This window comes from Chromohalobacter beijerinckii (assembly GCF_023061185.1).
Lineage (GTDB): Bacteria > Pseudomonadota > Gammaproteobacteria > Pseudomonadales > Halomonadaceae > Chromohalobacter > Chromohalobacter beijerinckii.
Window position 1 is genome coordinate 346,029 of the sequence record NZ_JAKGAK010000001.1, and the last position, 57,671, is coordinate 403,699.

Sequence of the window (57,671 nt, forward strand, 5' to 3'; positions counted from 1 at the left end):
CTGGCCGCTATCGCGCAGCGACTCGAGCGTGGCCCGCACGCCAGCAAAAACGCGCGCCACATCCTCATTGCAAATGGGCACGACCAGCGCCGTACGCGCCGTTTCGTCGATCGGCGCATCTTCCTGTACGTCACGCGCATCGATCGCGTAGCGGTCGCGTCCGCGCAAAAGCTGGAAGAACCCCATGAGGGCCGTCCAGAATCCCGCCGAGACCCAGCAAAACAACAGCACGAACAACGTCAGGATGGCGACTTCGAGCGCTTGCTTGCCTTGATAGGGCAATACCGAACGCATGTATTCCGCCGCCACCAGGCTTTGCCCTACCACCAGGAGCAACAGAATCTTGCGACGCAGCCTGCCGACTTTCTGCCAACGTGGAGTCGGCATGGCGTCCGCCCCACCCTTTTGACGTCGGCGAAAGCCACGCTCTATCCAGTTGCGCGTACGCTGGGCATAACGCACGAAAGGATTGGTCGCCCATGGCGCCGGCGCCAAGGGTGTACGCACGATCGGCGGCGTAGTGCAAAGCCGCGTAATGCCTTGCGCGTCAGTCGTGAGCACGGTGGGCGGCGCCAACGGACGGGCGCTATACGCCAGCGACAGGCGCGCGCCCACCGACGCCGCGGCCGGGTCGTCCTCCGAGACCTCGCACGCGCCGAGACTCGAGTGCAAGGCTTCCATGCCTTGATCATCGAGGCGACTCGCGAGCAATTCGCGGCGCGCCCCTCGGGAGTCCGTTTCCTGTGCCAGGCGTTCGAGGTAATCGCCGGTCACTGTATCAACTCGTTGATCAACCATTGGCGGGGAGCCGGTAATACCAGGTTTCCGAAAGCCGCGCATCCCCATCTTTCAGGTAAGCGCGAATATCCAGAGGTTTACTGTCATCGCTACGCTTGACGCGTACGAACATCCTCCAACCACCTTCGGCGTCATTGGGAACGACACGACTTTCGACCAGTTCGCCGTTATCTCCGACGGAGGCATCGACTTCCATGCTGGCACCGTCCTTGATCGATTCCAGTCCCGGCCCCTTGAAATCGACGATGAACGCCAGCGAACCATCGGTCTCGCGTACCAAGTTGTCTTTGCGTACCTCGCCCTGTGAGCGACGCGTCTGGCCAGCCCAGGATAAATCGGGGCTATGGAACTTGGCTTCGTGCGTCGTCCAGTACATGCGATAATTGAAGTCGAGTTCATCGCCCGCTTGCGGCGCTTCGTCAGGCTTCCACAAGGTGACGATATTGTCGTTGGTCTCGTCTGGCGTGGGGATCTGGATCAATTCGACCTGGCCCTTGCCCCAATCATCTTGAGGCTCGATCCACACGCTTGGACGACGATCGTAACGATCTTTGAGATCTTCATAATCGTGAAAGTCGTGACTGCGCTGCAGCAGTCCGAAGCCCTTCAGAGAGTCGACATCCTGCTCGTCGATCATCAACTTGTCAGGATTGGCAAGCGGGCGCCAGGTCCACTTCTCGTCATCGCCGCCATCGTGCACCAACAAGCCATTGGAATCATGAATCGCTGGCCGGTAATTGAGTGAATCCGTGGGCTGGCCAGGACCATACAAGTACATGCTCGTCAGAGGCGCGACCCCCAGTTTTTCCACGGCGTTACGCATGAAGAGGTGCGATGTCACATCGACGACGGTGTCTTCGCCGGGACGGAGAACGAAGCGATAAGCGCCGGCAAGGCTCGGCGAATCGAGCAGTGCGAACACCGTCAGATACTGACTATCGCTGCTTGGCTTGACGACCCAGAACTCACGAAATGCGGGGAATTCCTCACCACTGGGTAACGCCGTGTCAATCGCCAGACCACGACCGGAAGCACCATAAGTCTGATCACGCCCCAAGGTGCGGAAATAACTCGCCCCCTGAAAAGCCATGACTTCATTCATCCGATCGGCGTCATTGAGCGCATTGGTCACCTTGAATCCCGCAAACCCGAGGCCCTCGAGATCTTCCTCGGGAATATCCAGGTCACCGTAAGCGAAATCGTCAGGATCGAAGGAAATGTCTTCCACTTCACCTTCCACCACGGTGTGTATCTTCACCGAAGTGTCGTAGTGCATCCCTTTATGAAAGAAAGCGAGATTGAAGGGTAAGTCGTCGTCTTCCCACAGCGCGTGCCCATCTTTGGTATGGATCTTGGCGTAATCCGCGTACTCCAGATTGCTCAGCGATTCCGGCAAGTTCGTGCCGGGTGCTTGATACCCTTGCTCGGAACGTTGTTCGGCTTTCTTGACCACATCCTCGAAGCCAAAGGCCATACATGCCTGCGCCGCGAAGGCTAACCATACGCCCAGCATGCCCGCGAGCGGGCGACTACAACGACGCGGAAAAATTGCCGTCAAAAAATGTCGATTCGGTACACTCACATTACTACTCCCTTGCGGCTTTTCAGGGGCCAGTCGCCCCTTTACGTCACATTCTTCGGCTGGACACACTAACGTATGCAATACACCCAACGAAGATGAAAGTTCCAGAGGCGACGCAGATCGATGAGACGAGAAGCCCTCCATGCTCCCGATACAAGAGCTTAGCATCACGCAGGGCATGAAGGGAGCCCACCGGCAGCGTTGTCGTCACATTGCGCCCATCCACGTCTTCTCCAAACCACGAAGGGTACCTGATGTCGATACCGTCAATTCCGTCTCCCTCTCGCACGCCGAGCCTCGATGTCTGGCGATGGATGGGAACTTTCATTGGTCTTGTGCTGGCCACTTACCCGATCGTGGCGGCCGATCGTCTCTATCTCGACGATATCTGGCGCAGCATGTATGGCGAGCCCGGTTGGACCTCGAATGCGCGCCCTCTTGCCGACGTCGTCATGCTCGCACTCAATCAAGGCTCTCGCGTCGTCGAGCTGGCCCCACTTCCTTTATGGCTGGGATTGGCTGGCGTCGCGACCATGCTCGTTGCGCTACGTCAGGCCTTTGTAGAATTTAGCGACGGTCACGCCTGGCTCGCGATGTCGATGTTGGTATTGCAGCCCTTCTTCCTGCAGAACCTTTCCTATCAGTTCGATGCCTTGCCGATGGCACTTGCCGTCAGCTGCGCCGGACTGGCTCTCGCCGTCGGCATGCGAGCATCAGCGGGAAAGGGGGTCATGCTGTCAGCCATCGGCTTATTCGCCAGCCTATGCTTCTATCAGGCGGCAGTGAGCGTTTACTTCGTGCTACTCGCGTTTCATGCCCTGCTCAGCCTGGCTACGCATGGCACGCTGCAATGGCGACGCCATGTCGGTTTGCTTGCCACTGGCGCCGTCACGCTCCTGGGATACAAGCTGATCTCGGGATGGTGGCTGGCTGGCGGCTATAGCCTATCGCATAGCCAAATGGCCGCCCCCGCGGCATTGCCCATGCATATCGTCGACAACACCCTGACATTCTGGCGCTATGCAGCCAGGACACTCGCTGGCGCACCTTGGTGGGGCCTATCGGCCACGACCCTGATCGCACTGACCGGCCTGACCCTAGGTGCCCTCCGTCCGTCACAGGCCAAGCACCCCCTTGCATGGCCCTGGCGGCTCTTGCTCATGTTGATCATATTGCTGCTACTACCGCTTGGCGCACTCGGCATCATGGCGGCGCTTGAAGACCCTCTCTGGCGTCCGCGCACCTTCATCGGGTTCGGTGCCTTGTGCGCCGGCTCACTGTTCTGTGCAGTGGCTACTTGCGAATATTACGGATGGCGCCGCTTAGGCGTTTCAATGCTTGTTCTCGTGCTGGGAGGTGCCACGGTGATCGCTTATGCCTACGGCAATGCCCAGGGCAGTCAGAAATCGTTCGAGGAAAGCGTGTCGCGCCAGCTGGTCGACGACCTGCGACGACTCGAGGCGGAAGGTGCCCTCGTCGTCTTCGGCACTCTCCCACTCAGTAAAAGCGCCGACAATACCGTGCATGCGTTCCCCATACTCAAGGAACTAGTGGGAAGTTATCTCGACAACGGCTACTGGTGGGGCTATCAAAACCTCTACCGCCTGGGCTTGCCCCAACGTTACGCGTTCAATGGCGACCAGGCGCTGCGCGACGCCTTCGCTGACCACTGCACTACTCTCGAGCCTCTCTTGGAACGTGGCTGGTACACGCTATATCAGTGGCAAGACGCAATCTTCGTGTCCTTGGACGGGGCTTGTCGACGGGATACTGGCGACTCATGAGCCGTGTTATACAGACATTACTTGGGCAATGTCAGACAAATGGCGAATGGTAGTTTACTGTTTGCCGGCTAAAATTCGTCACCACGATGTAGTGTCATCGACGCGCCCGTACGCTTGAAGCCTGACGATATGCCAAGGGCAGTCGCCAGTCTTCAATCGCCACGGCCATGATCCATGAAAGTCCAAGGATGCCCATTCCATGCATGCCCTGACGCTGATCTCGTTTCTTTTCTTCACGGGGCTCGTCGCACTGATCACTTGGTTGATCACGCGCCGCGACGACCTGCGTAGCACCAGCGGCTACTTCTTGGCCGGTCGTAGCCTGACTTTTCCGCTGATCGCCGGCTCACTTTTGATGACCAATCTCTCCACCGAGCAGATGGTGGGTCTCAATGGATCCGCCTTCACCGATGGCCTGAGTGTCATGGCGTGGGAGGTCGTTGCGGTCGTGGCTCTGGTGCTGCTGGCGCTTTTCTTTCTGCCACGCTTCCTGCGTAGCGGGATCGCGACCATCCCGCAATTACTGGAGATCCGCTTCGACCACGGCACGCAGTTGATCTGTAACATCATCTTCCTGATCGCCTATGCGGTCATTCTGCTCCCTATCGTGCTGTACTCCGGCGCGATCGGCTTGCAAGGCATGCTCGATCTCCAAGGGCTGACGGGTATCGAATCGGGCAGTTTTCTGCTGTGGGCGACCGTATGGATCGTAGGCCTGATCGGCGCCGTGTATGCGCTCTTCGGGGGGCTGCGGACGGTGGCCGTGTCCGATACGCTCAATGGCGTCGGGCTGCTCATCGGCGGCCTCTTGATCGTGTTTTTCGCTCTCAATGCGGTCAGCGATGGCGGAGGCATCCTGGCCGGCTGGGATATCCTCAACGAACAGCATCCCGAGATGTTCAATTCGATGGGGCGCGAGGATCAGGCCGTACCCTTCGCCACGCTGTTCACCGGTGTCTTCCTGATCAACCTGTTCTACTGGACCACCAACCAGCAGATCATTCAGCGCACCTTCGCCGCCAAGAGCCTTGCCGAAGGCCAGAAAGGTGTCCTGCTAACCGGTTTCTTCAAGCTTCTCGGCCCCCTGTACCTCGTACTCCCGGGTATCATCGCGTATCACATGTATGCCGACCAGGGCGTCAAGGCCGATGAAGCCTACGGCCACCTGGTGTTCGACGTCCTGCCCCCTTACCTGACCGGCTTCTTCGCTGCCGTGATGGTCGGCGCCATCCTGTCGTCGTTCAACTCGGCGCTGAATAGCACCACAACACTATTCAGCCTGGGCATCTATAAAGGCGTCATCAACAAGAACGCCGATGAAGCCCAGGTCGTTAAAGTGGGGAAGATCTTCGGCTGGATCATGGCCATTGCCGCCATGGTCATCGCACCGCTTCTCGCGGGTCAGGAAAGTTTGTTCAGCTACTTGCAGACGATGAACGCGATTTACTTCATTCCCATCCTGGCCGTGGTCCTGGTCGGGCTTCTCACTAAGCGCGTCCCCGCCATTGCCGCCAAGGTAGGCTTGGTCGCGGGTTGCTTGTTGATAGCAGCGGGATATTTCATACCGCCCTTCAACAAAATTCTCGACGTCACTAGTCAGTACCATTTCGTAGCAGGCGTCTTCGTGCTGCTGATCGCCATCATGCTGATCATCGGCAAGGTCTACCCGCGCGAAACCAAGTGGGTTCATCAGGATGCGGGCGAAGTCGACCTGACTCCCTGGAAAGGTGCTTGGCCCGTGGGCTTGGTGCTAGTCCTGTGCGTCATCGCCATCTACGCTGCGTTTGCCGGCTAGACGACCCTACGACAACACGCATGACACAAAAGGCCCGCGCCGTGATGGCGCGGGCCTTTTCATTGTCGAGGAGCAAAAGCATCGCCCTTGCAAGCCGGGCATCGTCATGAAAACGCCCGATCGGCATTGCAGCCGACCGGGCGTCGCTCAAGTGAAGCGGGCAAACGCTCAGGGTCTAGTCAGAGAACGGGTTGCGCAGCACGATGGTCTCGTTGCGATCAGGCCCCGTGGAGATGATGTCGATCGGCACCCCCGTCTGCTCCTCGAGAAAACTGATATAGGCCCGTGCGTTCTTGGGCAGATCCTCGATGCTCTTGATCCCCAGCGTCGACGCGCTCCACCCTGGCAGGTCCTGATAAAGCGGTTCGATGACTTCATAGCCTTCGGAGTCGACGGGGTTATCGATAGTGGCGCCATCCTTGCTGCGATATCCCACGCAAACCCGAATGTTTTCCAGGCCATCGAGCACGTCTAGTTTGGTCAGGCACAATCCCGATACCGAGTTGATCTGCACCGCGTGGCGTAGCGCCACAGCATCGAACCAGCCACAGCGCCGTGCACGGCCCGTCGTGGCACCGAACTCATGACCTTTCTCTGCCAAATGGCGACCAAATTCATCGAAGATCTCGGTAGGGAATGGCCCTGACCCGACACGCGTGGTGTAGGCCTTGGTGATCCCTAGCACGTAATCGAGATATAGGGGACCCACGCCCGAACCCGTCGCCGTACCCCCTGCCGTGGTATTGGAGCTGGTCACGTACGGGTAAGTGCCATGGTCGATATCCAGCAACGAGCCCTGCGCCCCTTCGAACAGGATATTATCGCCGGCCTTGCGCATCTGATGTACCAGCGACACGGTATCGCAGACCATCGGGCGAAGTTCCTCGGCCATCTCCATTGCCTGGTCAAGTACCTGCTGAAAGTCCACCGGTGACTCGTTGTGATACTGCGTCAACACAAAGTTGTGATAGTCGAGCACTTCGCCCAGCTTCGATGCGAAACGCTCGCGATGCAGAATATCGCCGAGACGCAGCCCACGCCGCGCGACCTTGTCCTCGTATGCCGGCCCGATCCCTCGACCGGTCGTGCCTATCTTGGCAATGCCACGCGCCTTTTCGCGCGCCTGATCGAGGCGCACGTGATACGGCAGAATCAGAGGACAGGCCGGGGATAAGCGAAGCCGTTCACGCACGGGCACGTCTTTCGCTTCCAGCTCGCGAATTTCTTCCATCAGTGCTTCCGGCGAGAGCACCACGCCATTGCCGATCACGCAGGTTTTATCGGCACGCAGCACCCCAGAGGGAATCAGGTGCAGGACGGTTTTCTCGCCATCGATCACAAGCGTATGACCGGCGTTGTGCCCTCCCTGAAAGCGGACCACCGTGGCGGCGGATTCCGTCAGCAGGTCGACGACCTTGCCCTTGCCTTCGTCACCCCACTGGGTGCCCAGTACGACTACGTTCTTGCCCATTGCTTTCGTCTCTCGATCAAAGGATCCGCCGATTTACGCGAGCGGTTCGACCCGCCATTCGCCGTTGGTTTCCACTAGCTGTCGATCACAACGCTGTTCACGAGGCCCCACACGCTGCCCTGGCAATGCTTGAATGACGCGTTCACCGGAAGCGCGCAGATGCGCAATGGCCTGGGTGAGCGCGGCACGATCATCGGCAGGCGCCCAGATGGCGTCACCGCGCGGACCGCTTTCGATCAGCGAGGCCAACAGCTTGAGATCCATGGAAAATCCCGTCGCCGGGCGCGCCCGACCGAAGGCGCGTCCAGTATCATCATAGCGCCCTCCCTTGGCCAAAGCCTGACCGTACCCCGGCACATACGCCGCAAATACCATACCCGTGTGATATTGATACCCGCGTAACTCAGCCAGGTCGATATACACCTCGGCCTGTAGATGATTGGCCGTGACGGCCCGGCACAACGCCTGAAGTTCATCCAGCGCCGCCGTGACTGCGGGAGGCGCGCCCGCAAAGACCTCACGGGCTTGGTCAAGCATCTCCTGGCCCCCGTATAGACGCGGCAACGTTTGCAGCATCTCGGCTAACGCGGGGTCACGCACATCCCGCGCGACCAGGGCATCGACGTCGTTGAAGGCCTTGCGCTCGATGGCTTCGAAAAGCGCATACTCGCTTTCCGCATTCAATGCCGCCGCGTGCACCAAGGCACGATAGATGCCGATATGGCTGAGCGCCAGGTGAGTTTCGCCCGCCCCGGCGACTTCCAGCCCCGTGAGCGCCAGCCGCAACACCTCGATATCCGCGTCCAACCCCGCATGGCCGAACAGCTCCACCCCCACCTGAGTCGGGCTGCGCCCTCCCTGGTGTTGATCGGCCTTGGCACGCAACACGGTCGTGCAATAGCAAAGTCGCGCCGGCCCATTGCGCTTCAATGAATGCGCATCCATACGCGCTACCTGTGGCGTCACATCTGCGCTGGCGCCCATCATCCGTCCGGAGAGCTGGTCGGTCAGCTTGAACGTCTGCAGATCGAGATCGGTCCCCGTTCCGGTCAAAAGCGAATCGAGAAACTCGACCGTCGGAGGAATCACCAAGTCATATCCCCAGCGATCATAGAGATCGAGCAACGCACGACGCAGTTGTTCCATGCGCGTCGCCTGAGGCGGAAGTACTTCATCCATGCCGTCGGGAAGCAGCCAGCGGTCAGCGATGGTCATTTTTCGGTCCTGCCAGAAATGAGTGGCGTATTGGCATCGTCGGCTGAGGGCGAGACGACACGAACGCTGACACGTCATGTCGGTCGCATACCGAGCCCGTCGCGAATCGCCGTAGAGGCATCCATATCCGCTGACAGGCCACAAAAAAACCGGGCGGCGCCCGGTGTCAAGAGTCTATCACGTTTGGCCTCCGGATGTACCCCGGACCGCGGTACCCCGGAGACCAGGTCGTGACTTATTCGTCGTTACTGCTTGCCTCGCCGTTCGGCGACCGGAAATAACGGAAGAACTCGCTATCCGGGCTCAACAACAGCATATCGTCGCCCTTGTCGAAGCTGTTCCGATACGCTTGCAGGGAACGATAGAAACTAAAGAAGTCCTCATCCTGCTTATAAGCGCTGGCGTAGATTTCCGCCGATTTGGCATCACCTTCACCACGCAGCGTCTCGGCCTTCTTACGCGCATTCGCCAGCGTCACCTGACGCTCACGATCGGCCCGGGCGCGAATACGCTCGGCCTGCTCCTGCCCCTGGGCGCGATACTGACGCGCCTCGGCATTACGCTCGGTGCGCATGCGCTGGAAAACCGCCTGCTGAACCTCTTGGGGCAGCTCGACACGCTTGAGACGAATATCCAGTATTGCGACACCGACCTCTTCGCGCAGTCGTTCATCCAGCTGTTGCTGGGGCTCCTCGAGCATCTCGTTGCGTTCTTCGCTGATGATCTTGTCCACTTCGCGACTACCGAAGGCATTACGCAAGCTTTCATCGACGCGCGGCGCAATGAGGTCTTCGGCACGTGACGCCTCGCCTCGTGTAGCCTGATAGAACAGGCTGGGATCGACGACCTGCCACTTGACGTAGGAGTCGACTATCAAGGCATTGCGACGCGCTGTCAGGAAGCGACTTTCGGTGCTTTCCAGCATCTGCACGCGCGCATCGAAGAAGCGCACGGTGTTGAGCACCGGCCACTTTACGTGCAAGCCAGGTTCGATATCCGTCTGTACCACCTCGCCGAAGCGTAACTTGATGGCACGCTGCTTCTCCGTCACCACATACAAGCTGGAACTGGCGATCCAGGCCCCCACGGCCAGCAGTGCGACGATACCCAAGGCACGATTGTTGACCATGATTAACGACCCTCCCGCGAAATTCCGCTCGACTGGCGCTGACCACTACCGTTATCGCCACCAGAAAGTGGTTCGTTTTGAACCTGCTGGGAGACCGACTCAAGTTCACGTATATCTTGTGAGTCAACACCGCTACCACCGGCGCGAGGTTTACCTAGCTGATCGAGCGGTAGATAGATCATCGAGTTGTTCTGAGAACCAACATCGATCAATGCCTTGCGGTTGTTACCCAACACCTCGCTTACCGTATCCAGGTAGAGACGTTGGCGAGTCACATCTGGTGCCTGCTGGTATTCGCCCAATACGGCCAGGAAGCGGCTCGTTTGACCTTCGGCATCCGACACCACGGTATTGCGATAACCTGTGGCCTCCTCGATAAGGCGCTGCGCTTCCCCTTCGGTGCGAGGCTGCAGGGCATTCTCGTAGGCGCGTGCCTCGTTGATCGAGCGCTGGCGGTCCTCGCGTGAGCGAATCACATCGTCCACGGCATCTTGAACCTCTTCCGGCGCCTGAGTGCTTTCCAGGTTGACGGTCTGCAAACGCAGCCCCAACCCATAGGCATCCAGAGATTCCTGGAGCCGCTTGGCGACCTCAGGACCGAGTTCCTCACGGCCACTGAGCAACGAATCCGGGACCGGCGGCGTCATGGTGACCACCGGCAATTCGCTGGGATCTTCCACGGTTTCCGGCATATCCGGCACCTTGCCACCTTCATCGATCTGTTTGACTTCTTTGACCTCAGTAGTGCTGGTCAGCACATTCTGCATGCCACTCGCACCGACGACATGGCGTAACGTGGAGTCAAGCGCGTTGCGCAGGCTCTGCTCAGGATCACGCACGTTAAGTACATAATCGCGAGGATTGGCGACTTGATACTGGGCGGAGAGGCGTACCGTCACGATGTTGGTATCGCTCGTCAGCATGGAAGCATTCTGACGGAACGAACGCACCTCGGTCACATTCACCCTCGTCACTTGATCGACGAAGGTCGGGCTCCAATGCAGACCAGGACTTACCGTGTCGTGATACTTGCCGAAGCGCAGCACCACGCCGCGTTCAGATTGATCGACCACGTAGAATCCGGACCCGGCCCAGATGATCAATACAATGATCACTAGCACACCCGGCAGTATGAAGGGATTCCCCTTGCCGCCCGATCCGCCGCCGTTGCCATCGCTACCACGCTTGCCGCGCTTGCCCATCAAACGACTAAGCTTGTCCTGAAACTTCTTCAGCGCCTCGTCGAGATCCGGTGGGCCCTGGTTGTTGCCACCATTGCCCCCACCGCTACCGCTGCCGCGGCGACCGCCGCCGCTCCACGGGTCCTGCTGATTTCCACCACCAGGCTCGTTCCAAGCCATACGTTTTCTCCACTGCATTGATTGCGATGCATCTCGCCAGGGGCACCAGTGACAGATACTGTCAGGGGCGCTCCCACTCCGGGCGATCGAGGGCTCCCGGCGGCAAATAATGTGCTGCCTTCTCGCCGAGACGGGCCATCAACTGAAAGAAATCGCGTCTAGGCAGACGGATATCCAGCAGGATTCGGCCCTGCTCGTCAAATTGTTCTTGCTGCACGGCATTCAACGCATAAAGCGATGCCCGCAATCTTCCCTGATCGGGCTCCAGCGTCAAACTCGTTTCGAGTAGCTCTTCAGCCAGCAGCTCGCCGAGTGCTTGATGCAGCAATTCAAAACCGCGTGCATCACGCGCCGATAGCCATACGATCTGCGGACGCCCGTGTCCGTCACGCTCAAGACGTGGGGCACTGTCCAATATATCGATCTTGTTCATGACCAACAGTCGCGGCACCTCGGCGGCACCGATTTCCTCGAGCACCGTATCGACCTGCGCCACGTTGAAATCGCGATCCGGGTCCGCTGCATCGATGACATGCACCAACAACGAGGCCTCGGACGCTTCCTGCAAGGTGGCGCGAAACGCCTCCACCAGCTTGTGTGGCAGATGACGGATGAAGCCCACGGTATCAGCCATGACGACCGGCCCGACATCCTCCACATCGATACGCCGCAGCGTCGGATCGAGCGTAGCGAACAGCTGGTCGGCGGCATACACGTCTGAATGGGTCAAGGCATTGAACAGCGTCGATTTACCGGCGTTGGTGTAGCCCACCAGGGAAACGCTGGGGATCTCGGCACGCGCCCGCGCACGTCGATTCTGATCGCGCTGTGTGCGGACCTTCTCCAACCGCTTGTGAATCGCCTTGATGCGCCCGCCTAACAAACGGCGGTCGGTCTCGAGCTGCGTTTCCCCCGGACCGCGCAAACCGATCCCGCCTTTCTGGCGCTCTAGGTGCGTCCAGCCACGCACCAGGCGCGTCGACATGTACTCCAGTTGTGCCAGCTCGACCTGAAGCTTGCCCTCGTGCGTACGCGCGCGTTGCGCGAATATATCCAGAATCAAACCCGTGCGATCCAGCACACGACTTTTCAGGGCGCGCTCCAGATTGCGCTCCTGCGAAGGCGACAAGGCATGATTGAAAATGACGACTTCGGCACCGTGAAGTTCGCGTATCTCGCGAATCTCCTCCAGCTTACCGCTGCCGATAAATGTCTTGGGGTCGGGACGACGCCGACTGCCCTCGATGAGGGTCGTCGGCGTCACACCCGAGGAACGCACCAACTCCAGGAATTCTCCCGGGTCTTCACGTTCCTGTTCGTCGTGGAAATCCACATGGACGAGAACCGCCGTTTCACCGGCGTCGGGACGTTCGAAAAACAATCAGCGCCTCTCGATCAAACGTCTTCTTCCGCCGGGGCATTCGGATCCTGGACGGGAAGACGCACGTTGCGGGATGGCACGACAGTGGAAATGGCGTGCTTGTACACCATCTGGCTGACGGTATTGCGCAGCAGGATGACAAATTGATCGAAAGACTCGACCTGTCCCTGCAATTTAATACCGTTCACCAAAAAGATGGAGACCGGAATGCGCTCCTTGCGCAGAATGTTCAAGTACGGATCTTGAAGGGACTGTCCTTTGGACATTTTGCTCTCCCTAACTTCTCGCTGTGGTTTATGGTCGTTTTCGAAGGGTCACAGCCGCCATTCGCGTCGCCACCGTCGTTCGCGGCGCTTCTCGCCAGGCGTTGTCGTGACCGGTCATCTTACGCTAAGTGCCGCTTCCGCGCACGATTTTCAATACCTGCTCGTGCATATCGCTCGCCTCGCTATCGACCCACTGCACGCCTTGCCAATTGCGCAGCCAGGTCAACTGACGCTTGGCGAGCTGCCGCGTCGCCGCCATGCCTCGCTCGCGCATCGTGGCCTCATCGGTCTCGCCATCCAAATGCTCCCACATCTGACGATAGCCGACACAGCGAATCGCAGGAAACCCACGATGCAAATCACCACGCGCCCTGAGAGCGGCGACTTCCTCGCGGAAGCCTCCTGCCAACATGCCGTCGAAGCGCTGCGCGATACGTTCATGCAGTACCCGGCGTTCGGTAGGCGCCAGCGCTATGGACACGAGACGCCACGGAAAGGTTTCACGTGGCTGTTCGGCCCAAAGCTCACCTAATGCCCGGCCAGTGAGACGATACACTTCAAGCGCTCGCATCAGGCGCTGCCGATTGTGCGGATGGATAGTCCTCGCGGCGACCGGGTCAACCCGTGAAAGCTCTTCATGCAATGCCTCGAGCCCCTCACGCCGGGCTCTAAGAGCGAGTTCTTCGCGCAGCGCGGAATCTCCGGCAGGCAACTCCGCTACGCCATCGATCAAACGCTTGATATACATCATGGTGCCACCCACGAGTATGGGGATACGCCCCTGCGACGAGATGTCGCGCATCTCGGCCAGGGCGTCTTCGCGGAACTCAGCAGCGGAGTACGTGTCGGCAGGGTCGCGAATGTCGATCAGACGATGTGGCGCACGCGCCAACTCTTCCGCCGAAGGTTTCGCGGTACCGATGTCCATGCCGCGATAAATCATCGCCGAGTCGACACTGATGAGTTCGCCACCCAGGCGCTCGCGCAAGGCGATGGCCGAATCGGTCTTGCCGGCCGCCGTCGGGCCCATCAAAAGGATGGCCAGTGGCCGCGTATCGTTCATCGAGAATCCTGAAAACGGTCAATGACCAGCGTTACTGGCCACGAAGAAAGAGCTTATCCAGCTCGTGCATCGGCATCTCGGTCCAAGTCGGCCGCCCATGATTGCACTGCCCGCTACGCTCGGTGCGCTCCATGTCACGCAGCAAAGCATTCATCTCGGGTACTGTCAGTCGGCGATTGGCCCGCACACTGCCATGGCACGACATGCTGGCAAGCAATTCATTGATATGCGCTTCGACTCTGTCCGACCGCCCGAAACGCTCAAGATCGCCCAGCATGCCATGAATCAGCGATTCGACATCGGCATTGTCGAGCAGCACTGGCACTCGGCGCACGAGTAGTGTCTCCGGGCCGGCGACATCCAGCTCGACCCCCAAGCGCTCGAAGGTCTCGCGCTCGCGCTCTGCGGTCTCCACCTCGCGCGTGCTGACCGCCAGCGACATCGGCACCAGCAGCGGCTGTGTCTGCAATCTTCCGAGGGCTTGTCCATCACCATGCACTTGCTGCTTCATGCGCTCGTAGGTAATGCGCTCATGCGCAGCATGCATGTCGACCACGACTAGCCCGCGTGCGGTCTGCGAGAGGATATAGACACCATGCAACTGCGCCACCGCATAGCCTAATGGCGGCGCCTGGGTCGCGTCGGCCTCGGGCATCGCCCTCACCTGGGCATCAGGCTCACGTGCCACCGGCGCCTCGGGCTCAGTGTGTTGCGGCTGTGGCGTCAGAAGCTGTTCTTCATGCTCTGGATGCAGGGCCTGGTAACCGGCCATGAACTCGCGCACGCGATGGGCTGCGGGACGCTCCTGATCGGCGCCGAGCGCCATGCCCTGTTGCTGCCAGCGAGGTTGCCCATTGGCCGCAGCCGTCGACGCCCCCGGTGTCGACACCTCATCACCCTCACTCACGGGCACCGCGTCTGGCGAGGTGGGCTCGTTGGGGCGGACATCGGCCAGCGCACGGTGAAGGCTCGAGAACAGGAAGTCATGCACCAGGCGCCCATCGCGAAAGCGGACTTCATGCTTGGTGGGATGCACGTTGACATCGACGACGTGCGGATCGAGCTCCAGGTAGAGCACAAAAACCGGGTGACGACCGTGAAACAGCACATCGCGATAGGCTTGACGCACAGCATGGGCGACCAAGCGGTCACGTACGACGCGGCCATTGACGAAGAAATACTGCTGATCCGCCTGCGCCCGGGAATGCGTCGGCAGCCCGACCCAGCCCCACAGACGCAAACCGGTCGCTTCGATATCCACATGCAGGGCATTCTCGAGGAACTTGCGCCCCAGCAGCGCGCCGACACGCCGTTCCATCGCCGCCGGCTCATCGCCCGCTCGCAGTTGATGCACGACCTTTTGATTGTGGCGCAGCACCCAAGCGATGTCGTAGCGCGACAGCACCAGCCGCCGAAACGTCTCTTCGACATGGCCGAATTCGGTCTTCTCGGTACGCAGGAACTTGCGTCGCGCCGGGGTATTGAAGAATAGGTCGCGAACCACGACCGAGCTGCCACGCGGATGTGGTGCGGGGCTCATACGCGGCTCCATCTGACGCCCTTCGGCGACCACACGCCAGCCTTCGCTTGGCTCATCCTGGGTATTTGAAACCAGTTCGAGCCGCGAGACCGAACTGATCGAGGCCAGCGCTTCGCCGCGAAAACCGAGGCTGTCTACGCCTTCGAGATCGTCCAGCGAGGCGATCTTGCTAGTGGCATGCCGTGACAGTGCCAGCGGCAGATCGTCTTCGGCGATACCTCGCCCATCGTCACGCACGCGAATCAAGCGGGCGCCACCGGCCTCAAGATCGATTTCAATGCGTTGGCTGCCAGCATCGATGGCGTTCTCGGCCAGCTCCTTCAATACCGAAGCCGGTCGTTCGACGACCTCACCGGCCGCGATCTGGTTGGCGAGCCGAGGATCAAGGATATGAATGCGTCGAGATTCAGTCATAGCCGCCATTGTGCCTCGCGCATAGGGCTCACGTCATGTCCACGCTCACGAATGAGGGATCTTCAGCACCTGGCCCACGCGCAGGATATCGCCACTAAGATCGTTGGCCTGCTTGAGAGCCAGCATCGTCACGTCATGACGCGCCGCCACCTGAGACAAGGTATCGCCCTTTTGCACACGATATTCGTCGGGCCCTTCGCCACGCCCTTGGTCACGTTGCCAGGCCAACAGGCTGCTAGGCGGTGGATGGCGACGAAAATGTGCGATGATGCCATCACCGATGGCATCCGCAATCTTCTCTTGAAACGCCGACGAGCGCAGTTTCTTTTCTTCACCAGGATTGGAGATAAACCCGGTTTCGATCAGCAACGATGGGATATCCGGCGACTTGAGCACCACAAAACCCGCCTGCTCGACCTGAGAGCGGTGCAGACGGTTGATACGCCCCAATTTATCGAGAACCTGACCACCTGTGCTTAGCGACTCATTCATCGTCGCGGTCATGGTCAGGTCAAGCAAGACACCACGCAGCACCTCGTCCTTGTCGGATAGGTCGAGGTTGCCATCGACACCACCAATCAGGTCGGAACGGTTTTCCGACTCGGCCAGCCAACGCGCGCTCTCCGAGGTAGCCCCGTTCTTGGACAGCGCATAGACGGAGCTACCGGTGGGCCCCCGGCTCTTGACCGCATCGGCATGCACCGAGACGAAGAAATCGGCTTTCTGCTCGCGTGCCAGCAATGTCCTTTTGCGCAGGCCCACGTAGTAATCACTATCTCGCGTCAGGAAGGCCTTGAACCCCGAGGTGGCACTAATATATGCCTTGACCTTGCGTGCAATGGCCAATACGACGTCCTTTTCATACGTACCGCTAGGTCCGATCGCTCCCGGATCTTCGCCCCCGTGACCAGGGTCGACGGCAACGATGATATCGCGCTTGGGGTGGGGTTTCGCCTGGCTGTCGCGCTTGGCCAACGCCGCGCTTGGCGACGCCCCTTCGGCCTCGGCCTGCCTCAGCTCCCGCTCAGCATCCATTTCCTGATCGCGAATCATAGCCGCGATGGGATCGACGGGCTCATCTAGCGCGCCCTCGCCCGGGTAGTCGAGATCGACCACGAGACGGTAGCCGTACTGATCGGTGGGCGGCAACAAGAAGTGGTGGGGCTCTATCTTCCGATTGAGGTCGAAGACCACACGTAAGTCATCGCCATTGCGCCTCCCCGTGCGCAATGCCTCTATCGCACTATCTTCCGGATCAACCCCGTCCGGGTCGAAGGCCAGTTGCGTATCCTTCAAATCGACGACCAGTCGGCGCGGGTCGTCGAGCTTGAACACGGAACTATCCACCTCGTCGGACAAATCGAATACCACGCGCACATGATCAGGCGCTGCCCAAAGACGGATATTGTCGACGTCAACGTCGGCGGCCTGTGCAGGCGCCACATGACATATCGCAAACACCATCAGCACGACAAGGCTGATGAGTTGCCGGACGGCATTCACATGGCATCGCGTCTGCCAGGGCTTTTCATGAAACGGCATCAAGCGTCGTTTTCCTTGTCCTGACGAGTGGCGTGCAGTGCAGCGATCACTGCCTGGCCGTGCGGACTGAGTCCTTCGAGCGTCACTTGGCGGCCCTCGCCTTCCAAGGCCAGATGTACCACGAGATCGGCCTGGGGCAGCCATCCAGCACCTCGGGAAGGCCATTCGATGAGGCTCAAGCCGTCCTCGCCGAGCATATCGCGTGCGCCCATGAACTCGAGTTCTTCGGGATCGCCCAATCGGTAGAGATCGAAATGATAGAGACTGCGCCCATCCAGCATGTACGGCTCCACAAGTGTATAAGTGGGGCTCTTGACGGCTCCCTTATGGCCATAAGCATGCAAGATGCCGCGCGTCAGCGTCGTTTTGCCGGCCCCCAGCTCACCTTCCAGGTGAACTTGGCCGTGGCCATCCAGGGCACGCCCCAGCGCTTCACCGAAAGCGACATGGGCGGCTTCGTTGGGTAGAAAGCGTTGCATCTATCGTGGTATCTCGCGTTAGCGCATGGCATCAAAGGGGACGTGGGTTGCCAATCGCGCGCACATAGGATGCCAGATCCGTGGCTACCAGACCACGCTCGCCCCCATCTTGCGCCGCCGCATCACCGGCCAAGGCATGCAGCAGAACACCATGCCGCGCTGCTTCGCCCGGCGTTTGGCCCTGTGCCAACAACGCCCCGACGATCCCGGAGAGCACATCCCCCATCCCGCCGCTCGCCATGCCGGGATTGCCGTACGGACACACGGTGACGCCGTTCGCGTCGGCGACCAGGGTACCCGCCCCCTTGAGCACCACACTGCCCCCATAGCGCTCATGCAACGCCAGTGCCGCCGCGCGCCGGTCGGCCTGAATCTCGGCGCCGGACACACCCAGCAAACGCGCGGCTTCACCGGGATGCGGGGTCAGCACCCAGTCATCACGGCGGTTGGTCGCTTCTTCGGACAGCCAGTTGAGCGCATCGGCGTCGAGAACGCTGGGCAACCCTGCGGCGAGCGCCGCTTGCCACAGGGCGTGCCCCCAGGCCTGACGTCCAAGCCCCGGGCCGACCACCAGGGCATTGGCTTGATCGAACAGCGCGAGGAGATCCTCGGCCTTTCCCACTCCGCGCGCCATGACCTCCGGGCTGCGCACCAAGCTTGCCGACACATGCGCGTCATCAGTAGCCAAACTGACCTTTCCCGCTCCGCTACGCAGCGCGGCCTCGCTGGCCATCAACGCCGCGCCTCCGAAACCGGGAGCACCGCCGATCACTAACACATGCCCGAAGTCACCCTTGTGGCTCCCCCGTGACCGAGGAGGGAAGGCCTGTTGCAGCATGTCGGCCGCCTGCAGCTCGCCCAGTGGCACGAGATCATCATGTCCATGAGGTGTCACTCCAAGCGTTTCGACACGCAGCTCGCCGACATGATCCGCACTAGCGCCGGTATGCAAGCCAAATTTATCGACGATGAAAGTGACGGTCAGGCTGGCTTTTACTGCCACACCGCCGATACTCCCAGTCTGTGCCGAAAGCCCCGAAGGCACATCCACCGCCAGCACCGGACGCGGCGTCGCATTGAGCGTCTCGATGGCACTACGCAGCGGTTCGCGCACCTCCCCCGTCGCGCCGGTCCCCAACAGCGCGTCGATCACAACATCGCCGTTGATCACCGTCTCGGGTCGCCATTCGATTACATCCAGCCCCGCCTGCCAGGCCATTTCGTAAGCCCGCGCCGCGTCGCCGCTCAGCGTCGCGGGGTCGCGCAAAGCGACAAGCTGCACATCGAGGCCATCGCCCGCCGCCAATGCCGCCATCACATAGCCATCGCCGGCGTTATTGCCACCGCCACACAAGATGCTCAAACGATGCGCTTCCGGCCAGCGCGAGCGAAGGGCCTTATAGGCCGCCTGCGCGGCGCGCTGCATCAATTCGAACCCTGCCATTCCCTCAGCCATGAGTCGCCGATCCAGCGCCTGGACCTGATCAGCACCATACAAGGGATGCGGCACTCTGCATGTCGTTGTCATGACTGTCTCCTTTCTCCTGCTCGCCGACGATAAGCATTTATTCCACGTGACGATTGCGCTAGGGTGGCGCCCTCGCTTCACGGGGGTCTCGTCATGTCCTCATCCTCGCCCATCGATTACGCCTCGCTGGCCGATCGCATCCATACGTGGGGACGCGAACTCGGCTTCCAGCAGGTTGGCATCACCGACACCGATCTCGAAGCGCATGAGCGCTATCTCGAGCGCTGGCTCGCGGCCGGCTACCACGGCGAAATGCACTTCATGGCCAAACATGGCCACAAGCGCACGCGACCCGAGGAACTCATACCCGGTACCTTGCGCGTCATCAGTGTGCGCATGGACTACCTGCCCCCCGAGGTGGAAACCACCAAGGTGCTCGGACAACCCGAGCGCGCCTACGTTTCACGCTATGCGCTCGGACGCGATTACCACAAGCTGATTCGCAAGCGCCTCGCCACCCTGGCCAAGCGCATCGAGGACGAAGTCGGCGCTTACGGCTACCGTGCCTTCGTCGACTCGGCCCCGGTCATGGAGCGTGCCCTGGCGCAGAAAGCCGGCCTCGGCTGGTTCGGCAAGAATGCCATGCTGCTCAACCCTCAGGCCGGTTCGCTGTTCTTCCTCGGCGAACTTTACACCGATCTGCCGCTACCGGTAGACGCGCCCTTCGAGAGCGAGCATTGCGGTAAGTGCTCAAGCTGTCAGACGGCTTGTCCGACAGGTGCCATTGTCGACGATAAGGTCATCGACTCGCGGCGCTGCATCTCGTATCTGACCATCGAACTCGCTGGTTCGATCCCGGAAGAATATCGCAAGGCGATGGGTAACCGGGTATACGGCTGCGACGATTGCCAACTGGTGTGTCCTTTTACCCGCTTCACGCGTGCGTCGCAGGAAGAAGATTTCGCGCCGCGCCACGACCTCGACCGCGCCTCGCTCATCCGCCTGTTCGCCTGGAGCGAGGAAGAGTTCCTGATGCGCACCGAAGGCAGCGCGATTCGTCGCATCGGTTACGAGCGCTGGCTGCGCAACCTGGCCATCGGCCTGGGCAATGCGCCTTGGAGCGAACGCGTCGAAGGCGCCTTACGTGCGCGCCTGGCCTACCCCTCGGACCTAGTCCGCGAACACGTGCGCTGGGGGCTCGAGCAACAACGCCACAAACGTGAGCAGTTGATCGTCAGTCATGTCAGCGCCTAGGCCTTTAGCCGCCCCAGGCCGCCTAGACGCGCAGAAATGTCTTGCGATAATGCGCCAGCTCGGCCAGCGACTCGCGAATGTCGTCCAACGCCTGGTGCGTATTGCGCTTCTCGAAGCCCGCCAGAGCCTGCGGGTTCCAGCGCTTGGCCAGCTCCTTGAGCGTCGAGACATCGAGATTGCGATAGTGAAAGAATTCGGCCAGTTCGGGCATTTCCCGCAGCATGAAACGACGATCCTGATGCACGCTATTGCCGCACATCGGCGAGCTGTGCGGCGTCACATATGTCTTGAGAAACGCCAGCGTCTGGCGCTCGGCTTCGGCGGTATCGATGCGACTCTCGCGGACGCGTTGCGTCAGCCCCGAGGCACCATGCGTGCGGGTATTCCACTCGTCCATCGCCTCGAGTAACGCATCCGGCTGATGCACCGCCAGCACCGGCCCTTCGGCGATCAGGTTCAGATCGTTGTCGGTGACCAGGGTGGCCACCTCGATGATGCGCTCGCGCTGAGGGTCGAGCCCGGTCATTTCCAGGTCGATCCAGATCAGCAGGTCGTTACGTGGGGCTTGCGGAGTGTCACTTGCCATGGGGGTCTCCATCGGGGCGCCATTGTCTAGGTACAGGCCTAGGGACAGCATGGCGCAATGAACGCTACAATGGCGGCCATTGTACCCTGTCCCGAGAGCGCATGAGCAAACGCAAACTCAGCCGCCAGCAACGTTGGCGGGTCGAAAAGATTCAAGCCCAGCGCGCCGAACGTGCCGAACGCCGCACCCAGCGCGACGATACCGCGCTCGAGGCCGGCGATTACGGCCCCGAACGTCTGGGACGTGTCACCGCGCATTTCGGACGCACTCTGGAGGTGGAGGCCGAGGATGAACACGGCGACCTCCAACGCCACCGTTGCCATCTGCGCGCCAATCTCGAGGGCCTGGTCACCGGCGATGACGTGGTATGGCGTACGGCAAGCGACGGCAGTGGTGTGGTCGTGGCGCGCCAGCCGCGCCGCAGTGTGCTCGAACGTCCCGACGCGCGCGGCCAGCTCAAGCCCGTGGCCGCCAACATCGCACAGATTCTGATCGTGTTCGCCGTGGAGCCCGCGCCCCATCCCAATCTCATCGACCGCTATCTCGTCGCCGCCGAGGCGACCGGCATCACGCCCGTGCTGGTGCTCAACAAGACCGACCTGCTACCCGACGAGGGCGGTGAGTTGCGTACTTTACTGGCGCGCTATCGCGAGCTGGGATACCACGTGGTCAGCGCCTCTACCCAGCGTGAAAACGGGCTCGATGCCCTGCATGCCGGCCTTACCGAGCGTACCTCGGTGTTCGTGGGCCAAAGCGGGGTTGGCAAGTCATCCTTGATCGACCGCCTGCTGCCCGATAGGCAACTGCGGGTCGGCGCGCTCTCGGTGGACTCGCGCAAGGGCACGCACACCACCACCACGGCCACGCTCTATCACCTGCCGGCGGGCGGTGAACTGATCGACTCGCCGGGCATTCGCGAATTCGGCCTGGGCCATCTCGAGGAGCACGAGGTAGCGCGCGGCTTCATCGAATTCCAACCGTATCTCGGCCTTTGCAAGTTCCGCGATTGTCACCACCGCCAGGAACCGGGATGCGCCTTGCGTGAGGCCGTGGAACGCGGCGACATTCTCGCCTCGCGGTTCAATAGCTACCGGCACATCGTCGATAGCCTGGAACCCGACCGTTCTCCATGAAGAACGCCCCATGAAAAAACGCCTCGCCCCCAGGAGGGGCGAGGCGTCATTCGAACGACATGCCGAGCGCACCGACAGGCTGGGATACGACTCAACCAAGCGTGTCGAGCCCGCGACGGATATCGCGCTTGAGATCATCCAGCGCTTCCAACCCCACGGCGATGCGCACCAAGCCTTCACTGATCCCCGCGGCAGCCTTCTGCTCGTCGCTCAAGCGCGCATGCGTCGTCGTCGCCGGGTGCGTGACAGTGGTTTTCACATCTCCCAAGTTGCCGGTGATCGACATCAGGCGTGAATGATCGATCAGCGCCCAGGCACCGTCACGGCCACCTTTTACTTCCACGCCTAGCACGGCACCGAAGCCGTGTTGCTGCTGCTTGGCCAGCGTATGCTGCGGATGGCTTTCTAGGCCACTGTAATGCACCCGGGCGATTTCCGGCTGCGCCTCCAGCCACTGCGCCAGGGCCAGGGTATTCTCGCAATGCGCCTTCATGCGCAGTCCCAGCGTTTCCAGCCCCTTGAGGAAGATCCACGCATTGAAGGGGCTCATGCAGGGGCCACAAGTGCGTACGACGCCCACCAGTTCCTTGAGCATCTCCTCGGGCCCCACCACAGCACCGCCGATGGCACGTCCCTGGCCGTCCAGATACTTGGTCGCCGAATGAATCACCAGATCGGCGCCCAAATCGAGGGGACGCTGCAACGCTGGGGTCAAAAAGCAGTTGTCGATGGCGAGCCAAGCGTCATGGCGATGCGCCAAATCAGCCAAGGCGGTGATATCCACCACCTCGGAAAGCGGATTGGAGGGTGTCTCGGCAAACAGCAAGCGCGTCTTCGGAGTGATCGCGTCCTGCCAGGCGTCCAAATCGCCCAGTTCCACGTAGCGGGTCACGATGCCTAGCTTACCGAGATACTTGTCGAACAGGCTGACCGTGGAACCAAACAACGAACGCGAGGCGACGATTTCGTCACCGGCTTGCAGGAACGCCAGCGCCGTGGCGAGGATCGCCGCCATGCCCGAGCTGGTAGCCACGCACTGCTCGCCCCCCTCGAGCGCCGCCAGGCGTTGCTCGAAGGTGCGCACCGTGGGATTGGTGAAACGCGAATAGATGTTACCCGGCTCTTCGCCGGAGAACTTGCGTGCCGCTTCGGCGGCACTGCCATAGACGAAGCTCGACGTGGTGAAGATCGGCTCGCCATGTTCCTGCTCGTGCGTGCGGTCGTGGCCGGCACGGATCGCCAGCGTGTCGAGCGCGAAGGCGTCGTCATGACCGTCATGCATGTCTCACCTCCTCAGTCTTCTTCTTCGACATCGTTATGCAGGTCGACCACAGCGTGCACTGAGTTCTCCTGGCGCTTGGCCATATCACTACGCGCGGCCTCGAGGTCGGCCAGATAGGCAGCATCGATATCGCCGGTCACATACTCACCATCGAAAACCGAGCAGTCGAACTCCTCAAGCGAGGGATTGACGTCGCGACAGGCCGCCTTGAGGTCCTCGAGTTTCTGATAAATGATGCGATCAGCGCCGATCAGTTCGCCGACTTCCTCTTCGCTACGCCCATGCGCGATCAGTTCCGATGCCACCGGCATATCGATGCCGTATACGTTGGGATAGCGAACCGGCGGCGCGGCGGAGGCGAAATAGACCTTGCGCGCACCAGCCTCGCGAGCCATCTGGATGATCTGCTTACACGTGGTACCGCGCACGATGGAATCGTCGACCAGCAGTACGTTCTTGCCGGCGAACTCGACATCGATGGCATTGAGCTTCTGCCGTACCGATTTCTTGCGCTGCGTTTGCCCGGGCATGATGAAGGTCCGCCCGATATAGCGATTCTTCATAAAGCCTTCGCGGTAAGTCACACCCAGATGCTGAGCCATCTCCAGCGCCGAGGTACGCGAGGTATCGGGGATCGGAATCACCACGTCGATGTCATGCTCCGGCCAGTCACGCTGGATACGATCGCCCAGCTTGCGCCCCATCTCCATGCGCGTGCCGTAGACATAGGCGCCATCGAGGATCGAATCGGGACGCGCCAGGTAGACGTGCTCGAAGATGCACGGCGTCAACTGTGGGCGGTCGGCACACTGCTGGGTATGCACCCGATTGCCCTCGGTCTCGATGAAGATCGCCTCACCGGGCGCCAGATCGCGACACAGCTCGAAGCCGCCGACATCCAGCGCCACCGACTCAGAGGCGATCATCACGTCCTGGCCATCGTCGCTGTCGCGGGTGCCATAGACCACCGGGCGAATCCCGTGCGGGTCACGGAACGCGACCATGCCAAAGCCATTGATGAACGCAACCGCAGCATAACCGCCCTGACAACGGCGATGGACGCGACGAACGGCATCGAAGATGTCATCTGGGGAAAGGTCGTGCCCTTGCTTGCCCAGCTCGTGCGCGAACACATTGAGCAGGACTTCGGAATCGGAGCTGGTATTGATGTGGCGCAGATCGGAAAAGAACAACTCGCGCTTGAGCTGTTCGGAATTGGTCAGATTGCCGTTGTGCGCCAGCGAGATACCATAAGGCGAGTTGACATAAAATGGCTGCGATTCAGCTTCGCTCGACGAGCCGGCCGTCGGGTAACGAATATGTCCAATCCCCATATTGCCGCGCAGACGCGTCATGTGGCGCGTATGAAACACATCACGCACCAGGCCATTGCTCTTGCGCAGCAGGAAGCGTCCCTCATGCCATGTCATCATCCCGGCGGCATCCTGGCCACGGTGTTGGAGCACTGTCAGCGCGTCATACAGCGACTGATTGACCGCCTGGTTGGCCATGAGGCCCACGATACCGCACATTGTGCCTTTCCTCGCTTGCCTTGAGAGTAGCGAACGGCATGCGATGAATGCCGTTCGCGGTTAAAGCCTGTCATGCATAAAGGCGCCTTCAGGGCGCCGTCTTATCCGCTGGTGCGTTCGATGCAGGTGCCTCGGGCGGCGTTTCCAGCGCTTGTTCGGCCGCCTCGCGGCCCGTGTCGCGCAAGGCACGTTCGGCACCTGAGGTGTCGATTTCCCACGCCTCCAGGCGGTCCACCGACCAATCGCGCAATTGCTCGAAGGCCGGGCGCAATTGCGCATTCTGCCATGCGGCGATCCCCGATAGCGGCGTCAATGTCAAGATGACCGTCGCCAGCACCAGAATCAACGCGCCTCGAGCAGCACCGAACGTCGCGCCGGCGACACGGTTGAAAAATCCCATGCCGACCCACTCGATAGCGGCGTTGATCATACGGATCAAAAATCCGCAGAGCATGACGATGACGAAAATGACCAGCACGAAGCCCAGCACCAGGCGAATCTCGGGATGATCGATATAGGGCGCCATCATTTCGGCTACCGCCGGGGCGAACATCCGCGCGCCCAACAATGCCGCCACCCAGGCCGCTAGTCCCAAGGCTTCGCGCACCAGCCCCCGCATGAAACCGGCCAGCATGGAGACGGTCAATACCGCCAGGAAGGCCCAATCGAGCCAGGTCAGCGTCATCACTCCTCCCGCACGCGAATCAAGAGCCCCTGGATATTGGCATCTTCCTTGAGTTCGGTGCGCACGCGCTCACCTTCATCGGAGGTCCCAAACGGACCGACGTACACCGTGGTCAGATCATTGTCGCGCGGACGCTGATAGGCATCGAACCCTTGTGACGAGAGCTTTTCGACGAGCCGTTTGGCATTGTCCGGTTGCCCGAAGCTACCAACCTGCACTGCCCAGCCGTCTTGCACCTCGGATGTCGTTGGCGACTCACCAGTGTCCCCTTGCGCTTCCGACGATGCCGACTGCTCAGCGATGGCGGCAATAGGATCGTCGTTCACGGAATCCGCTTCATCGGATGCCGCGCCGTCATCGGAACCCGCTGGCTGCGAAGACGCTGGCTGCGAAGCAGCATCGGCGTCGGATTGACCAAGCTGGGCCTCGGTCGCTGGCTCGACGACCCTGTCATTGTCCGCGTCTTCTTCAAGATTGGCAGGCGGCTCGGGAGAGTCGACATCACGCTGATCAACGGAAATCGGCTGCTCGATGGTAAGTACCGGCTCGGGGCGCTCGCTCCGCGGAGTCGGCTCATCGAGCAACATAGGTAGGAAAATCACTGCCAACGCGACGAGGATGATCGCGCCACTGACCCGCTCACGAATTCCATATTTCATGACACACTCCTTGGGCTCGCCACGACCCCGAGTGATTCAAGGGTGGTCGAAGCCTCAGCGACGGTCCAGAACGAGCCGCAGACCAGCACCTCGTCGCCATTGTCCATGTTGGTGTGCAACCAGCGTACGCCAGCGTCCGGCGACGCGGCGCAATGCAACACCTGAGCGTCGCACGTCGCCAAAAAGGCGGCCAACTGCTCAGCATCGCGCGCGCGATCACCGCTCAACGATACCGGGACCCAGGCATCGATCTGAGGCGCCAGCGCCTCGATCACACCCTTGGCATCCTTGTCCGCCAGCATGCCCAGCAGACAAAGACGTCGCCCGCGCGCCGGACGCTGTGCCAAGGAGCTAGCAACATAGGCGGCGGCATGCGGGTTATGACCGACATCTAGACACCAGGGGCCCTGCCATTGCAGCCGCCCGGGCAGTACGGCTCGACCAAATGCCCGCTGGCACGCCGATCCCTCCAGGGAAATCCCCGCCAACGTCAGTGCCTGCAATGCCGTCGCGGCATTGTCCAATGGCAGGTAGGGATCGGGGAGCGCATTCAGAGTCAGGGCCTCGCCAGTGATGGTTTCGCCCTGCCACTGCCAGCCATCGGCTGTGGCTTGCCAGTCGAAACGCTCGCCAAGCGCGAATACCGGCGCCGCCAGGCTCTCGGCATGCTGGCGCACACTCGCCGGCAAGGCGGTACTACCCAGCACCGCCGGGCGACCTGGACGCATGACGCCGGCCTTTTCCTGACCGATGGTCTCGAGATGCGTGCCCAGAAAGGCGGCATGATCTTGAGCTACGGTGGTGACCACCGCCACGTCCGAGTCGATGACGTTGACCGCGTCCAACCGACCCCCCAGCCCCACTTCAAGCAACGCAACATCGGGTTGTTGGCGCATAATCAACCACAAGGCAGCCAATGTGCCGACTTCAAAGTAAGTAAGGCTAATCTCTTCATCTGCAAGGCGGGCCGCTTCGACAGCCTCGAAGGCCTCGACCAAAGCGGCATCATCGACCTCTTGGCCATCGAAGCACAGGCGTTCGTTGTAACGCTGTAGGTGCGGTGACGTATAAGCAGCACTACTCCAGCCATGCTCGCGCGCCAGCGCATCGAGCATGGCCACGGTCGAGCCCTTGCCGTTGGTGCCGGCCACGGTGACGACACGCCCCGCCAGCGCCCTGGTGTTGAGCCCTAGGCGTGCGGCGACCGCAGTGACCCGTTCGAGCCCCAGATCGATGGCAACGGGATGCTGGCGCTCGAGATGCGCCAGCCAAGCCTCCAGAGTGGTCTTGTCAGCCATTCAGTGATCGGCCTGGGAAAACTCGTCCAGTGTGCTCTGGGTCGGCGCTTCGTCAGCCTCACTCTCCTGGCCGAGACGCGACTGATGCGTCAGCTTGCGCATGACACCGCCCACACGCTCACGCATATCATGACGGTGCACGATCATGTCCACGGTGCCATGCTCGAGCAAGAACTCGCTGCGCTGGAAGCCTTCCGGTAATTGCTCACGCACGGTCTGCTCGATGACGCGCGGCCCAGCGAACCCGATCAAGGCATTGGGCTCGGCGATATTAAGATCGCCCAGCATCGCCAACGACGCGGACACCCCGCCGAAGACAGGGTCGGTCAATACCGATATATAGGGCACGCCCGCCTGCTTGAGCTTTTCCAAGGCTGCGGATGTCTTGGCCATCTGCATCAGCGAAAAAAGCGCTTCCTGCATGCGGGCACCGCCGGATGCGGCGAAGCAGACCAGCGGTACGCCTTCTTCCAGCGCCTGAGTCGCGGCACGCACGAATTTCTCGCCTACCACAGCCCCCATGGAACCGCCCATGAAGCTGAATTCGAACGCCACCGCGACCACCGGTAAGCCATCGAGCTTGCCGCGCATGGCGATCAAGGCATCGTTTTCGTCCGTCGATTTCTGGGCCGCCGCCAAGCGATCCTTGTACTTCTTGGAGTCGCGAAACTTGAGTCGATCGCTAGGCTGTAGGTCGGCGGCGATCTCCTCGCGACCTTCCGTATCCAGGAACCAGTTGAGTCGTTTGCGTGCCGTCAGGCGCAGATGATGATCGCACTTGGGGCACACGCTCTGATGGCGCTCCAACTCGGGAAGATAGAGCACCGCCTCGCAGTTGGGGCACTTACGCCACAGGCCATCCGGCACGCTTTTCCGGCGATCGGTTCGCTGGATACGGCTCATCGACGGCACAATTTTGTCTAGCCAGCTCATGGTTCTGAGACGCTTCCGTGTTGCTTGTCTGACGCATCGAGCCACGTCCGTGGCCCGATACAGCGAATAATAGGGGGTAGCATGACCACCTCAGCGATCCAGCGCATCACGCATGTCGCCAAGTACAGCCTTGAGCGCCGCCGGTATGGCCTCGGGACGTTCGGCGTTATCGGCGATACGCGACACCAGCGCACTGCCGACGATGACACCATCGGCTACTTGGCCGACCGCCGCAGCGGTCTCGCCATCGCGAATGCCGAAGCCGACACATAACGGCAAATCGGTCATCTCGCGTAGCGGCGCTAACTGCCGCGCCACGGCCTCGACATCCAGCGATGCGGCGCCAGTCACACCCTTGAGTGATACATAGTACAAATAACCCTCGCCGTGCGCACATATTGTAGCGGCCCGGGCAGGCGAGGTGGTAGGGGCCAGCAGAAAGATCGACTGTAGACCGTGCTCGGCGAACAGTGGCGCCACCGCCGTCGCTTCTTCAGGCGGCATGTCGACCATCAACACGCCGTCGACGCCCGCCTCTTGCGCACGCCGGACGAACGTTTCGTAGCCCATGCGCTCGACGGGATTGAGATATCCCATCAACACCACCGGTGTCGTCTGGTCAGACTCGCGAAACGACGCGACCATGTCGAGCACGTCGGTCAGACGCGTCCCGTGCTTGAGCGCGCGCTCGCAAGCTTTCTGGATCACTGGCCCATCGGCCATGGGATCGGAAAATGGCACGCCCAGTTCCAACACATCGGCGCCTGCCTCGACGCAGGCATGCATGAAGCCGACGGTATACTGCGGCGCAGGATCACCGGCGGTGATATATGGAATCAAGGCACGGCGCGACTGGGCCTTGAGTGCCGCAAAACGTTGATCGATACGATTCATAGTCATGCTCAAAATTCCAGACCGTCGAGCTTGGCCACCGTGTGAATGTCCTTATCACCGCGCCCGGAAAGATTGACGACGATGTGCTGGTCGGGGCGCATGGAGGCCGCCATCACCTTGGCATGAGCCAGTGCATGAGCCGATTCCAGGGCGGGCATGATGCCTTCGATGCGGGTCAACTCGCGAAACGCCTCGAGCACCGCATCGTCGTTGGCGGCCACATAGCCGACACGACCGACATCCTTCCACAGTGCATGCTCGGGGCCAACGCCAGGATAGTCGAGACCGGCGGAGATCGAGTGCGTATCCGATACTTGGCCACTCGCGTCGGACATCAGATAAGTCCGATTGCCATGCAGCACCCCGCTGGGCGCATTGGCAGTCAACGGTGCGGCATGACGCCCAGTTTCGACACCGTCTCCCCCGGCCTCGACGCCTACCATGGCCACTTCTTCATCCTCGAGGAATGGATAGAAGAGGCCGATGGCGTTGGAGCCGCCCCCTACGCAAGCCACCAGGGCATCGGGCAGGCGACCTATCTGTGCCAGGCTCTGCTCGCGCGCCTCACGACCGATCACCGCAGTGAAATCGCGCACCATGGCGGGATAGGGATGCGGCCCAGCCACGGTACCGATGATATAGAAGGTATCGTCGACATTGGTTACCCAGTCGCGCAGCGCCTCGTTCATGGCGTCCTTGAGGGTTCGCGACCCGGACTCGACAGGATGCACCTCGGCCCCCAGCAACCGCATGCGGTAGACGTTGAGCTTTTGACGCTCGACGTCCTCGGCCCCCATGTAGATCTCGCACTTGAGACCTAGTCGCGCAGCCACGGTAGCGGTAGCCACGCCATGCTGGCCAGCACCAGTCTCGGCGATGACACGCGGCTTGCCGCTCTTCTTGGCAAGCAACGCCTGGCCGATGGTGTTGTTCACCTTGTGGGCACCGGTATGGTTGAGATCTTCACGCTTGAGCCAGATCTGCGCACCACCGATTTTCTCGGACCATCGTTCAGCGTGGTACAGCGGAGACGGGCGGCCCACGTACTGGGCCAGATCACGGTCGAATTCGGCCTGGAAATCGGCATCGTCACGAAGGCTCATGTAAGCCTTCTCCAGCTCTTCCAGGGCGAAGCTCAGAGTCTCCGAGACGAACCGGCCACCGTAAGGACCGAAATGGCCTTGGGCGTCCGGCAGTCGGGTCAGGTCGCTGAACTTGGTCACGAATGACACCTCTATGGGGCTTGGGTATGGAACACTTGGGACAGAAATGCCCGGATGCTCGCGGGTTCCTTGATGCCCTTGTCCGCCTCGACGCCTCCCGAGACGTCAACGGCGTAGGGCCGCACCCGCTGGATGGCCTCGGCAATATTGGTTGCCGACAAGCCTCCTGCGAGAATAACAGGTTTTGCCAGGTTTGCGGGGATTCGCGACCAGTCGAAGGTCTCGCCCGTTCCTCCCGGTATCCCGGGGCGATAGGCATCTAGCAACAGGCCGCGCGCACCGGCATAACGCGCGGCCTCGGCATGCAAGTCGAGTCCGTCGCGCATACGCAAGGCTTTGATCCAGGGGAGATCCAACGCCGCACACGCCTCGGCGGTCTCGTCGCCATGCAACTGCACCAAATCAAGATACCGCGCGCAACGCCGAATCTCGGCCTCCGGCTGGTCGACGAACAGCCCCACCCGTGTGACGAAGGGCGGCACGCACGCCGATAGCCGCGCCAAGCGCGCTTCGTCGATGGCCCGCGCGCTGCCCGGCCACATCACGAAGCCCAGCGCATCGGCACCCGCCGCCACAGCCGCTTCGATGTCTTCCTCACGCGTCAGGCCGCAGATCTTGACGCGAGTTCGCTGCATCGGCGTCTTCATGACGACACCTCCCGACGCGGTGGATGGACGCGGCGCTGGCGACGCTCACGCGCCCACTCGCTATCCGGCAACGTACGCTCGCCGCTCCACTCCCCGACGAACGCCAGCATGTTCGGGCCAAGCGGCTCTTGTGGCAATTGGAAGCGCTCATCGTAGTACACGTCGACGAAATGCAGCCCGCAACCCGGCGCCGTGACATTGCCCTGAGTTCGGTCACGCAGCGCCAACAACTCACCAGGATAGGTCGTCGGGTGATCGCCGCGTCCGACGGCCACCAATGCGCCGGCGATATTGCGGATCATGTGATGCAAGAACGCATTGGCCTGAATGTCGATGACGATCATCGGACCATAGCGCCGCACCTCGATGAAGTGTACATGACGATGGGAGCTTTTCGACTGGCAGCCAGCGGCGCGGAAACTCGAAAAATCTTGCTCGCCGATCAACGCCTGGGCGGCGGCATGCATGCGCTCGGCGTCCAGCGGCTCACGGCACCAGGTTGCATTGGCACGCTCCAACACCGGTCGCGATGGCTGATTGAGAATCACGTAACGGTAGCGCCGCGCCAAGGCCGAGAGCCGCGCATGAAAATCGTCGGCGACCGGTACCACCCAGCGCACCGCAATATCACGCGGCAATTTGGCATTGGCGCCGAACAGCCAGGCTTTTTGCGTACGGGGCACCGGCGCATCGAAGTGCACGATCTGACGGGTGGCATGTACGCCGGTATCGGTACGTCCGCTGCACAGCGCCTGCACCGGCGTATTGGCAATCTTCGAAAGCGCCGCTTCCAGCGCGGCCTGCACCGAAGGCGCCTGTGTGAGGCGCTGCCAACCACAGTACGCACTGCCATCGTACTCGACACCGAGTGCAATGCGCCCTTCCAGCGGCTGGTGGTCATCCTGGAATTCGAAGAAGGCCATCGATATCCGTCACGTTGAGTCTTGGGTATGTCGTGCAAACGTCTGCGTATAGCACTCAGACGCTGTCATATTCACGCATCAGCGCCTTGGCTTCACGCGCCACGCTATCGTCCTCGGCTCGCGCAGCGACTTGCAGCAACGCCTTGGCCTGCGTGGTGTCGCCTTCGGCGGCCAGCAACCCCCGCGCCTTCTCCAGCGCGTCGACTGGCGCCTCGGCGGCGCGCCCATTATCCAGATGCGAGGGTTCGAACGCCACTTCCTCGACCTCCCAACGCGCAACGTCCTGTGATGCCTCACCCGACTCAGCGTACGGATCGGCCTCCGTCGAGGGCTCCATCTCGGGCATCTGATAGTCAAGGCGTGTAGGCGCGCCAGGAACCTCGGGCGGCTCGAACTCAAGCGGCGCGGCCTCCTCGTCGGGGCGGGCGGCCGGCGTTACCGCCTCCGAGTGCACCTCATCATTTGGCGTCTCGGACTTGGCATTGTCGGCAGGCATCGAGGCGCCTTCGAATAGCGAGTCCACCTCTGGGGAAGATGCCACCGACTCATGCGGCGCGCTGGCAGCTTGCGTGGTAACGACTTGACGATAATGCGTTACCAAGGCCTCGGCCTCACGATGCGTTTCATCACTGACCGACGACGCGAAGCGTTCGGCCTCCTGCTCCAACGCAGCGAACTCACCCAGCTCGCCCAGCACCGACAGTAATTTGAGTCGTAACTCGGCATTTTCATGTACCGCCAGGCGCGCCTGCAGCCATTCGCGCGCCTGGGTATAACGCCCATAGGCGATATAAATATCGGCCTCGTCGATGGTGGCCGTCTCGGGTACATCATCGTCGCTGAGGATCGGGCGTGCTTTGGCGGTAGGCTGCGTCGCTCCCAACCGCGCCGCCACATCCTGATAGGTCGCTTCGCGGCCGGCACGCCAACGCTGCCACCCCCAGAGCGCCAGCAAGACGGCCAACACGACCAGCAACACTACCTGCAGTGGCCCCAACCAGGATGACGAGGAGCCCTCGCGCGAGGCAGCAGTAGTCGGCGTACTCGGGGATATCTCGTCGTGGGGTGACGCTGCCTGCTCGCCGGGCGATGCCGACGGGGTATCGGACGCTGCCTGTGTCAGCAAGGCCGCCACGCCGGTCACATCGACCGGCGGTAGCGGCGAGAGTGCTTCGAGACGCTCGGCCAGCGCATCACGTTCTCGCTCGACGTAAGCCATGCGTACTTGCAGGGCTTGCAGTGCCGCCTCCAGCTCGGCCGCACGCTGAGAATCGGCCCCACCTGCGTGCTGCCTCGATGAAGTGGTACCCGACGCGGAACGCGAAGCGCCGCTCTCACGAGCCTCCCCAACGACGCCCTGAGGCGACTCAGGCTGGGGCTGAGAGGTCGCGGTCGTCGATGAAGTAGCTTGCCGCGCCGACGTTCCCTGCACCGCCTGCGACGCGCCAGGAGCACTCGCCAGCACGTAGCCAGGCGGATCGAGCAGTAATGTCACCGGCTGCTGGATGCGTCCTTGCGGCCATGACACCTCCAACAATAATTCAAGATACGCGCGTCCCACCGGCGCCTGACTGCTGATCGTGACACGTGGCGGTGTGGCATCACTCGATAAACCAACGTTCAGCGGCATCTCGAGCGCCGTCGTGCCCAGTCCCGCCGCCTCGAAGGCAGCTTCATCCGCTAGACGCACCTTGAGTCGCTGGGGATCGATATCGCCGACACCGGACAGCGTCAGTTCGGCACGCAAGGGCTGATTGAGATAAGAGGTGACCTGCGGCGCTCCCACACTCACGCCTAGTGCCACGGGGCTCATCACGACTAGGCACAATGTCAGGGCAATCTTGCGCAGCATGGAATCCTCAAGAACGACATCAACGATGGTTGGAGTTTTATCATATCTTTTAACCAGCCACCTCATACCAAGCCCTACCCAAACAAGACGAGCCCGCCTAGGCGGGCTCGTTGCTCAGATGACGTCAATCAAGAGCACCATCTCGGCGATGCCACATCTGTCAACGCGTAGCGATGATCCAAACGGCATGAATGATGCCGGGAATATACCCCAACAACGTCAGCAGAATATTGAGCCAGAAATGCAGACCGAAGCCGACCTGCAGGAAAACCCCCAGGGGCGGCAGCAAAATAGCCAGAATTATGCGGATAATGTCCATACATCCTCTCCTTGTAAATGCGTCCTTTCAGAGTCTTTCAAAGTCGTGTGGGGCGCCCCCACTGGTGGTATTCACCGCCTAGCATGATACGCAAGGGGCAGACGCCTCGATAGCCTGGCTACTGCTTGCCACGAGGATCGCAATATTCGACTCCCGGCGCATGCGAATGCGCGTCGGGATCGATCTTCTGGCGCACCTCATCGGCGCCCGAGGCCAGCGTTTCGTGGTGACGCTCCCAATCTTCCCAATCATGCGGGGTACCACTACGCGGGCGCTGGCTTGCCGCGCCCCGAGCGCGTGCCCAGGCCTGCTCTTCGAGGGTCGTGGGCTTGTCCTCTTCCTTATCGAGGCCGATGCCCTGCTTGGCCAAGTAATCGCGTGCGTTCATGTTGCCTCCCGAAGAGCCGAGCCCTGTGTATTACGTCTCGTGCCAATGATTTGCGCTATTTCTGCGCGGCGTCATCTTCTCACAAAGCCACTATAGCCTATTCATTCTAAATGAAGGCATGAGACCAACTTTCAAGCCGCCGCCCCTTCATCGTTTTTAGCTATCAGAAATTTAATTTTAATCAAATTCATCACAACCTTGCTCCTCGGCATACTACCCGCGCTTTCAAGTAGCCAAGCGACACGCGACGGCTCGCTCATTTTCACAACCGACGACTCAACGAGGACACAGGCATGGAAGTACGCAAGGTGGATGTCGCCATCATCGGCGCCGGAACCGCAGGCCTCGGCGCCTATCGCGCCGCTAAGGCGCATACCGACTCGGTCTTGATGATCGAAGGCGGGCCCTATGGCACGACCTGCGCACGCGTCGGCTGCATGCCCTCCAAATTGCTGATCGCCGCCGCCGAGGCAGCACACCATGCCCGCGACACGGCGCCCTTCGGCATCAACGTCAGCGGCGAGGTAACAGTCGACGGCCGTGCGGTGATGGACCGTGTTCGCCGCGAGCGCGATCGCTTCGTGGGCTTCGTGATCGAGTCGGTCGACGGCATTCCCGACAGCGACAAGCTGCGCGGTTATGCCCGCTTCGCCGATGCCAACACGTTGATCGTCGATGAGGAAAACCGCGTCGAGGCCGAAAAAATCGTCATCGCCTCCGGTTCGAGCCCCACCTACCCTAGTTTCTTCGAGGCCGCCGGCGATCGCCTGGTGATCAACGACGACGTCTTCGAGTGGGAGACTCTGCCTGAATCGGTAGCCCTTTTCGGCCCCGGAGTCATCGGTCTCGAATTGGGCCAGGCGCTACACAGACTCGGCGTGCGCTTGCGCATCTTCGGCGTGGGAGGTGCGCTGGGACCCCTCCAGGATACTACGATTCGTGACTACGCCGAGCAGGCGTTCAACGACGAGCTTTATGTCGACCCCGACGCCACGGTCGAGTCTATCGAGCGCGACGGCGATAGCGTGATCATCACCTTCATCGAACGCGGGACCGGGGAGCGCCTGACCGAACGCTTCGACTATCTTCTTGCCGCGACCGGGCGGCGTCCCAACATCGACGGTCTCGATATCGAGGCGGCCCACCTCACGCTCGATGCCCGTGGTGTGCCGGTGTACAACCGCCATACGCTGCAATGCCGTAACGACCAAGATTCGCCAAGCCATGTATTCATCGCTGGCGACGTCAATCATGAGTTGCCGCTTCTCCACGAGGCCTCCGACGAAGGGCGCATCGCTGGTGACAATGCCGGCCGCTACCCTGACGTCAGGGCTGGGCACCGCCGCACGCCACTGGGTGTGGTCTTCAGCGACCCGCAGATTGCCACTGTGGGGATGAGCTATCCTCAGTTAGAAGCGCGCTATGGCGACTGTGAGTGCTTCGCCGTCGGCGAGGTGTCCTTCGAGGGCCAGGGACGTTCACGGGTCATGCGCATGAACAAGGGGCTGATGCATGTATACGCCGAGCAAGGCTCAGGATTGTTTCTCGGTGCCGAGATCTTCGGGCCACGCGCCGAACACTTGGGCCACTTGCTCGCCTGGGCGCATCAGCAACGCCTAACGGTCAGCGAGATGCTGGAGATGCCGTTTTATCACCCGGTCGTCGAGGAAGGCTTGCGCACCGCATTGCGCGACCTCAACGCCCAACTCCAGTTGGGGCCGGCGATCGTCGAGCGCTGCATGGAATGCGGCCCGGGGGACTGATGTTTCAACGCCACGCGCCGCGTGGTGCCACGCTAACGGCATGACGTCAATGGGCGTCATGCACGTCGATGCCCAGGAGACCTGCCATGACGCGTTCATCCCCCGCCGTAGTCGGCGATATCATGATCGGCGATGGCTACCGAGTCACCGCCAACATCTCGATCTCGGCGCTCGCCGATGGCCTGGCGCGCCACCGATTGCCCGGTGCACCCGTCGTCGATGCACAAGACCGCTTGATCGGCTTCATCTCGGAACAGGATGTGTTGGGCCAGTTGCTCGATAGCGCCTATCACTGCGGCCAACCCTCATTGGTCGGCGAGTTGATGCGAGACGAGGTCCTGACGGTGACGCCCGACAAGAGCATCGTCGACTTGGCCGAATCCATGCGTGGCGAACGCCCCAAGGTATATCCCGTTGTCGATGACGGACACGTCATCGGCCTGGTAACCCGCCGCGAGGTTCTCGCCGCCCTATTGGTAATGCGCAACCGCTGCTGAGGCCGACGCCAACCCATAAAAAAACCGCCGTGCAAAGGCACGGCGGTCAATCGAGAACAGTAAGCTCAAAACGCATTTCCTAGCGACTGCCTGGAATCACGTTTCTTGCATTAACTCAGACCGTATTGCCGGCAAAAGTTCCCTCGCCTCGCGCATTTTTTATCGAGCGCTGCCATGGTCAGGCTTGCCAAGTCCTGGCCCGCTTGATTAACATCCCTGCGTCGAGCGGGCATAGCTCAGTTGGTAGAGCATCAGCTTCCCAAGCTGAGGGTCGCGAGTTCGAGCCTCGTTGCCCGCTCCATCCTTTCTGCATAATTTGACGTAGCCCTAGGGTCGCGAGCTGGTGCGCCAGCCCGGTGGAACGCCACCCGGTCGAGCCTCGTTGCCCGCTCCATCTCTTCTTTGCGTTCATAACGCCAGGAGAGTCACTGCGTCGCAGCGCGCTCGCATGCTAGACTCAAGGCTTCGCATTCGTTTCGGCCTCTCACCGCATCATGCTACTTTTTTTACTGGTTTTCGCCGTCTGCCTGTCGATCCTGGTCGGCACCGTGGCGATGCTGATGCTCAGCCGTACGCCCCGTTACCGGACCGAGCCCGAGCATCTGCTCACGCTGTTCGACAAAACGCTGGACAAACGCGTCAGCGTGGCCGAATGGCATACCCTGGTCGATTATCCGATTCGCCACGATGCCTATCTCGAAAGCATTCGCCGCCGCGCGCAGCATGTGATGGAAGAGCACGGTAGGCCCTGGCAAGTCGCACAAGGAGGCTGCCTACTATCGCGCGCCGGGCGTGACGAACTCGAGGCGCTACGCGACCATTTGCGTGCGCGCCTGGCACTGCGGGAGCCTGAACTAAAGGCCTGAGAATTGCACCTCACGCACTATGGGCGTGTATGGTAAGCTCACTGCGAAGCTCAGGAGGGTCGCCATGAGCAGCAGCATTCGTCTGACGCCGCTCGACAACACCGTCAAACATCACGGCCATGCCTTTCATCAGATCGTCATCGGCCTAGCCGGCCATGCCGAATTCGAGATCGAGGGGCTGGGCGGCTCCATCGCGCCCCTATCCGGCTGCATCGTCCCGATCAATCATGTGCACTATTACGAAGGTATCGGTGACAACCGCCAGCTGATCCTCGACCTTCCGGATGATTCGCCCTCGCTGACCGGTGGTCATCGCGAACTGGCCAGCCTGTTCGATGCGCCACGCTATTTCACGCTCGACGACCCCCTGCGCAACTATCTCAACTTCGTGGTACAGGAAATGTCGCAGCCGCGCCATGCCGACGGAGAATTGCTCGCCACGACCTTCTTGAGCTGCCTGCATGCCCGCCTGGCCGCGCCGACGACGCTCGATAACGGACGCGCCTTGGATCTCGATACCATCGATCGCTACATCGACCTTCACCTCGCTGAGCGCGTGACGGTCAAGGATCTGGCGCGCCTGGCCTGCCTGAGCGAGGCGCATTTCGGCGAGCGCTTTCGACGCCATACGGGGCTGACGCCGTACCAATACTTGTTGCGTCGCCGCCTCGAGCGCGCGAGCACCTTGCTGCGAACCGTCGGTGCACCGCTCAGTGAAATAGCGGCACGCACGGGATTCGCCAACCAAAGCGCCCTGTCGCATGCCTTTCGACGCCAGCATGGCCAGTCTCCCTCGCAATGGCGCCGAAGTGCCACCGCCTCCTTCATGACCACGCCCTCCATCATAGACTAAGGTCTAAAATTCAAGCCCACCTCTTCTTCTGCCGTGTTTTTTGACACAAATACCCGGGAAATTGGCAAGACCGGGCACGCTGACCCACTCTAAAGTCGACGCTATACAACATAACCAGGACGCCGATACCGGCGCCGACTCCGCACGCCCACCTTCATCATTGCGTCGCCGATCATCACGGGGTCATGACATGCAAAATGCCAACACCATGCTGGAAACCGCTACCTGGAACGACGATCTCGACACGCTGTTCGCACGTGTCAGCGATTATTACAGCGTCGAGGAAGATGCCTATGTCGCCGAGCTGGTCGCGTTCCTGCGTAGCGAAGAGCAAGACTTCAAGCGCATTGCCACGCAAACCGCCGAGCTGGTGCGCGATGTACGCGAGATGGATACGGCGGTCGACTCCATCGACGAGTTGCTGCAGGAATACAGCCTCGATACTCATGAAGGCTTGATGTTGATGTGCCTGGCCGAGGCCATGCTGCGCATTCCCGACAAGGCCACCGCGGACGCCCTGATCGAAGATAAACTGGGGCCCGCTGATTGGAAGGCGCATGTGGGCCAGAGTGAATCATGGTTCGTCAATGCGTCCACCTGGGGGCTGCTGATGACCGGCCGCGTCTTGCAGCTCGACCACCCCCGCGAAGGCAAGCCCGCCACCTTCATCAACAAAATGGTCAACCGCATGGGCGAGCCGGTGATTCGCCGCGCCATGTATCAAGCGATGAAGATCATGGGTAAGCAGTTCGTGCTGGGACGGACCATCGACGAGGCCCTGAAACGCTCTCAGCCGCTGTTTGACAAGGGCTATACCTACTCGTACGACATGCTCGGCGAAGCGGCGCGCACGCGGCCCGACGCCGGTCGTTATTTCGATGACTATGCCCAGGCCATCAAACGCGTCGGTGCTACCAGCCGCAAGTTGGACGCCAAGACGCCAGCACCGTCGGTGTCGATCAAGCTATCGGCCCTGCATCCGCGTTACGAATTCGGACGCCGCCGCCAGATCCTAGAAGAACTCACCGACAGCGTTCGCCAGCTTGCCTCGCTAGCCCGCGAGAACAACGTCGCCATCACCATCGATGCCGAAGAAGCCGACCGCCTGGAATTGTCGCTGGAAGTCTTCCGCGACGTGTTCGAAAGCGATACCTGCCGAGGCTGGGGGCACTTCGGGCTGGTGGTGCAGGCCTACTCCAAACGTGTCTTGCCGGTTTTGCACTACATCAACCGTCTCGCCGATCAGTGTGGCGACGAGATCCCACTGCGACTGGTCAAGGGCGCCTACTGGGACACCGAAATCAAAGAAGCCCAACAGCAAGGGCTCGACGGTTACCCAGTCTTCACCCGCAAGGCATGCACCGACGTCACCTATCTAGCCTGCGTGCATTTCCTGCTCTCCGAAAATACCCGAGGGCGCATCTTCCCGCAGTTCGCGACGCACAACGCCCACACCATCAGTACCATACTGGAGCTCGCCAATACGGGGGATCGTCATTTCGAGTTCCAACGCCTGCATGGCATGGGCGAAGCGCTCTACGAAGCCGCGCTCAAACGCGCGCCACAGGGCACTTATTGCCGTATCTACGCCCCGGTAGGCGCGCACAAGGATCTACTGCCCTACCTCGTGCGGCGTTTGCTGGAAAACGGCGCCAATTCGTCTTTCGTGCACCAGTTGGTCGATCCTCGCGTGCCCGTGGAAAGCCTCTGCGAGCACCCGGTAGAGACCTTGTCGCAATACGACACTTATGCCAATCCACGGATTCCGCTGCCACGCGATATCTATGGGGAAAAACGCAAGAACTCCAAGGGCGTCAACTTGAACATCAACAGCCAATACCAACCGCTGATCGACACCATGGCGACATTCATGGATAGCGAACATCACGTCAAACCACTGCTGGCCTTCGACGTGGAAGACGATGCCGCACAGCGTCACGACGTGCTCAGCCCTTACGACACCCGCCAGCGCGTGGGCAGCGTGCAGTGGACCACGAGCGAGCAGGCCCAACGCGCCGTGGATGCCGCCTGGGCGGCCTTCCCACGCTGGTGCGATACGCCAGTCGAGGAGCGTGCGCAGATCCTCGAGCGCTTCGCCGACTTGATGGAAGAACACCTCGCCGAACTGATGACGCTATGTTCCCGCGAAGGCGGCAAATTGCTCACCGATGGCGTCGACGAGATCCGCGAAGCGGTGGACTTCTGCCGCTACTATGCGATGCGTGCCCGCGAGATGTTCGACGCGCCGATCCCCCTACCCGGCCCGACCGGCGAGTCCAACGAACTGATCCTGTCCGGCAAGGGCGTATTCGCCGCCATCAGCCCGTGGAATTTCCCCGTCGCGATTTTCTGCGGCCAGATGGTCGCCGCCGCTGTCGCTGGCAATCCGGTGCTCGCCAAGCCGGCCGAGCAGACCTCGCTAATCGCCCATCGCGTCGTGGAATTGCTGCATGAAGCCGGCATGCCGCGCGACGTGGTGCAATTGCTGCCCGGCGATGGCCCTACCGTGGGTAGCGTGTTGACTGGGGACGCTCGCATCACCGGCGTGGTCTTTACCGGTGGCACCGATACCGCGCAACTCATCAACCGCTCCCTCGCCGATCGCGAAGGTGCCGCCTTGCCGACCTTGATCGCCGAAACCGGTGGCATGAATGCCATGATCGTCGACTCCACCGCGCTCCCCGAGCAAGTCGTCGCCGACGTGGTGGCCTCGGCGTTCCAGAGCGCCGGCCAGCGCTGTAGCGCCTTGCGCGTGCTCTACATCCAGGAAGATGTCGCCGACCACGTTATCGAGCTACTCAAGGGCGCCATGGCGGAGCTGCACATCGGCGATCCGCGTGACTTGGGTACCGATGTCGGCCCGGTCATCGACGAGGATGCTCATCGTCAGCTCAGCGATTACATTCTGCGCCTCAAGGAAGAAGGCCGTCTGGTGGCCGAGGCGACACCCGATGCCGACACCACGGCGCACGGCCACTTCATTGCGCCGACCGCGTTCGAGATCGAAGGCATCGATGCACTGGAGAGCGAGCAATTCGGGCCGATATTACACATAGCTCGGTATCGTAGCGCGGAGATCGACCATGTCATCGATACCATCAATGCCAAGGGGTATGGCCTGACGTTCGGCATTCACAGCCGCAACGAGTCCTTCGCCGCTGACATAGCGCGGAAAATTCGAGTGGGCAATGTGTACGTCAATCGTAATATCATTGGAGCCGTCGTGGGCGTACAGCCTTTCGGTGGCCAGGGTCTGTCAGGCACTGGCCCCAAAGCGGGCGGGCCGCATTATCTGCAGCGGTTCGCCACGGAGAAGACTCGCACCATCAATACCGCCGCCTTGGGCGGCAACGCGTCTCTACTCGCACTGGGAGACGAGTGATCTTCACTCGTCCTCAAACAACAACTGAAGGGAACCCCCTCATGGTCAAGACAACGCCACTACCGGCTTCACCTCCGCGCTCTGCCTGTTCATGATGCTCGCCATCAGCGTTCTGGCTCGCATGCGTACCAACAACCTGCCGGACTGCATCCGGCCTAATAACTAAGATAATTAAGAACAGGAGACGTTTTTATGGCTATTGGTGTTTGGATCAGCCTTTTTGCTTACTTTGCGCTCATGATTGGCATTGGCCTTTATGCCATGCGCAAATCCACGTCCACGTCTGAAGATTACATGTTGGGCGGCCGAACCCTCAGCCCCAAAGTGGCGGCCTTGTCGGCCGGCGCTTCGGGCATGAGCGGCTGGTTGCTGCTGGGATTACCCGGAGCGATGTTCGTCTCTGGCTTGGGCTCGGCCTGGATCGGTATCGGCCTTTTCGTAGGGGCATTCTTCAACTGGGTTTTGGTGGCACCACGCCTTCGTGAACAGACGGTTCATTATGGCAATGCGATAACCATCCCCGCGTTCCTGGCAAACCGATTCCCGACTCGAGCAATGTCGTTGAGGACGGTATCCGCCATCGTCATCGTCGTCTTCTTCGCGGTTTACACGGCATCAGGCCTGGTGGCAGGCGGCAAGCTGTTTGAAAGCGTGTTTTCCGGCGTCATCAACATCGGTGGTCTGAGCGATTACGCGGCGGGCGTCGTCATCACTCTGGGTGTGGTGCTTGTCTATACGGTTGTCGGCGGCTTTTTGGCCGTGAGCATGACGGACTTCGTGCAAGGCTGCATCATGATGCTGGCGCTGATCATCATGCCAGCGGTCGTGATCTTCGGTGAAGGTGGCGGCGGTTTCACCCAAGCCTCGCAGACTCTGAATGAGGTCGATCCCACACTGCTATCGTGGACGGATGGATTGACCTTCATCGGTTGGCTGTCTGCAGTGGCCTGGGGACTGGGTTATTTCGGACAACTGCACATCATCGTGCGCTTCATGGCCATTCGGTCTCTGAAGGATGTGCCTATCGCCCGTAACATCGGTATGAGCTGGATGCTCATTTCCCTGATCGGTGCGGTCTCTCTGGGGATATTCGGCCGAGCCTATGCAATCCGCAATGGTATGGAGGTCGAGGATCCGGAAACGATCTTCATCATCCTGGCGGACCTGCTGTTCCATCCGCTGATCACCGGTTTCCTCTATGCGGCACTGCTTGCGGCGATCATGAGCACCGTGTCCAGCCAGCTTCTGGTGGCATCTTCATCGCTGACCGAGGACTTCTATCGCCTGTTCCTGCGTAAGCAGGCAACGGAAAAGGAGACCGTCACGATAGGTCGCGTTAGTGTCGTATTGGTTGGCTTGGTGGCCGCCTTCATTGCATCTGACCCGAACTCTCAGGTCCTGGGGCTGGTCAGCAACGCCTGGGCAGGCTTCGGTGCGGCATTCGGCCCATTGATCATCCTGTCGCTGATGTGGTCACGCACGAACGGCGCTGGCGCCATCGCAGGTATGGTCGTGGGGGCCGTCACCGTCATGATCTGGATCTCACTGGGCTGGAACGCATCGTTCATGGGAGGTTCCGGTGTATACGAGATCATTCCTGGCTTCATCGCCTCCTTCATTGCCATCCTGGTAGTGAGCAATGTGACTAAGGATGCCGGGGAATATAAGCAAATCTCTCGCTAAAAGAGCGCGCATAGCGCACGCCGATTAGTGAAAGGGCTCCTGCGGGAGCCCTTTTCGATGGTCGGTCACGGTGGTGCACCAAAGGCCCAGAAGCGCGACGCCAGGTAAGTGAGCACCGGCACCATCAATGTCGCGATCGCCACGGCAACAAAGCCGCTTAGTGGGGTCACGGCCAACAAGGCGGCCAACACCCCGTTGTTCAGAGCGAAGCCCAACGCCGCCACCAAGAAGAAACGCCTTGCCCGGCCACGCCGGCGAAAGGTAACGCGCCGATGCCCGATCAATGACACCTGGAAAGCCGCCAAAAATGCCACGAGATTCGCCACGAACTCGGACACTTCCGGCCAGAGTCCGATCAGCACGCCCGCCACCAGCAAATGTACCCCCGTGGCGATGCCCCCGACGAGCCCGAAGCGCGCAGCAGTGCCAGCCTCTCCCACGAGCCGACTCATGGTTAGCCGTTACCTCGACCGCGCGACGCTCGTGGCGTCTCGCTATCTTCGGCGACTAGATAGAGCGGCCGATGCTTGGCCTCGATGAAGAGCCGCCCCACGTATTCCCCCAGCACGCCGATCGACAACAATTGCATGCCGCCGAAAAACAGGATCGCCGTCATCAGCGACGCATAGCCGGGCACGTCGCTGCCAAATAGCACCACACGCCCCACCAGCAACACGATGTACAAGAAAGCGATCAAGGCAATCACCGCACCGAAGTAGGACCAGATCCGCAACGGCCAGGTGGAAAAGCTCACCACGCCGTCCAGTGCGAAGTTCCACAGTTTCCAGTAGTTGAACTTACTCTGCCCCGTCTCGCGGGAAGGACGTGCATAGTAAACCCCAGTGGTGCGATACCCCGGCCAGGAGAATAGCCCCTTCATGAACCGACTGCGTTCCGGCAAGCGGTTGATAGCGTCGACCACGCACCGATCCATGAGTCGGAAATCCCCCGCGTTACGTGGAATCGGCGTCTCCGCCATGCGGTTGAAGAAGCGATAGAACAAGCCGGCGGTGGCACGTTTGGTATGAGTGTCCTCGTCACGGGTACCACGCACGCCATAGACCATGTCATAACCTTCCTCACGCCACCGACGCACGAACTCGAGGATCACCTCTGGCGGATCCTGGAGATCGACATCCATGGGCACGATGGCATCACCACGGGCATGCGCGAGCCCCGCCGATAGCGCCGCCTCCTTGCCGAAGTTACGGGTCAACGAGAGGTAGCGCACGCGGGCGTCTCGCTCATGCGCGTGACGCAAGCTGGCCAGGGTCGCATCCTGCGACCCATCATCGATAAAGAGCACTTCCCAGCGCGCAATATGGCCCTCAAGGGCGTCACGGATCGCTTGCAGAAACCCCGCGATGGCGGCTTCTTCGTTCATGACAGGCACCACGATGGACAACAGCCAACCAGCACCGGTGCCTTCTTCCTGTACTCCCTCGCTCGCCGACGATGATGATAGTTCCATCTTTTCCTCCGCTTTTAGCTCGCCACGACCAACCACAGACTCAATGTCGCCATCCCCACCGCATCAACGCTCTCCTTTTGCGATGGGCTCACTTGGCAGTTAAGAGGTTTTCCACCCTCTTGGCGAATCCAATCATTTCGAGGGCACGGCACCCGTATGATGCCGAACTCACCCATCATGGTGGATCAGACTCTCTCCAAACAGAGAAAACAGTGTTTGAAAATTATTCTGGACTTTAAAAACACTGTTTCCTATACTGCAAGCGTTGATACGGAAACGCCGTTCGATACGGCGCTGTAACCTAAGGAGTACCCCATGACTAAGATTAAACTTTTTTCTGCCCTCGCCATTGCCGGCACGTGTGCTTTCGGTGCCCAGGCTGCGTTGGCTAACGATGCCGGTGATTTCTATGGCCACCTCGGCATTGCAAAAACCGACCTTGATACCGGCTACGCTGACGACGACACCGGTGCATATCTAGGCTTGGGCTACATGTTCCATGACAAGGTTGGCGTTGAGTTGAGCTCAATGACTAAGACCAAGGTTCACGCTGAAGGCGGTACCTTCAAGCAGGTTCCGATCAACCTAATGGCTCAGTACTATCCGCTTGGCGGCATCGACTCTCGTGTTCAGCCCTATGCAGGCCTTGGCGTCAACTACACCACCTTCTCTGACGAAAGCGGTGTCGGTAGCGTCGACCACTCCTGGGGCGCAACTGGCCAGCTTGGTGTCGACCTGAACGTCACGCGAAACTTCGGCTTTAACGCTTTCGCGCAGTACACCGATGTCAGCGCCGATATCAGCGGTGGAAGAGATATCGACCTCGACCCGGTCACCGTCGGTGCTGGTGTCACCGCGCGCTTCTAAAAAGAACACGTCAGTACGTTGATAAAACGCCGGGCTCTCGCCCGGCGTTTTCGTATCTGGCCATGCATCTCACGCCTCGGTAACCACCCGGTCTACCTCGGCCACGGCTTCAGTAACCACGCGACGTACGCTGGGCGAGGCGTCTTTCAGCCAAGTATCCACGGCGGGCGCCACATCGCATGACGCCGGCAACGGTGACTCGGTCTCGACCAACGTTTCGAGCCGCGCCACGAAGACATAGCGCAGCCACTGCGGCATCACCATGGTATCGACGCAAAATGGCTGCTGGCTGGCAAAAGCCGCTGCGGTTGGTTCTTCCACCCGCCACATATCGACACTGCGTAATGTCGCGACCAAGTTTTCCAATGCCTTCATCAAGTCGTCATGAGCCGTCATCTCGCCTCCTAGAAAGGGTTAAATACAACTCCATTATCGCGTTCACCCTAGGCGATTGACCACCTCGCCGATGGTTTCTCCCCAAGATGTCGTTTACCCACAGTTCATTGGGACGGGATTGTGGATAAAAGTGGGACAACCTTCGTTTGACCTTGGATGACGCCGCTTGGCAGCAAGCGTTTATTTTTTGACCAATCTAGGACTGGTCAGCGCCATCCTTGAGCGCTACAGTGCCGGCCTCGATCCCGGAGGCAGCATGCAGTCGATCACCACCCTCAGTGAATTTTTCCAACGTACCGGTGCGGAAGTACGCCTTTTCGACATGGGGCGTCGCATCGCGCCTTTCGAATTCTCACGGCTCACCGAGTTCGAAGCCGGCGCCACCCCCTGGCCCTTGCCCTGGAACGGCCAAGCGCGCCTGGCATGCGCATTCCGCCTAGGCAGCGATGCCGCAAGCGAGCCCTTGATCTGGTTCTTGGCCTTGCCCCTAGATGAGCAAGGCATGCTGGTCCCCGGACCCCGTGACGCCTTCCTCGAACGCTTGGTCGAGACCCTGGGCCGCACGGTGGAAAGCGTCGGACGCGACGACGCACCGCACATCGACAACTTGATGCGCGACAACCCCCTGGTCTTTACCCCTGAGCTCACGCAACAAGCCGTGTTGCATGCCCAGGCCGCCCGCGACTTTGCCCAGCCAGCCAGCAAACACCATGCACTGGTCTACGCCTACCTGATCGATGCCGACACCAGCGTCGACTGGCAAATGCTCGGCCTGCAGGGAATTGCCGACCTCGTGGCCCGTCTCGAAAGTGGGGAAGAAACTCGCCTAGCCGAACGCATCCCCGTACTACCGGTCGAGGTCCTGCGACCGCTTTGCTACTGTATGGAGCATCGTGACTTGGCTTCGGCATGCGTGGAGCCGCTTCGCGAACGCGCCGAACAAGCGGCGCGCTCAGGGGACCTCGAAACCGTATGCGCGGTAATTCGCGCCCTGGGCTGCAGCCGCGATTCCCGGGTCGGTGCCTGGTACGATACGCTACTCGATGATCCAGCGGCCTGCGGGCCCGATTTGCTCGCCGCCATGGCCGCGCGCGGCTGGATGCATCTCGAGGATGAGCAACGCTTGCCGCGATTCCTCACACGACTAGCGGAAACGCCACAAGCTAACTTTACCGCACTGGTACGTGACCTAGCGCTTGTGCCACGCTTGCGCCTACCGGTATTAATGACGCTGCGCCAAGCGAGTGCCGACTCTCCTATCGGTCTACACTTGGCCGAACTGGATCGTTGATGCATGAAAGCACTGCCCTATCAAGCCAAGGCCGTCATCGGCCGGCGCGAAATGGTCACTCTGCCGGAGTTGGGCCTGACGCTGTGCGCTAAAATCGACACGGGAGCGCGCACCTCGGCGCTGCATGCCGAAGATATCGAGACGTTCGAGCGGCAAGGGCATCTTTGGGTGCGTTGCATTACGCGCAGCGGCGGTCCCGACGCCCCATCGCATACGCTAGAACTCCCCCTGTACGACCGCCGCAAAGTCAGGAGTTCCAACGGGTTCGAGCAATGGCGCCACGTCATCCGAACGCACATGCAACTCGGGGGACTCGACTATCCTATCGAACTGACATTGACTGACCGGCGTAGCATGCGCCACCCCATGCTGCTTGGACGGCGCGCGCTGCGCCGCCTTCTGGTCGCGCCCGGCGCGGCCTTTCTGCACGGCGAGCCCTGATCCCGCCGGCATCGCTATCGAGTGGAGACGACCATGCACATCGGCATTCTTTCACGCAATCGCAGACTGTACTCGACGCGGCGTCTGATCGAGGCTGCCGAAGCGCGCGGGCACACCGCCCGGGTGGTCGATACGCTGCGCTGCTACATGAACATCGCCTCACACCGGCCGTCGATTCACTACAAAGGCGAGGAAATCGAGCCGTTCGACGCTATCGTGCCGCGCATCGGCGCCTCCGTCACCTTCTATGGCTGCGCCGTATTGCGCCAGTTCGAGATGATGAGTACCTATGTGCTCAACGACTCGGTGTCGATCACACGCTCGCGCGACAAGCTGCGCTCTCTGCAATTGCTATCACGCAAAGGGCTAGGGCTACCGGTTACCGGGTTCGCCCATTCACCGGACGATATTCCAGACCTGATCACCATGGTCAAAGGCGCGCCACTGGTCATCAAACTTCTCGAGGGCACCCAGGGCATCGGCGTGGTTCTGGCGGAAACCAACCAGGCCGCCGAATCGGTCATCCAGGCCTTCATGGGCATGAAAGCCAACATCATGGTCCAGGAATACATCAAAGAAGCCAAAGGCGCCGATGTGCGCTGCCTGGTGATCGGCGACAAGGTGGTCGCCGCCATGAAGCGTCAGGCGCTTGAAGGTGAGTTTCGTTCCAACCTCCACCGTGGCGGTACCGCCAGCGTCATACGCATTACCCCGGAAGAGCGTTCCACGGCTATCCGCGCCGCCAAGGCAATGGGCCTGCGCGTCGCCGGTGTGGATCTACTACGCTCCAACCACGGCCCCGTGATCATGGAGGTCAATTCCTCGCCGGGCTTGCAAGGCATCGAAACCGCCACAGGCAAGGACATTGCCGGGCAGATCATCGATTACATTGCGAAAAATGGTGTCACCCCTCGCAAAGCACCTCCCAAACCCAAGGGCTGAGTGGGGCATCCCCCGTGTGCCGTGCCACACGGGGAAATTTTCTTGCCGCCGGGGTAGCAAAACGCTGTTTCCACCCGCACAATTTGCGTCACCGGAGGAGGTGACCGCCCATGTTTCTCGATAATCGCCAAGTGGCGATGGACAGCGTGCTGGAAGCGCTGGCCGACAGTCTCGATTATTTCCAGGACAATTTCGAGCGCCTGCGTCCCGCGCTGCGCGATCGTCTGAAGCCGCATTATGAAGAGCGCGGCCAGGCCATGCGCGAGCTGCAGAAACTGGCCAAGGAACATCTCGATATTCTGCCGCGCGATGCCGACGTGGAGCGCGATGACTACCTCTGGCTATGGAGTCGTATCAAGAGTTTCGTGGGCAACGACAGCCAGGTGTTGCTAGGCGAGCTACTCGAGCAAGAGCGCGTGTTGATGCAGGCGATGGGCACGGCATTCACCCATCCTCTCCCGGATGCCGTAGAGCCGGCACTGGAGCGCTGCTGGAAGAATTGCCGAGCGTTGATCCGCGAACTCAATGCACAGCACAAGCGCTGATGCCAACCTCGGGCACCGTCACTCCTCCTTCTTGCGAATAGGCAACGTTTCAGGCGGCCCGAGAAAGTAAGGTACCCTGCCCCACAGGTAGATATCACCGACGGTCGCTGCACGTGCCAACCATTCGCGTAGCCAAAGCTGCCACTCGCCTCCAACCCGACCGTCTGGCACAGCGCACCCTTCCGCCTTCAAACCGACCGCATCGGCGATGAACAGAGCACGCGGCAAGTGCCACGCCTGCGAGATCATCAGCACGTGCTCGGCCCCGAAGACACGACGCGCCCGCACGACACTATCGAAGGTGCTGAAACCGGCATAGTCGAGCGTCATATCGTCACTATCGACGTTACGCGCACGCAATGAGCGCCACATCGAAACGGGCTCATTGTAGTAGCGCGTGCGATTGTCACCGGACAGTAAAAGGTGCTGGACACGTCCCAGGCGCAGCAGTTGCGCTGCGGCTTCCATGCGCGCGGCGAAATAGGGATTGTGGCCGCCGCCACGAAGTCCTTCGGCGGTCCCGAAGACCAGTCCGACCGGCTCGGCATCGCACACGAGCGCATCGTGATGAATACGGCCAGCCGTCTTGGCGAACACCCAGACATTGAGCGCTACCACCACGGCGAACATGAAGATCACGCCGACAAGACACCACTTGAGCAGTCGCCATCCCCACCGGATCAGCCCCCGGCGACCGTTTTCTCGCGGCATGCAGATCTCCAACGAATAAGGGGCGTCAGCCACGCCCCACCATGAGAAAGAGAGCGACTAAGACCTCGTCCTAGAACATGCCCAGTTCCAGCCTCGCCTCCTCCGTCATCATCTCACGGCTCCAGGGCGGGTCGAAAACGATCTCGACATGCACCTTGGACACTTGCGCAGCGCCCTGAAGCTTGCGCCGGGCATCTTCGGCGATCACCTCACCCATGCCGCAGCCTGGCGCGGTTAACGTCATGCGGATGGTGACCATGGTCTCGCCACTTAGAAGATGCTCGATACGGCATCCATAGACCAGACCCAGATCGACGATATTGACCGGAATCTCCGGGTCGAAACAAGTCCGCAGTTGCGCCCAAATGAAGGCCTCGAGTTGCTCGTCGCTGGCTCCCTCGGGCAGGGACGCACGCGACACTGCTTCGAGCCCCAGGGCATCGAGGTCGTGTCCCTCGATCAGGAACATGCGTCCCTCGAAGCCGACACTGACCGTTCCACCCTTGGCCTGCATCACCGAGACGATACTATCCTCGGTCAAGGTCACGCTCTTGCCGAAGGGAATCGAAATCGCCTCGACATCGCGCTGCAAGGGCATTTCTTGCCCCTTGTAGAGGCTTTGCAGTTGATCCATGCCGTCTCCGTTAGCGCACCATGGCGATGACTTTCTGTAAGGCCTCGACGAATGCATCGACCTCTTCCGGCGTGTTGTACGCGGCCAGAGAGGCGCGACACGTCGCATCGAGTCCCATGCTAGCAAGCATCGGTTGGGCACAATGATGCCCGGTACGAATCGCCACGCCAAGCTGATCGATCAGCAGGCCGATATCTTGGGAATGCGCGCCGTCGACCACGAACGATAGCACGCTCACCTTGTCAGGCGCCGTGCCGATCATGCGCAGGCCATCGACCGCCTGCAACTTGTCGGTGGCACGCTCGAGCAGGTGATGCTCCCACGCCGCCATCAGGTCGATGCCGGTATCCGCTATCCAGTCGAGTGCCGCCCCCAGGGCGATCACTTCCGCGATGGCCGGAGTGCCAGCCTCGAACTTGTGCGGAATCTCGCTGTAAACCGTGCCCTTCTCGAAAGACACGCGGCTGATCATCTCGCCACCGCCCTGCCAAGGCGGCATCGCCTCGAGCAAGGCCTCGCGGCCATAGAGAACGCCCACGCCGGTGGGGCCATAAGCCTTGTGGCCCGAGAACGCATAGAAGTCGACGTCCAGCGCCTGGACATCGACGCGTTGATGCGGCACCGCCTGGGCACCGTCGACCAGGATCAGCGCACCATGCTCATGCGCCGCGCGCGCCATTTCCGTCACCGGATTGACGGTGCCCAGCGCATTCGAGACGTGATTGACGCACACTAAACGCGTGCGCTCCCCCAGCATGTCCCGGTAAGCCGCTTGATCGAGCACGCCGCGCTCATCGACCGGAATCACCTTGAGCGTGACGTCCAGCGCCTCGGCCAGCATCTGCCAAGGTACGATATTCGAATGATGCTCCATCAACGAGACGATGATCTCGTCACCCGGGCGCAGATTAGCTCGACCCCAGCTATTGGCGACTAGATTGATCGCCTCGGTGGTGCCGCGCGTGAAGACGATCTCGCGATGCGACGCCGCCCCCAGCCAAGCACGCACCTTCTCGCGCGTGCCCTCGTAAGCCGCCGTGGCCTCGTCGGCCAGGGTATGCAACCCACGATGGATGTTGGCGTTATAGCGCCGATAGTAATCGTCCAGCGTGTCGATGACCGCCGACGGCGTCTGGCTGGTCGCCGCGTTGTCCAAATAGATCAACGGCTTGCCGTGAACTTCACGTTCGAGGATCGGGAAGTCGCTACGCACACGCGCCACATCAAGCATCGTCTCGGCAAAGGCATTCATGGGCTCAAGCCTCCTCAAGCGCGTCGGAAACCTCAACCAGATCCGCGAGATTGAAGCGCTCAGGCAATTTCCCCGCCACGGCACGCTCGACACGCTCGGTAATGACCGGCAGACGCACCTGGTCCATCACCTCGCCAGCGAACGCCAACGTCAAGAGACCGCGCGCCATTTGCTCGTCAATGCCGCGCGTGCGCAATGCGAAGACGGCTTCCTCGTCGAGCTGACCGGTCGTCGCGCCGTGCGAGCACTTGACGTCGTCGGCGTAGATTTCCAACTCCGGTTTGGTATCGATCTCGGCGCGGTCGGACAACAGCAGGTTGGCGTTGTTCTGATACGCCTCGATCTGCTGGCTATCGCGCTTGACTATCACCTTGCCGTTGAACACGCCCCGGGCACGATCATTGAGAATGCCCTTGTAGTTCTCGTTGGAGAAGGTGTTCGGCGCGTTATGGTTGACCAAGGTGTGATTGTCGACGTGCTGACGGCCCTGGACGAAGAACAAGCCATTGTAATTGGTCTCCGCGCCTTGCGCGTTGAGATCCGTGACCAAGTCGGTGCGCACCAGCGCGCCGCCCAAGTTCAAGTTGAACGACGTAAAACGTGAATCGCGGCCCTGCTCGACATGGATGCTCGCCACGTGCAGGTCCTCACTAGAGGCTTCCTGAAGCTTGTAGTGATCGACGATGGCGCCGCGTTCGAGCATGACTTCGCTGACCACGTTGGTGAAGTTGGCCGCGCCCGCTTCGCCGGCGTAATGCTCGATCACCGTGGACTGGCTACGCGCGCCGGCCATCACCAACACGCGCGGATGACTCATCCGTGCCGATTCATTGGCACGCGAGGCGAAAACCACATAGATCGGCTTTTCGACCACGACGCCCTGACCGATACGCACGACTGCGCCTTCCTCGGAAAGCGCCACGTTGAGCGCGGTGAACGGCGAGAAATCGACCCCTGCGAGACGTCCAATGGCGCCACCGATAGCCTCGTGGTTAGTACGCATTGCCGTGGTCAACGGCTCGACGGAAACGCCGTCAGGCAGATCCGTCAGATCGGACAAGTCTGCCGAGAACACACCATCGACGAATACCAGGCGATGCGCGTCCAGCGGCATGCCGAGTGCTGCGAAACGTGCCTCATCGAGTTCGGCGTCATCGGCTAGCGTGAATTCGCCTTCGGCGATGCGACGCACGTCGGTATACTTCCAGGCCTCGTCACGCTTGGTGGGAAACCCTAAAGCTTCGAAGCGTGCCGCGCCGGCCTGGCGGCGTGCCGCTACCCAAGTCGGCTCGTCATCGGCTCGTTCGCCGAGCCGCTGTAGAAAAGCGTGTGCTGCACTCATGCCGCAGACTCCTCCAGCACCCATTCATACCCACGAGCTTCGAGCTCGTTGGCAAGCTCCTTATCGCCGGACTTGACGATACGACCGTCGACCAGAACATGAACACGATCCGGCACGATGTGCTCAAGTAGACGCTGATAGTGCGTCACCATGAGAATCGCGCGATCGGCATTGCGTAGCGAGTTGATGCCCTCGGCGACCACCTTCATGGCGTCGATATCAAGCCCTGAGTCGATCTCATCGAGCATCGCCAGCTTGGGCTGCAACACCAGCATCTGCAGGATCTCGTTGCGCTTCTTCTCACCGCCCGAGAACCCCTCGTTGACCGCACGCTGCAAGAAACTGCCGTCCATCTTCATGAAACTCAGCTGCTCGCGTACCAGCTTCATGAATTCCGGCGCCGGAATTTCCTCTTCACCACGCGCGACTCGCTGAGCGTTGAGCGCCGCCTTGAGCAGGTAGATGTTCTTCACGCCCGGAATTTCCACGGGGTACTGGAACCCCAGCAGGATACCGGCCAGCGCGCGCTCTTCGATTTCCATTTCCAGCAGGTTCTTGCCTTCGAACAGTATTTCCCCGCTGGTTACCTCGTAACCGTCTTTACCCGCAATCACCGCCGAGAGCGTCGACTTGCCCGCCCCGTTGGGGCCCATCAAGGCATGAACCTCGCCGGGATTGACGGTCAAGTTAAGCCCCTTGAGGATTTCCGAGCCTTCCACCGTGACATGCAGATCTTTGACTTCGAGCATCTTGATACCTTGCTTGCGTTCGAGTCGCCCGGCGACTTCGATACATGGATTGAGACCTTGGCTGTGCGCCTGACGGCATCTCGGGTGCGTTACCCGACTGCCCCTTCCAGCGTCACATTGAGAAGCGCCTCGGCTTCCACCGCGAATTCCATCGGCAGCTCCTGGAAGACGTCCTTGCAGAAGCCGTTGACGATCATGTTGACGGCGTCTTCTTCGGAAATGCCGCGTGACTGGCAGTAGAACAGCTGATCCTCGCCGATCTTCGAGGTGGTCGCCTCGTGCTCCACGGTCGCCGAGCTATTGCCGATTTCCTGATACGGGAAGGTATGCGCGCCACAGCGGTCACCGATCAACAGCGAATCGCACTGCGTGAAGTTGCGCGCGTTCTTGGCCCGTGGACCGACCTTGACCAGGCCACGATACGCCTGATCGCTGCGGCCGGCGGCGATCCCCTTGGAGATGATGGTGGAGCGCGTTCCTTCGCCGATATGAATCATCTTGGTGCCGGTATCGGCCTGCTGGCGACCGTTGGTCACCGCCACGGAATAAAACTCGCCGACACTGTCCTTGCCGCGCAGCATGCAGGACGGATACTTCCAGGTGATCGCCGAACCGGTCTCGACCTGCGTCCAACTGATCTTGGAGCGATCGCCCCGGCAATCGCCGCGCTTGGTGACGAAGTTGTAGATACCGCCCTTGCCGTCCTCGTCACCGGGGTACCAGTTCTGGACCGTCGAGTACTTGATGTTGGCATCTTCCAGCGCCACCAGCTCGACCACCGCCGCATGCAGTTGGTTCTCGTCACGCTGCGGCGCGGTGCAGCCTTCCAGGTAGGACACTTGGGCGCGCTTGTCGCAGACGATCAGCGTACGTTCGAACTGGCCGGTATTCGCCGCATTGATGCGGAAATAAGTGGACAGCTCCATGGGGCACTCGACACCTTCGGGCACATAGACGAAGGAACCGTCAGTGAACACCGCCGAGTTGAGCGCGGCAAAGTAGTTATCGCCCTGAGGCACGACGCTACCCAGGTACTGGCGCACCAACTCCGGATACTCGCGAATCGCCTCGGAAATCGAGCAAAAGATGACACCCGCTTCTGCCAGCTTCTCCTTGAAGGTGGTCGTCACGGAGACGGAGTCGAACACCGCATCCACCGCGACCCCGGCCAGCGCCGCGCGCTCGTGCAGCGGAATCCCCAACTTCTCATAGGTTTCCAGGAGCTTGGGATCGACCTCGTCGAGGCTCTGCGGCTTATCTTCCTGCTTTTTGGGCGCGCTGTAATAGGAGATCGCTTGATAATCGATAGGCGGATAGTCGAGATGCGCCCAGGAAGGCGTAGTCATCGTCAACCATTGGCGATAAGCCTCCAGGCGCCATTCCAGCATCCACTCGGGCTCGCCTTTCTTGTTCGAGATGAAGGCGATGGTGTTTTCATCCAGCCCCGGCGGTACGGTATCGCTTTCGATGTCAGTCACGAACCCTTGGGTATATTCGCGCTGAACAAGCTCTTCCATTTCCTGACTTGCCATGGTGTCTCTCCTCCCGAGCGGTATGCTCTCGGCGCGTGGCCATCGCCACGGCCCCGATATCGTCTAATCAAATCTCGGCGCGACTCGCCAAGGTCACGCTCTGTATGGGCAATTGAACGGGCAGTTTCAGCGGTGCTTCCTGGGCTAGATGCGCCAGGGTCACGCTGTCGAGCAAGGTGCGAATAGCCAGCGAGACACGCTGCCAGTTATCAGCGACGCCGCAGGTGTTTACCAGATCGCAGTCGCCATCGGCGTGGCTGCACTCGGTCATCGCTACCGGCCCTTCGATGGCGCCGATGATATCGGAGGCGGTAATGGACGCCGCAGGTCGCGCCAACCGATAACCGCCCAACGAGCCGCGCCGCGATTCCAGAAGCCCGGCTCTCACCAGCATCTTCAACGTCTTGCTGACGGTGGGGTGTGGCAACTGCACCGCATCGGCCAGCTCGGTGGCGGCGTGTGCCTGCTCCGGGTAACGCGCGATCTGCGCCATTACCACGGCGGCATAGTCGGTTAGCTTGGAAAGCTTCAACATGCCCTCACTCCACGGATGCTCTATTGAGGACCATTTTAGTCCTCTATGGATTCGATGTGAAGAGAGCCGGCGAGTTCGCGGCTTCGAACGCTATGTTAGCGTCAAGATAACGACCGTTCGCATCAATAATGACAATTATTACCATTTGAGAAGACTATTGGCTCTTGCCTTGGGCACGATTCACCCGCACATTCGAGACAGAACTTCAGTCGGATACCGTAATGCGACGTCACCTGACCCAGGAACTGCACAATTTCATCGAGCGCGGCCGCGACCGCCAACTGCGACTCGCCGTAACCGGCCTTTCCCGAGCCGGCAAGACCGCCTTTCTCACCTCGCTGGTGCATCAGTTGCGTCATGCGGGCCTGGAAGCACGCCTCGATCTGTTGCGCGCCGCCCGCGAGGGCCGCCTGCTTGGCGCCCAGCGGGTCGCTCAGCCCGACCTCGGCGTGCCACGTTTTCCCTATGACGCCGCCATGGCCTCCCTCGACGGCACACCACCGCACTGGCCAGCGCCCACGCGGGGCATCAGTGAGCTGCGCCTGACCATCAAGCACCGCACACGGCGCGCCCGGGGCCTGCTGGGCGATACGGCGACGCTCACCCTCGATCTGATCGACTATCCCGGTGAATGGTTGCTCGACCTGCCCCTGCTCGAGCACGACTTCCTCAGTTGGAGCGAGGCACAGCAGACCACCATGGGCAGTGAGCGCCAACGCCTCGCCGCGACCTGGTTGAGTGCCGCCGAGACCCTAGCCCCGGACGACGAAGCCGACGAAGGCCAACTCGCCGAGATCGCCAGCCATTACGCCGACGCATTGCGCGCCTCGCGCGAGGCCGGCTTCGCCGATCTGCAACCGGGGCGCTTTCTACTCCCGGGCGATCTGGAAGATGCGCCGGTGCTGCAATTTTTTCCGCTTCCCGGCGTGCGCGAAGCCAACCGCGCCGAACTCGACGCCTTGCCCGAGACAAGCGTCTACAAGACGCTGGCGCGGCGCTTCGACCATTATCGCCGCCACGTGG

53 protein-coding genes and 1 tRNA gene (2 of these 54 cut by a window edge) are annotated in these 57,671 nt (G+C 60.7%); 17 read left to right on the plus strand and 37 right to left on the minus strand.

Annotated features, from left to right (window positions below):
• Positions 1-774: the 5' portion of a glucans biosynthesis glucosyltransferase MdoH gene (gene mdoH, locus L1075_RS01550; RefSeq protein ID WP_246939402.1), read on the minus strand. The gene continues 1,704 nt to the left of window position 1, outside the view; 774 of the gene's 2,478 nt are visible here — the first part of the coding sequence; the start codon lies at positions 772-774; its stop codon lies off the left edge, out of view.
• A 16-nt stretch (positions 775-790) separates the two neighbouring features.
• Positions 791-2,380, minus strand: a complete 1,590-nt coding sequence (locus L1075_RS01555; RefSeq protein ID WP_245798001.1) for a glucan biosynthesis protein G — start codon at positions 2,378-2,380, stop codon at positions 791-793.
• Positions 2,381-2,634: 254 nt separating this feature from the next.
• On the opposite strand from L1075_RS01555, the gene L1075_RS01560 reads away from it, so the two are divergent.
• Positions 2,635-4,164, plus strand: a complete 1,530-nt coding sequence (locus L1075_RS01560) for a glucosyltransferase domain-containing protein (protein WP_246939404.1) — start codon at positions 2,635-2,637, stop codon at positions 4,162-4,164.
• 199 nt (positions 4,165-4,363) lie between these two features.
• Positions 4,364-5,959, plus strand: a complete 1,596-nt coding sequence (locus L1075_RS01565) for a solute:sodium symporter family transporter (protein ID WP_246939406.1) — start codon at positions 4,364-4,366, stop codon at positions 5,957-5,959.
• A 175-nt stretch (positions 5,960-6,134) separates the two neighbouring features.
• Here L1075_RS01565 and L1075_RS01570 read toward each other — a convergent pair whose 3' ends face one another.
• The 11 genes from L1075_RS01570 to L1075_RS01620 all read right to left on the minus strand — a co-directional run bounded on the left by L1075_RS01570 (position 6,135) and on the right by L1075_RS01620 (position 19,348).
• Complete coding sequence (locus L1075_RS01570) at positions 6,135-7,430, minus strand: adenylosuccinate synthase (RefSeq protein WP_246939408.1); 1,296 nt, start codon at positions 7,428-7,430, stop codon at positions 6,135-6,137.
• A gap of 33 nt (positions 7,431-7,463) precedes the next feature.
• Positions 7,464-8,645, minus strand: a complete 1,182-nt coding sequence (locus L1075_RS01575) for an ATP phosphoribosyltransferase regulatory subunit (protein WP_040243987.1) — start codon at positions 8,643-8,645, stop codon at positions 7,464-7,466.
• A 235-nt stretch (positions 8,646-8,880) separates the two neighbouring features.
• Positions 8,881-9,774, minus strand: coding sequence for a protease modulator HflC (gene hflC, locus L1075_RS01580; RefSeq protein ID WP_246939410.1), 894 nt, complete (start codon positions 9,772-9,774; stop codon positions 8,881-8,883).
• 2 nt (positions 9,775-9,776) lie between these two features.
• Complete coding sequence (hflK, locus tag L1075_RS01585) at positions 9,777-11,135, minus strand: FtsH protease activity modulator HflK (RefSeq protein WP_246939412.1); 1,359 nt, start codon at positions 11,133-11,135, stop codon at positions 9,777-9,779.
• 61 nt (positions 11,136-11,196) lie between these two features.
• On the minus strand, positions 11,197-12,516 hold the full coding sequence (gene hflX / locus L1075_RS01590; protein ID WP_246939415.1) for a ribosome rescue GTPase HflX: 1,320 nt from the start codon (positions 12,514-12,516) through the stop codon (positions 11,197-11,199).
• Between the two features lie 14 nt (positions 12,517-12,530).
• Positions 12,531-12,782, minus strand: a complete 252-nt coding sequence (gene hfq / locus L1075_RS01595; protein ID WP_040243993.1) for an RNA chaperone Hfq — start codon at positions 12,780-12,782, stop codon at positions 12,531-12,533.
• 124 nt (positions 12,783-12,906) lie between these two features.
• Positions 12,907-13,845, minus strand: coding sequence for a tRNA (adenosine(37)-N6)-dimethylallyltransferase MiaA (miaA, locus tag L1075_RS01600; RefSeq protein WP_246939418.1), 939 nt, complete (start codon positions 13,843-13,845; stop codon positions 12,907-12,909).
• Positions 13,846-13,876: 31 nt separating this feature from the next.
• Positions 13,877-15,799 (minus strand): DNA mismatch repair endonuclease MutL, encoded by a 1,923-nt coding sequence (gene mutL / locus L1075_RS01605; protein ID WP_246939508.1) that lies wholly within the window; start codon positions 15,797-15,799, stop codon positions 13,877-13,879.
• A gap of 45 nt (positions 15,800-15,844) precedes the next feature.
• Positions 15,845-17,263, minus strand: a complete 1,419-nt coding sequence (locus tag L1075_RS01610) for an N-acetylmuramoyl-L-alanine amidase (RefSeq protein WP_246939511.1) — start codon at positions 17,261-17,263, stop codon at positions 15,845-15,847.
• 77 nt (positions 17,264-17,340) lie between these two features.
• Positions 17,341-17,820, minus strand: a complete 480-nt coding sequence (gene tsaE, locus L1075_RS01615; RefSeq protein WP_246939421.1) for a tRNA (adenosine(37)-N6)-threonylcarbamoyltransferase complex ATPase subunit type 1 TsaE — start codon at positions 17,818-17,820, stop codon at positions 17,341-17,343.
• A gap of 31 nt (positions 17,821-17,851) precedes the next feature.
• A complete protein-coding gene (locus L1075_RS01620; RefSeq protein ID WP_246939424.1) occupies positions 17,852-19,348 on the minus strand; it encodes an NAD(P)H-hydrate dehydratase in 1,497 nt (498 codons plus the stop codon).
• A 93-nt stretch (positions 19,349-19,441) separates the two neighbouring features.
• Here L1075_RS01620 and queG point away from each other — a divergent pair, with 93 nt between their 5' ends.
• On the plus strand, positions 19,442-20,542 hold the full coding sequence (queG, locus tag L1075_RS01625; RefSeq protein ID WP_246939427.1) for a tRNA epoxyqueuosine(34) reductase QueG: 1,101 nt from the start codon (positions 19,442-19,444) through the stop codon (positions 20,540-20,542).
• 22 nt (positions 20,543-20,564) lie between these two features.
• Here queG and orn read toward each other — a convergent pair whose 3' ends face one another.
• Positions 20,565-21,128: an oligoribonuclease gene (gene orn / locus L1075_RS01630; protein WP_040244002.1), complete on the minus strand. Its 564-nt coding sequence runs from the start codon at positions 21,126-21,128 to the stop codon at positions 20,565-20,567.
• A 101-nt stretch (positions 21,129-21,229) separates the two neighbouring features.
• On the opposite strand from orn, the gene rsgA reads away from it, so the two are divergent.
• On the plus strand, positions 21,230-22,261 hold the full coding sequence (rsgA, locus tag L1075_RS01635; protein WP_040244003.1) for a small ribosomal subunit biogenesis GTPase RsgA: 1,032 nt from the start codon (positions 21,230-21,232) through the stop codon (positions 22,259-22,261).
• 91 nt (positions 22,262-22,352) lie between these two features.
• Here rsgA and L1075_RS01640 read toward each other — a convergent pair whose 3' ends face one another.
• From L1075_RS01640 to L1075_RS01700, 13 genes are all read right to left on the minus strand, one after another.
• Positions 22,353-23,543 carry an O-succinylhomoserine sulfhydrylase gene (locus L1075_RS01640; RefSeq protein ID WP_246939429.1) on the minus strand — a complete coding sequence of 397 codons (1,191 nt, stop codon included), beginning with the start codon at positions 23,541-23,543 and terminating at the stop codon, positions 22,353-22,355.
• A gap of 11 nt (positions 23,544-23,554) precedes the next feature.
• Complete coding sequence (purF, locus tag L1075_RS01645; protein ID WP_040244006.1) at positions 23,555-25,075, minus strand: amidophosphoribosyltransferase; 1,521 nt, start codon at positions 25,073-25,075, stop codon at positions 23,555-23,557.
• 88 nt (positions 25,076-25,163) lie between these two features.
• Positions 25,164-25,760, minus strand: a complete 597-nt coding sequence (locus tag L1075_RS01650; protein ID WP_246893783.1) for a CvpA family protein — start codon at positions 25,758-25,760, stop codon at positions 25,164-25,166.
• On the minus strand, positions 25,760-26,419 hold the full coding sequence (locus L1075_RS01655) for an SPOR domain-containing protein (protein WP_040244008.1): 660 nt from the start codon (positions 26,417-26,419) through the stop codon (positions 25,760-25,762). Before L1075_RS01655 ends, L1075_RS01650 begins: the two co-directional genes overlap by 1 nt.
• The gene (gene folC / locus L1075_RS01660) at positions 26,416-27,717 is read right to left on the minus strand and encodes a bifunctional tetrahydrofolate synthase/dihydrofolate synthase (RefSeq protein ID WP_040244010.1); all 1,302 of its coding nucleotides are present in this window, start codon (positions 27,715-27,717) and stop codon (positions 26,416-26,418) included. Before folC ends, L1075_RS01655 begins: the two co-directional genes overlap by 4 nt.
• A complete protein-coding gene (gene accD, locus L1075_RS01665) occupies positions 27,718-28,650 on the minus strand; it encodes an acetyl-CoA carboxylase, carboxyltransferase subunit beta (protein ID WP_040244011.1) in 933 nt (310 codons plus the stop codon).
• 90 nt (positions 28,651-28,740) lie between these two features.
• Positions 28,741-29,544 (minus strand): tryptophan synthase subunit alpha, encoded by an 804-nt coding sequence (trpA, locus tag L1075_RS01670; protein WP_040244830.1) that lies wholly within the window; start codon positions 29,542-29,544, stop codon positions 28,741-28,743.
• An 8-nt stretch (positions 29,545-29,552) separates the two neighbouring features.
• The gene (trpB, locus tag L1075_RS01675; protein ID WP_179861103.1) at positions 29,553-30,767 is read right to left on the minus strand and encodes a tryptophan synthase subunit beta; all 1,215 of its coding nucleotides are present in this window, start codon (positions 30,765-30,767) and stop codon (positions 29,553-29,555) included.
• 11 nt (positions 30,768-30,778) lie between these two features.
• Positions 30,779-31,414, minus strand: coding sequence for a phosphoribosylanthranilate isomerase (locus tag L1075_RS01680; RefSeq protein WP_246939431.1), 636 nt, complete (start codon positions 31,412-31,414; stop codon positions 30,779-30,781).
• Positions 31,411-32,337, minus strand: coding sequence for a tRNA pseudouridine(38-40) synthase TruA (gene truA / locus L1075_RS01685; RefSeq protein ID WP_040244016.1), 927 nt, complete (start codon positions 32,335-32,337; stop codon positions 31,411-31,413). Before truA ends, L1075_RS01680 begins: the two co-directional genes overlap by 4 nt.
• A gap of 55 nt (positions 32,338-32,392) precedes the next feature.
• Complete coding sequence (locus L1075_RS01690) at positions 32,393-34,189, minus strand: type IV pilus assembly protein FimV (protein WP_246939433.1); 1,797 nt, start codon at positions 34,187-34,189, stop codon at positions 32,393-32,395.
• A gap of 160 nt (positions 34,190-34,349) precedes the next feature.
• Entirely contained in the window at positions 34,350-34,508 is a 159-nt protein-coding gene (locus L1075_RS01695; RefSeq protein ID WP_040244018.1) for a YqaE/Pmp3 family membrane protein, read from the minus strand.
• Positions 34,509-34,626: 118 nt separating this feature from the next.
• Positions 34,627-34,896 (minus strand): hypothetical protein, encoded by a 270-nt coding sequence (locus L1075_RS01700; RefSeq protein WP_178999462.1) that lies wholly within the window; start codon positions 34,894-34,896, stop codon positions 34,627-34,629.
• A 293-nt stretch (positions 34,897-35,189) separates the two neighbouring features.
• On the opposite strand from L1075_RS01700, the gene L1075_RS01705 reads away from it, so the two are divergent.
• From L1075_RS01705 to putP, 7 genes are all read left to right on the plus strand, one after another.
• Complete coding sequence (locus L1075_RS01705) at positions 35,190-36,659, plus strand: dihydrolipoyl dehydrogenase (protein WP_246893788.1); 1,470 nt, start codon at positions 35,190-35,192, stop codon at positions 36,657-36,659.
• Between the two features lie 86 nt (positions 36,660-36,745).
• On the plus strand, positions 36,746-37,156 hold the full coding sequence (locus tag L1075_RS01710) for a CBS domain-containing protein (RefSeq protein ID WP_246893789.1): 411 nt from the start codon (positions 36,746-36,748) through the stop codon (positions 37,154-37,156).
• A gap of 225 nt (positions 37,157-37,381) precedes the next feature.
• Positions 37,382-37,457, plus strand: a tRNA-Gly gene (locus L1075_RS01715).
• A 193-nt stretch (positions 37,458-37,650) separates the two neighbouring features.
• On the plus strand, positions 37,651-38,022 hold the full coding sequence (locus L1075_RS01720) for a hypothetical protein (protein WP_040244022.1): 372 nt from the start codon (positions 37,651-37,653) through the stop codon (positions 38,020-38,022).
• A 64-nt stretch (positions 38,023-38,086) separates the two neighbouring features.
• Entirely contained in the window at positions 38,087-38,875 is a 789-nt protein-coding gene (locus L1075_RS01725; protein ID WP_246939437.1) for an AraC family transcriptional regulator, read from the plus strand.
• Positions 38,876-39,065: 190 nt separating this feature from the next.
• Positions 39,066-42,257: a bifunctional proline dehydrogenase/L-glutamate gamma-semialdehyde dehydrogenase PutA gene (gene putA / locus L1075_RS01730; RefSeq protein WP_246939440.1), complete on the plus strand. Its 3,192-nt coding sequence runs from the start codon at positions 39,066-39,068 to the stop codon at positions 42,255-42,257.
• A 192-nt stretch (positions 42,258-42,449) separates the two neighbouring features.
• A complete protein-coding gene (gene putP, locus L1075_RS01735) occupies positions 42,450-43,940 on the plus strand; it encodes a sodium/proline symporter PutP (RefSeq protein WP_246939442.1) in 1,491 nt (496 codons plus the stop codon).
• Between the two features lie 65 nt (positions 43,941-44,005).
• Here putP and L1075_RS01740 read toward each other — a convergent pair whose 3' ends face one another.
• Complete coding sequence (locus L1075_RS01740) at positions 44,006-44,392, minus strand: GtrA family protein (RefSeq protein WP_246939445.1); 387 nt, start codon at positions 44,390-44,392, stop codon at positions 44,006-44,008.
• 2 nt (positions 44,393-44,394) lie between these two features.
• The gene (locus L1075_RS01745) at positions 44,395-45,411 is read right to left on the minus strand and encodes a glycosyltransferase family 2 protein (RefSeq protein WP_246939449.1); all 1,017 of its coding nucleotides are present in this window, start codon (positions 45,409-45,411) and stop codon (positions 44,395-44,397) included.
• A 315-nt stretch (positions 45,412-45,726) separates the two neighbouring features.
• Between L1075_RS01745 and L1075_RS01750 the strand changes: the two genes are divergently transcribed.
• Positions 45,727-46,278 carry an OmpW/AlkL family protein gene (locus L1075_RS01750; RefSeq protein ID WP_040244026.1) on the plus strand — a complete coding sequence of 184 codons (552 nt, stop codon included), beginning with the start codon at positions 45,727-45,729 and terminating at the stop codon, positions 46,276-46,278.
• Between the two features lie 69 nt (positions 46,279-46,347).
• Here L1075_RS01750 and L1075_RS01755 read toward each other — a convergent pair whose 3' ends face one another.
• The gene (locus L1075_RS01755; RefSeq protein WP_040244027.1) at positions 46,348-46,674 is read right to left on the minus strand and encodes a YqcC family protein; all 327 of its coding nucleotides are present in this window, start codon (positions 46,672-46,674) and stop codon (positions 46,348-46,350) included.
• Between the two features lie 256 nt (positions 46,675-46,930).
• On the opposite strand from L1075_RS01755, the gene L1075_RS01760 reads away from it, so the two are divergent.
• The 4 genes from L1075_RS01760 to L1075_RS01775 all read left to right on the plus strand — a co-directional run bounded on the left by L1075_RS01760 (position 46,931) and on the right by L1075_RS01775 (position 49,893).
• Positions 46,931-47,965, plus strand: coding sequence for a DUF3549 family protein (locus L1075_RS01760; protein WP_246939514.1), 1,035 nt, complete (start codon positions 46,931-46,933; stop codon positions 47,963-47,965).
• A 3-nt stretch (positions 47,966-47,968) separates the two neighbouring features.
• Positions 47,969-48,406, plus strand: a complete 438-nt coding sequence (locus L1075_RS01765) for an ATP-dependent zinc protease family protein (protein WP_040244028.1) — start codon at positions 47,969-47,971, stop codon at positions 48,404-48,406.
• A gap of 33 nt (positions 48,407-48,439) precedes the next feature.
• Positions 48,440-49,348, plus strand: coding sequence for a 30S ribosomal protein S6--L-glutamate ligase (gene rimK, locus L1075_RS01770; protein WP_040244030.1), 909 nt, complete (start codon positions 48,440-48,442; stop codon positions 49,346-49,348).
• 110 nt (positions 49,349-49,458) lie between these two features.
• A complete protein-coding gene (locus L1075_RS01775) occupies positions 49,459-49,893 on the plus strand; it encodes a hypothetical protein (protein ID WP_040244032.1) in 435 nt (144 codons plus the stop codon).
• An 18-nt stretch (positions 49,894-49,911) separates the two neighbouring features.
• On the opposite strand, the gene L1075_RS01780 is transcribed toward L1075_RS01775, so the two are convergent.
• The 7 genes from L1075_RS01780 to L1075_RS01810 all read right to left on the minus strand — a co-directional run bounded on the left by L1075_RS01780 (position 49,912) and on the right by L1075_RS01810 (position 56,648).
• Positions 49,912-50,604 carry a SanA/YdcF family protein gene (locus L1075_RS01780; protein WP_246893796.1) on the minus strand — a complete coding sequence of 231 codons (693 nt, stop codon included), beginning with the start codon at positions 50,602-50,604 and terminating at the stop codon, positions 49,912-49,914.
• A gap of 70 nt (positions 50,605-50,674) precedes the next feature.
• A complete protein-coding gene (gene sufT / locus L1075_RS01785) occupies positions 50,675-51,238 on the minus strand; it encodes a putative Fe-S cluster assembly protein SufT (protein WP_040244036.1) in 564 nt (187 codons plus the stop codon).
• A 10-nt stretch (positions 51,239-51,248) separates the two neighbouring features.
• Positions 51,249-52,490 (minus strand): cysteine desulfurase, encoded by a 1,242-nt coding sequence (locus tag L1075_RS01790; RefSeq protein WP_246939452.1) that lies wholly within the window; start codon positions 52,488-52,490, stop codon positions 51,249-51,251.
• 4 nt (positions 52,491-52,494) lie between these two features.
• Positions 52,495-53,832, minus strand: coding sequence for a Fe-S cluster assembly protein SufD (gene sufD / locus L1075_RS01795; protein WP_075369643.1), 1,338 nt, complete (start codon positions 53,830-53,832; stop codon positions 52,495-52,497).
• Positions 53,829-54,581 (minus strand): Fe-S cluster assembly ATPase SufC, encoded by a 753-nt coding sequence (gene sufC / locus L1075_RS01800; protein ID WP_075369642.1) that lies wholly within the window; start codon positions 54,579-54,581, stop codon positions 53,829-53,831. The genes sufD and sufC overlap by 4 nt, the downstream gene beginning before the upstream one ends.
• Before the next feature lie 89 nt (positions 54,582-54,670).
• Positions 54,671-56,113 (minus strand): Fe-S cluster assembly protein SufB, encoded by a 1,443-nt coding sequence (gene sufB / locus L1075_RS01805; RefSeq protein WP_040244044.1) that lies wholly within the window; start codon positions 56,111-56,113, stop codon positions 54,671-54,673.
• A gap of 67 nt (positions 56,114-56,180) precedes the next feature.
• Positions 56,181-56,648 (minus strand): SUF system Fe-S cluster assembly regulator, encoded by a 468-nt coding sequence (locus tag L1075_RS01810; protein ID WP_040244045.1) that lies wholly within the window; start codon positions 56,646-56,648, stop codon positions 56,181-56,183.
• 221 nt (positions 56,649-56,869) lie between these two features.
• On the opposite strand from L1075_RS01810, the gene L1075_RS01815 reads away from it, so the two are divergent.
• Positions 56,870-57,671: the 5' portion of a YcjX family GTP-binding protein gene (locus tag L1075_RS01815; RefSeq protein ID WP_075369641.1), read on the plus strand. Its footprint extends 590 nt past the window's final position; the window shows 802 of its 1,392 coding nt (coding positions 1-802); its start codon is at positions 56,870-56,872; its stop codon lies beyond the right edge, outside the window.

Bases quoted from the DNA above. Each gene is read 5' to 3' on its own strand.
- rsgA (WP_040244003.1), top strand. From the start codon at position 21,230: ATGAGCAAACGCAAACTCAGCCGCCAGCAACGTTGGCGGGTCGAAAAG.
- L1075_RS01700 (WP_178999462.1), bottom strand. From the start codon at position 34,896: ATGAACGCACGCGATTACTTGGCCAAGCAGGGCATCGGCCTCGATAAG.
- tsaE (WP_246939421.1), bottom strand. From the start codon at position 17,820: ATGCAACGCTTTCTACCCAACGAAGCCGCCCATGTCGCTTTCGGTGAA.
- L1075_RS01755 (WP_040244027.1), bottom strand. From the start codon at position 46,674: ATGACGGCTCATGACGACTTGATGAAGGCATTGGAAAACTTGGTCGCG.
- L1075_RS01640 (WP_246939429.1), bottom strand. From the start codon at position 23,543: ATGCATGACGGTCATGACGACGCCTTCGCGCTCGACACGCTGGCGATC.
- L1075_RS01620 (WP_246939424.1), bottom strand. From the start codon at position 19,348: ATGACAACGACATGCAGAGTGCCGCATCCCTTGTATGGTGCTGATCAG.
- purF (WP_040244006.1), bottom strand. From the start codon at position 25,075: ATGTGCGGTATCGTGGGCCTCATGGCCAACCAGGCGGTCAATCAGTCG.
- L1075_RS01775 (WP_040244032.1), top strand. From the start codon at position 49,459: ATGTTTCTCGATAATCGCCAAGTGGCGATGGACAGCGTGCTGGAAGCG.
- L1075_RS01575 (WP_040243987.1), bottom strand. From the start codon at position 8,645: ATGACCATCGCTGACCGCTGGCTGCTTCCCGACGGCATGGATGAAGTA.
- L1075_RS01790 (WP_246939452.1), bottom strand. From the start codon at position 52,490: ATGAATGCCTTTGCCGAGACGATGCTTGATGTGGCGCGTGTGCGTAGC.
- L1075_RS01710 (WP_246893789.1), top strand. From the start codon at position 36,746: ATGACGCGTTCATCCCCCGCCGTAGTCGGCGATATCATGATCGGCGAT.
- L1075_RS01680 (WP_246939431.1), bottom strand. From the start codon at position 31,414: ATGAAGACGCCGATGCAGCGAACTCGCGTCAAGATCTGCGGCCTGACG.
- putA (WP_246939440.1), top strand. From the start codon at position 39,066: ATGCAAAATGCCAACACCATGCTGGAAACCGCTACCTGGAACGACGAT.
- L1075_RS01690 (WP_246939433.1), bottom strand. From the start codon at position 34,189: ATGCTGCGCAAGATTGCCCTGACATTGTGCCTAGTCGTGATGAGCCCC.
- truA (WP_040244016.1), bottom strand. From the start codon at position 32,337: ATGGCCTTCTTCGAATTCCAGGATGACCACCAGCCGCTGGAAGGGCGC.
- rimK (WP_040244030.1), top strand. From the start codon at position 48,440: ATGCACATCGGCATTCTTTCACGCAATCGCAGACTGTACTCGACGCGG.
- putP (WP_246939442.1), top strand. From the start codon at position 42,450: ATGGCTATTGGTGTTTGGATCAGCCTTTTTGCTTACTTTGCGCTCATG.
- hflK (WP_246939412.1), bottom strand. From the start codon at position 11,135: ATGGCTTGGAACGAGCCTGGTGGTGGAAATCAGCAGGACCCGTGGAGC.
- L1075_RS01745 (WP_246939449.1), bottom strand. From the start codon at position 45,411: ATGGAACTATCATCATCGTCGGCGAGCGAGGGAGTACAGGAAGAAGGC.
- miaA (WP_246939418.1), bottom strand. From the start codon at position 13,845: ATGAACGATACGCGGCCACTGGCCATCCTTTTGATGGGCCCGACGGCG.
- L1075_RS01765 (WP_040244028.1), top strand. From the start codon at position 47,969: ATGAAAGCACTGCCCTATCAAGCCAAGGCCGTCATCGGCCGGCGCGAA.
- L1075_RS01565 (WP_246939406.1), top strand. From the start codon at position 4,364: ATGCATGCCCTGACGCTGATCTCGTTTCTTTTCTTCACGGGGCTCGTC.
- L1075_RS01705 (WP_246893788.1), top strand. From the start codon at position 35,190: ATGGAAGTACGCAAGGTGGATGTCGCCATCATCGGCGCCGGAACCGCA.
- L1075_RS01650 (WP_246893783.1), bottom strand. From the start codon at position 25,760: ATGACGCTGACCTGGCTCGATTGGGCCTTCCTGGCGGTATTGACCGTC.
- trpA (WP_040244830.1), bottom strand. From the start codon at position 29,544: ATGAATCGTATCGATCAACGTTTTGCGGCACTCAAGGCCCAGTCGCGC.
- accD (WP_040244011.1), bottom strand. From the start codon at position 28,650: ATGAGCTGGCTAGACAAAATTGTGCCGTCGATGAGCCGTATCCAGCGA.
- folC (WP_040244010.1), bottom strand. From the start codon at position 27,717: ATGGCTGACAAGACCACTCTGGAGGCTTGGCTGGCGCATCTCGAGCGC.
- sufB (WP_040244044.1), bottom strand. From the start codon at position 56,113: ATGGCAAGTCAGGAAATGGAAGAGCTTGTTCAGCGCGAATATACCCAA.
- L1075_RS01725 (WP_246939437.1), top strand. From the start codon at position 38,087: ATGAGCAGCAGCATTCGTCTGACGCCGCTCGACAACACCGTCAAACAT.
- L1075_RS01760 (WP_246939514.1), top strand. From the start codon at position 46,931: ATGCAGTCGATCACCACCCTCAGTGAATTTTTCCAACGTACCGGTGCG.
- orn (WP_040244002.1), bottom strand. From the start codon at position 21,128: ATGGCAAGTGACACTCCGCAAGCCCCACGTAACGACCTGCTGATCTGG.
- L1075_RS01740 (WP_246939445.1), bottom strand. From the start codon at position 44,392: ATGAGTCGGCTCGTGGGAGAGGCTGGCACTGCTGCGCGCTTCGGGCTC.
- sufC (WP_075369642.1), bottom strand. From the start codon at position 54,581: ATGCTCGAAGTCAAAGATCTGCATGTCACGGTGGAAGGCTCGGAAATC.
- sufD (WP_075369643.1), bottom strand. From the start codon at position 53,832: ATGAGTGCAGCACACGCTTTTCTACAGCGGCTCGGCGAACGAGCCGAT.
- hfq (WP_040243993.1), bottom strand. From the start codon at position 12,782: ATGTCCAAAGGACAGTCCCTTCAAGATCCGTACTTGAACATTCTGCGC.
- L1075_RS01720 (WP_040244022.1), top strand. From the start codon at position 37,651: ATGCTACTTTTTTTACTGGTTTTCGCCGTCTGCCTGTCGATCCTGGTC.
- L1075_RS01750 (WP_040244026.1), top strand. From the start codon at position 45,727: ATGACTAAGATTAAACTTTTTTCTGCCCTCGCCATTGCCGGCACGTGT.
- L1075_RS01780 (WP_246893796.1), bottom strand. From the start codon at position 50,604: ATGCCGCGAGAAAACGGTCGCCGGGGGCTGATCCGGTGGGGATGGCGA.
- L1075_RS01695 (WP_040244018.1), bottom strand. From the start codon at position 34,508: ATGGACATTATCCGCATAATTCTGGCTATTTTGCTGCCGCCCCTGGGG.
- L1075_RS01560 (WP_246939404.1), top strand. From the start codon at position 2,635: ATGTCGATACCGTCAATTCCGTCTCCCTCTCGCACGCCGAGCCTCGAT.
- L1075_RS01655 (WP_040244008.1), bottom strand. From the start codon at position 26,419: ATGAAATATGGAATTCGTGAGCGGGTCAGTGGCGCGATCATCCTCGTC.
- mutL (WP_246939508.1), bottom strand. From the start codon at position 15,799: ATGACTGAATCTCGACGCATTCATATCCTTGATCCTCGGCTCGCCAAC.
- sufT (WP_040244036.1), bottom strand. From the start codon at position 51,238: ATGGATCAACTGCAAAGCCTCTACAAGGGGCAAGAAATGCCCTTGCAG.
- L1075_RS01610 (WP_246939511.1), bottom strand. From the start codon at position 17,263: ATGGTGTTTGCGATATGTCATGTGGCGCCTGCACAGGCCGCCGACGTT.
- queG (WP_246939427.1), top strand. From the start codon at position 19,442: ATGTCCTCATCCTCGCCCATCGATTACGCCTCGCTGGCCGATCGCATC.
- L1075_RS01810 (WP_040244045.1), bottom strand. From the start codon at position 56,648: ATGTTGAAGCTTTCCAAGCTAACCGACTATGCCGCCGTGGTAATGGCG.
- L1075_RS01570 (WP_246939408.1), bottom strand. From the start codon at position 7,430: ATGGGCAAGAACGTAGTCGTACTGGGCACCCAGTGGGGTGACGAAGGC.
- hflC (WP_246939410.1), bottom strand. From the start codon at position 9,774: ATGGTCAACAATCGTGCCTTGGGTATCGTCGCACTGCTGGCCGTGGGG.